At 70.2% G+C, this 57,325-nt stretch carries 51 protein-coding genes (1 of these 51 cut by a window edge); 28 read left to right on the top strand and 23 right to left on the bottom strand.

What is annotated here, in order from left to right:
* Positions 1-397, bottom strand: the 5' portion of a protein-coding gene (locus tag AB0L37_RS12980) for a magnesium and cobalt transport protein CorA (RefSeq protein WP_365503740.1). The gene continues 731 nt to the left of window position 1, outside the view; only the first 397 of its 1,128 coding nucleotides appear in the window; it begins with the start codon at positions 395-397; the stop codon falls past the left edge of the window.
* Between the two features lie 377 nt (positions 398-774).
* Here AB0L37_RS12980 and AB0L37_RS12975 point away from each other — a divergent pair, with 377 nt between their 5' ends.
* Positions 775-1,575 (top strand): methyltransferase domain-containing protein, encoded by an 801-nt coding sequence (locus tag AB0L37_RS12975; protein WP_365503738.1) that lies wholly within the window; start codon positions 775-777, stop codon positions 1,573-1,575.
* Between the two features lie 192 nt (positions 1,576-1,767).
* Here AB0L37_RS12975 and AB0L37_RS12970 read toward each other — a convergent pair whose 3' ends face one another.
* The 4 genes from AB0L37_RS12970 to AB0L37_RS12955 all read right to left on the bottom strand — a co-directional run bounded on the left by AB0L37_RS12970 (position 1,768) and on the right by AB0L37_RS12955 (position 5,374).
* Positions 1,768-2,697, bottom strand: coding sequence for a PfkB family carbohydrate kinase (locus tag AB0L37_RS12970; protein ID WP_365503737.1), 930 nt, complete (start codon positions 2,695-2,697; stop codon positions 1,768-1,770).
* Positions 2,694-3,599: a pseudouridine-5'-phosphate glycosidase gene (locus AB0L37_RS12965; RefSeq protein ID WP_365503735.1), complete on the bottom strand. Its 906-nt coding sequence runs from the start codon at positions 3,597-3,599 to the stop codon at positions 2,694-2,696. Before AB0L37_RS12965 ends, AB0L37_RS12970 begins: the two co-directional genes overlap by 4 nt.
* Positions 3,600-3,741: 142 nt before the next feature.
* Positions 3,742-4,968, bottom strand: coding sequence for a formaldehyde dehydrogenase, glutathione-independent (fdhA, locus tag AB0L37_RS12960; RefSeq protein ID WP_365503733.1), 1,227 nt, complete (start codon positions 4,966-4,968; stop codon positions 3,742-3,744).
* 139 nt (positions 4,969-5,107) lie between these two features.
* Positions 5,108-5,374 carry a GlsB/YeaQ/YmgE family stress response membrane protein gene (locus tag AB0L37_RS12955; RefSeq protein ID WP_365503731.1) on the bottom strand — a complete coding sequence of 89 codons (267 nt, stop codon included), beginning with the start codon at positions 5,372-5,374 and terminating at the stop codon, positions 5,108-5,110.
* Between the two features lie 156 nt (positions 5,375-5,530).
* Here AB0L37_RS12955 and AB0L37_RS12950 point away from each other — a divergent pair, with 156 nt between their 5' ends.
* Positions 5,531-5,908 (top strand): cupin domain-containing protein, encoded by a 378-nt coding sequence (locus AB0L37_RS12950; RefSeq protein ID WP_365503729.1) that lies wholly within the window; start codon positions 5,531-5,533, stop codon positions 5,906-5,908.
* Between the two features lie 13 nt (positions 5,909-5,921).
* Here AB0L37_RS12950 and AB0L37_RS12945 read toward each other — a convergent pair whose 3' ends face one another.
* The 3 genes from AB0L37_RS12945 to AB0L37_RS12935 are packed head-to-tail and all read right to left on the bottom strand — an operon-like array spanning position 5,922 to position 8,734.
* Entirely contained in the window at positions 5,922-7,205 is a 1,284-nt protein-coding gene (locus AB0L37_RS12945; protein ID WP_365503727.1) for an MFS transporter, read from the bottom strand.
* A gap of 48 nt (positions 7,206-7,253) precedes the next feature.
* Positions 7,254-7,814, bottom strand: coding sequence for a methylated-DNA--[protein]-cysteine S-methyltransferase (locus tag AB0L37_RS12940; protein ID WP_365503725.1), 561 nt, complete (start codon positions 7,812-7,814; stop codon positions 7,254-7,256).
* Positions 7,815-7,858: 44 nt separating this feature from the next.
* Positions 7,859-8,734, bottom strand: a complete 876-nt coding sequence (locus tag AB0L37_RS12935) for a glycerophosphodiester phosphodiesterase family protein (protein ID WP_365503723.1) — start codon at positions 8,732-8,734, stop codon at positions 7,859-7,861.
* A gap of 269 nt (positions 8,735-9,003) precedes the next feature.
* Between AB0L37_RS12935 and AB0L37_RS12930 the strand changes: the two genes are divergently transcribed.
* The 7 genes from AB0L37_RS12930 to AB0L37_RS12900 all read left to right on the top strand — a co-directional run bounded on the left by AB0L37_RS12930 (position 9,004) and on the right by AB0L37_RS12900 (position 17,555).
* Positions 9,004-9,858 (top strand): MHYT domain-containing protein, encoded by an 855-nt coding sequence (locus tag AB0L37_RS12930; protein WP_365503721.1) that lies wholly within the window; start codon positions 9,004-9,006, stop codon positions 9,856-9,858.
* Positions 9,859-9,932: 74 nt separating this feature from the next.
* Entirely contained in the window at positions 9,933-12,068 is a 2,136-nt protein-coding gene (gene uvrB, locus AB0L37_RS12925; RefSeq protein ID WP_365503719.1) for an excinuclease ABC subunit UvrB, read from the top strand.
* A gap of 153 nt (positions 12,069-12,221) precedes the next feature.
* Positions 12,222-12,800 (top strand): TerD family protein, encoded by a 579-nt coding sequence (locus AB0L37_RS12920; RefSeq protein ID WP_365503717.1) that lies wholly within the window; start codon positions 12,222-12,224, stop codon positions 12,798-12,800.
* Positions 12,801-12,811: 11 nt separating this feature from the next.
* Entirely contained in the window at positions 12,812-14,689 is a 1,878-nt protein-coding gene (locus AB0L37_RS12915) for a TerD family protein (protein WP_365503715.1), read from the top strand.
* Between the two features lie 263 nt (positions 14,690-14,952).
* The gene (locus tag AB0L37_RS12910) at positions 14,953-15,942 is read left to right on the top strand and encodes a TerC family protein (RefSeq protein ID WP_365503713.1); all 990 of its coding nucleotides are present in this window, start codon (positions 14,953-14,955) and stop codon (positions 15,940-15,942) included.
* A gap of 133 nt (positions 15,943-16,075) precedes the next feature.
* Positions 16,076-16,384 carry a hypothetical protein gene (locus tag AB0L37_RS12905; protein ID WP_365503712.1) on the top strand — a complete coding sequence of 103 codons (309 nt, stop codon included), beginning with the start codon at positions 16,076-16,078 and terminating at the stop codon, positions 16,382-16,384.
* Positions 16,385-16,454: 70 nt separating this feature from the next.
* Entirely contained in the window at positions 16,455-17,555 is a 1,101-nt protein-coding gene (locus tag AB0L37_RS12900) for an ionic transporter y4hA (protein ID WP_365503710.1), read from the top strand.
* Here the strand turns inward: AB0L37_RS12900 and AB0L37_RS12895 are convergent.
* Positions 17,545-18,837: an MFS transporter gene (locus tag AB0L37_RS12895; RefSeq protein ID WP_365503708.1), complete on the bottom strand. Its 1,293-nt coding sequence runs from the start codon at positions 18,835-18,837 to the stop codon at positions 17,545-17,547. The genes AB0L37_RS12900 and AB0L37_RS12895 overlap by 11 nt on opposite strands.
* A gap of 147 nt (positions 18,838-18,984) precedes the next feature.
* On the opposite strand from AB0L37_RS12895, the gene aroQ reads away from it, so the two are divergent.
* Positions 18,985-19,458 (top strand): type II 3-dehydroquinate dehydratase, encoded by a 474-nt coding sequence (aroQ, locus tag AB0L37_RS12890; RefSeq protein ID WP_365503706.1) that lies wholly within the window; start codon positions 18,985-18,987, stop codon positions 19,456-19,458.
* A gap of 8 nt (positions 19,459-19,466) precedes the next feature.
* Here aroQ and AB0L37_RS12885 read toward each other — a convergent pair whose 3' ends face one another.
* From AB0L37_RS12885 to AB0L37_RS12865, 5 genes are all read right to left on the bottom strand, one after another.
* The gene (locus AB0L37_RS12885) at positions 19,467-20,216 is read right to left on the bottom strand and encodes an amino acid ABC transporter ATP-binding protein (protein ID WP_365503704.1); all 750 of its coding nucleotides are present in this window, start codon (positions 20,214-20,216) and stop codon (positions 19,467-19,469) included.
* Positions 20,213-21,094, bottom strand: a complete 882-nt coding sequence (locus tag AB0L37_RS12880; RefSeq protein WP_365503702.1) for an amino acid ABC transporter permease — start codon at positions 21,092-21,094, stop codon at positions 20,213-20,215. The genes AB0L37_RS12885 and AB0L37_RS12880 overlap by 4 nt, the downstream gene beginning before the upstream one ends.
* Entirely contained in the window at positions 21,091-21,963 is an 873-nt protein-coding gene (locus AB0L37_RS12875) for an ABC transporter substrate-binding protein (RefSeq protein WP_365503700.1), read from the bottom strand. Before AB0L37_RS12875 ends, AB0L37_RS12880 begins: the two co-directional genes overlap by 4 nt.
* A gap of 114 nt (positions 21,964-22,077) precedes the next feature.
* The gene (locus AB0L37_RS12870; RefSeq protein ID WP_365503698.1) at positions 22,078-22,734 is read right to left on the bottom strand and encodes an MBL fold metallo-hydrolase; all 657 of its coding nucleotides are present in this window, start codon (positions 22,732-22,734) and stop codon (positions 22,078-22,080) included.
* Positions 22,735-22,743: 9 nt separating this feature from the next.
* Positions 22,744-23,472, bottom strand: coding sequence for a maleylpyruvate isomerase family mycothiol-dependent enzyme (locus AB0L37_RS12865; RefSeq protein ID WP_365503696.1), 729 nt, complete (start codon positions 23,470-23,472; stop codon positions 22,744-22,746).
* A 298-nt stretch (positions 23,473-23,770) separates the two neighbouring features.
* Between AB0L37_RS12865 and uvrA the strand changes: the two genes are divergently transcribed.
* Positions 23,771-26,809, top strand: a complete 3,039-nt coding sequence (gene uvrA, locus AB0L37_RS12860) for an excinuclease ABC subunit UvrA (protein WP_365503694.1) — start codon at positions 23,771-23,773, stop codon at positions 26,807-26,809.
* A gap of 91 nt (positions 26,810-26,900) precedes the next feature.
* Here the strand turns inward: uvrA and AB0L37_RS12855 are convergent, their stop codons facing one another.
* Positions 26,901-27,488: a YceI family protein gene (locus AB0L37_RS12855; RefSeq protein WP_365503692.1), complete on the bottom strand. Its 588-nt coding sequence runs from the start codon at positions 27,486-27,488 to the stop codon at positions 26,901-26,903.
* Positions 27,489-27,588: 100 nt separating this feature from the next.
* Here AB0L37_RS12855 and AB0L37_RS12850 point away from each other — a divergent pair, with 100 nt between their 5' ends.
* Positions 27,589-28,446 carry a helix-turn-helix domain-containing protein gene (locus tag AB0L37_RS12850; protein ID WP_365503690.1) on the top strand — a complete coding sequence of 286 codons (858 nt, stop codon included), beginning with the start codon at positions 27,589-27,591 and terminating at the stop codon, positions 28,444-28,446.
* Between the two features lie 60 nt (positions 28,447-28,506).
* On the opposite strand, the gene AB0L37_RS12845 is transcribed toward AB0L37_RS12850, so the two are convergent.
* Positions 28,507-29,418 (bottom strand): carbohydrate kinase, encoded by a 912-nt coding sequence (locus AB0L37_RS12845; RefSeq protein ID WP_365503688.1) that lies wholly within the window; start codon positions 29,416-29,418, stop codon positions 28,507-28,509.
* Between the two features lie 272 nt (positions 29,419-29,690).
* Here AB0L37_RS12845 and AB0L37_RS12840 point away from each other — a divergent pair, with 272 nt between their 5' ends.
* Positions 29,691-30,122 carry a Rieske (2Fe-2S) protein gene (locus AB0L37_RS12840; RefSeq protein ID WP_365503686.1) on the top strand — a complete coding sequence of 144 codons (432 nt, stop codon included), beginning with the start codon at positions 29,691-29,693 and terminating at the stop codon, positions 30,120-30,122.
* An 8-nt stretch (positions 30,123-30,130) separates the two neighbouring features.
* On the opposite strand, the gene AB0L37_RS12835 is transcribed toward AB0L37_RS12840, so the two are convergent.
* Positions 30,131-31,186, bottom strand: coding sequence for a hypothetical protein (locus AB0L37_RS12835; protein ID WP_365503684.1), 1,056 nt, complete (start codon positions 31,184-31,186; stop codon positions 30,131-30,133).
* Positions 31,187-31,415: 229 nt separating this feature from the next.
* On the opposite strand from AB0L37_RS12835, the gene uvrC reads away from it, so the two are divergent.
* The 10 genes from uvrC (at position 31,416) to AB0L37_RS12785 (ending at position 43,942) form a co-directional block, all read left to right on the top strand.
* Positions 31,416-33,497, top strand: a complete 2,082-nt coding sequence (gene uvrC / locus AB0L37_RS12830) for an excinuclease ABC subunit UvrC (protein WP_365503682.1) — start codon at positions 31,416-31,418, stop codon at positions 33,495-33,497.
* Entirely contained in the window at positions 33,494-34,474 is a 981-nt protein-coding gene (gene rapZ, locus AB0L37_RS12825) for an RNase adapter RapZ (RefSeq protein WP_365503680.1), read from the top strand. The genes uvrC and rapZ overlap by 4 nt, the downstream gene beginning before the upstream one ends.
* Positions 34,471-35,508 (top strand): uridine diphosphate-N-acetylglucosamine-binding protein YvcK, encoded by a 1,038-nt coding sequence (gene yvcK / locus AB0L37_RS12820; protein WP_365503678.1) that lies wholly within the window; start codon positions 34,471-34,473, stop codon positions 35,506-35,508. Before rapZ ends, yvcK begins: the two co-directional genes overlap by 4 nt.
* Positions 35,499-36,500: a DNA-binding protein WhiA gene (whiA, locus tag AB0L37_RS12815; RefSeq protein ID WP_365503676.1), complete on the top strand. Its 1,002-nt coding sequence runs from the start codon at positions 35,499-35,501 to the stop codon at positions 36,498-36,500. Before yvcK ends, whiA begins: the two co-directional genes overlap by 10 nt.
* A 238-nt stretch (positions 36,501-36,738) precedes the next feature.
* On the top strand, positions 36,739-39,657 hold the full coding sequence (locus tag AB0L37_RS12810; RefSeq protein WP_365503674.1) for a M14 family zinc carboxypeptidase: 2,919 nt from the start codon (positions 36,739-36,741) through the stop codon (positions 39,655-39,657).
* A gap of 189 nt (positions 39,658-39,846) precedes the next feature.
* A complete protein-coding gene (gene gap / locus AB0L37_RS12805) occupies positions 39,847-40,857 on the top strand; it encodes a type I glyceraldehyde-3-phosphate dehydrogenase (protein WP_338695382.1) in 1,011 nt (336 codons plus the stop codon).
* 143 nt (positions 40,858-41,000) lie between these two features.
* A complete protein-coding gene (locus AB0L37_RS12800) occupies positions 41,001-42,212 on the top strand; it encodes a phosphoglycerate kinase (RefSeq protein WP_365503672.1) in 1,212 nt (403 codons plus the stop codon).
* A 6-nt stretch (positions 42,213-42,218) separates the two neighbouring features.
* Entirely contained in the window at positions 42,219-43,007 is a 789-nt protein-coding gene (gene tpiA, locus AB0L37_RS12795) for a triose-phosphate isomerase (protein WP_365503670.1), read from the top strand.
* Positions 43,008-43,133: 126 nt separating this feature from the next.
* Complete coding sequence (secG, locus tag AB0L37_RS12790; protein WP_111666919.1) at positions 43,134-43,364, top strand: preprotein translocase subunit SecG; 231 nt, start codon at positions 43,134-43,136, stop codon at positions 43,362-43,364.
* Between the two features lie 242 nt (positions 43,365-43,606).
* Complete coding sequence (locus tag AB0L37_RS12785; RefSeq protein ID WP_003976875.1) at positions 43,607-43,942, top strand: RNA polymerase-binding protein RbpA; 336 nt, start codon at positions 43,607-43,609, stop codon at positions 43,940-43,942.
* Positions 43,943-44,006: 64 nt separating this feature from the next.
* On the opposite strand, the gene AB0L37_RS12780 is transcribed toward AB0L37_RS12785, so the two are convergent.
* Positions 44,007-44,879: a MurR/RpiR family transcriptional regulator gene (locus AB0L37_RS12780; protein ID WP_365503667.1), complete on the bottom strand. Its 873-nt coding sequence runs from the start codon at positions 44,877-44,879 to the stop codon at positions 44,007-44,009.
* 68 nt (positions 44,880-44,947) lie between these two features.
* Here AB0L37_RS12780 and AB0L37_RS12775 point away from each other — a divergent pair, with 68 nt between their 5' ends.
* The 4 genes from AB0L37_RS12775 to AB0L37_RS12760 all read left to right on the top strand — a co-directional run bounded on the left by AB0L37_RS12775 (position 44,948) and on the right by AB0L37_RS12760 (position 49,156).
* A complete protein-coding gene (locus tag AB0L37_RS12775; RefSeq protein WP_365503665.1) occupies positions 44,948-45,928 on the top strand; it encodes a BadF/BadG/BcrA/BcrD ATPase family protein in 981 nt (326 codons plus the stop codon).
* Positions 45,929-46,005: 77 nt separating this feature from the next.
* Entirely contained in the window at positions 46,006-46,770 is a 765-nt protein-coding gene (locus tag AB0L37_RS12770; protein ID WP_365503663.1) for an SIS domain-containing protein, read from the top strand.
* 115 nt (positions 46,771-46,885) lie between these two features.
* Positions 46,886-48,541, top strand: coding sequence for a glucose-6-phosphate isomerase (gene pgi / locus AB0L37_RS12765; RefSeq protein WP_365503661.1), 1,656 nt, complete (start codon positions 46,886-46,888; stop codon positions 48,539-48,541).
* A gap of 402 nt (positions 48,542-48,943) precedes the next feature.
* A complete protein-coding gene (locus AB0L37_RS12760; protein ID WP_365504217.1) occupies positions 48,944-49,156 on the top strand; it encodes a DUF2087 domain-containing protein in 213 nt (70 codons plus the stop codon).
* A 43-nt stretch (positions 49,157-49,199) separates the two neighbouring features.
* On the opposite strand, the gene pgl is transcribed toward AB0L37_RS12760, so the two are convergent.
* Genes pgl through tkt form a run of 5 tightly spaced genes read right to left on the bottom strand, consistent with a single transcriptional unit; the run spans position 49,200 to position 55,823 of the window.
* On the bottom strand, positions 49,200-49,979 hold the full coding sequence (pgl, locus tag AB0L37_RS12755; protein ID WP_365503659.1) for a 6-phosphogluconolactonase: 780 nt from the start codon (positions 49,977-49,979) through the stop codon (positions 49,200-49,202).
* Positions 49,976-51,046 carry a glucose-6-phosphate dehydrogenase assembly protein OpcA gene (opcA, locus tag AB0L37_RS12750; RefSeq protein WP_365503657.1) on the bottom strand — a complete coding sequence of 357 codons (1,071 nt, stop codon included), beginning with the start codon at positions 51,044-51,046 and terminating at the stop codon, positions 49,976-49,978. Before opcA ends, pgl begins: the two co-directional genes overlap by 4 nt.
* Positions 51,043-52,578: a glucose-6-phosphate dehydrogenase gene (gene zwf, locus AB0L37_RS12745; RefSeq protein WP_365503655.1), complete on the bottom strand. Its 1,536-nt coding sequence runs from the start codon at positions 52,576-52,578 to the stop codon at positions 51,043-51,045. Before zwf ends, opcA begins: the two co-directional genes overlap by 4 nt.
* A 4-nt stretch (positions 52,579-52,582) precedes the next feature.
* Positions 52,583-53,701, bottom strand: coding sequence for a transaldolase (tal, locus tag AB0L37_RS12740; protein WP_365503653.1), 1,119 nt, complete (start codon positions 53,699-53,701; stop codon positions 52,583-52,585).
* Between the two features lie 34 nt (positions 53,702-53,735).
* The gene (tkt, locus tag AB0L37_RS12735) at positions 53,736-55,823 is read right to left on the bottom strand and encodes a transketolase (protein ID WP_365503651.1); all 2,088 of its coding nucleotides are present in this window, start codon (positions 55,821-55,823) and stop codon (positions 53,736-53,738) included.
* 428 nt (positions 55,824-56,251) lie between these two features.
* On the opposite strand from tkt, the gene AB0L37_RS12730 reads away from it, so the two are divergent.
* The gene (locus tag AB0L37_RS12730) at positions 56,252-57,214 is read left to right on the top strand and encodes a heme o synthase (RefSeq protein ID WP_365504215.1); all 963 of its coding nucleotides are present in this window, start codon (positions 56,252-56,254) and stop codon (positions 57,212-57,214) included.
* Positions 57,215-57,325: the final 111 nt, after the last annotated feature.

Raw genomic sequence — 57,325 nt, 5'->3', positions numbered from 1 at the left:
AGCAGACCGTCTTCAGGACCGCGAACAGCGTCTGCCCGTACCGTTCGACCTTCGGCCGCTGATGGGCGTGGATCGCGTCCTCCACCGCGAGCGGATGCAGGTCGAACAGCTCGGCGATGTCCGCGAACTCCAACTCCGACGGCTCGTGCAGGCCGAGCCAGACGAAACCGTCCTCGGTCTTGCGCACCCGGCGCACCGCCTCGACGAGATCGCGTCCGCCCGACTCGCGCACGCCCTCGCGATACGTCACACAGTTCACCACCGCCGACCCGAGCGGGGAGCGCGCCGGGTGACTCAGATCGACCTTGGGCCGCCGCCGCGCCAGCCGCGCCACCTTCCGCAGCCCGCCCACCTTGCGCAGGCTGCCGACCTTCCGCAGGTTGCCCGCCATCGACATGCTCGGCTCCTCGCGCCGTGTCCGTACACAGTCGTGCCCGACGGTCACCCGGTTCGTGCGGGCGACCTGGCGAGCCAGTCTGCCAGCGAACCCTGACATCGTGTCGAGCCCTGTGGGAACGGAGCATTCCGCTCCGGTGGTGCCGATGTCCGTGCGGGTATCTGTGCGGGTATCCGTGCCGGTGTGCGTGCGGGTGTCCGTGCTGGTGTGCGTGCGGGTGTCCGTGCTGGTCTGCGTGCGGGTGTCCGTGCTGGTCTGCGTGCGGGTGTCCGTGCTGGTCTGCGTGCGGGTGTCCGTGTCCCTTCCGCTTTCCGTCGAGAGCGGCCCGAGCTGCGCAAATGCCCGGTATCGGAGGGGTGGGCTGGGATGATCGGGCCATGACGCAATCCGGCGGCCACGCCTATCTCCTCGACAACCGTCAGGCCGAGGCGGGGCGGCGCTTCAACGCCCTCTCGACCCTCTTCGACCCCACGACGTTCCGGCACATCGAGCAGCTCGGCATCGGTTCCGGGTGGCGCTGCTGGGAGGTCGGCGCCGGCGGGAACTCGGTGGTGGACTGGCTGGCGCGCAAGGTCGGCCCGACCGGCCGGGTCCTGGCAACCGACATCGACACGTCCTGGCAGACCAGCGCGCCGCGCACCCCCGTGGAAGTGCGCCGGCACGACGTGGGCGTCGACGATCCGCCGGTCGAGGGCTTCGACCTGGTCCACGCCCGGCTCGTCCTGGTCCATGTCCCGGACAGGGAGCGGGCGTTGGCGTCGATGATCCGTGCCCTGCGCCCCGGCGGCCGACTGCTGATCGAGGACGCCGACCCCGCCCTCCAGCCGCTGCTCTGCCCCGACGAGTCCGGCCCCGCGCAGCAGTTGGCCAACCGGCTGCGCCACGGCTTCCGCTCCCTGCTCGCCGACCGCGGCGCCGACCTCTCGTACGGCCGCAAACTCCCGCGGCTGCTGCGCGAGGCGGGCCTGCAACGCGTGGAGGCGGACGCGTACTTCCCCCTGACGTCCCCGGCCTGCACGGCCCTGGAGACGGCGACCGTCGAGCAGATCCGCGGGCCCCTGGTGGAGGCGGGCCTGGCCACGGACGAGGACATCGACCGCCACCTGGCGAACGTGGCCGAGGGCACGATGGACCTGGCGACGTCCCCCTTGATCTCGGCGTGGGGCCGCAAGCCCTGACGGGCGACCTACTTTTTGAGGGGGCCCGGGTGGCCTTTTCGTAAGGGGCGCGGGCGGCTTTCAAGAGGCGCGGGAAACTGCGCGCCCGGCCCCCACCCACCCGCACGCGCCGCACCTTCGGGGCCCAGGGGCGCAGTCCCGGTTTCGGGAAGGGGCGGGTCCGGGGCACCTCTCCACACCCTCCTCGCGCGGTCACGATGGGCCCCGCCCCGGCGGCCGCCCCCCGACCACCCCCACGGCGCTGCTCCCCGCCCGGCACCCCTCCACCACGGCCTCCCGCCACCCGGCTCCCCGCAGCCGCGCGGCGAGCAGCGCCCCGGTGAACGCGTCCCCGGCCCCCGTCGAGTCCCGGACCACCACCTCCGAGGCCCCGGGCACGGCGACCCGCTCCCGCACCACCCCACCCCGCGCCGCACAAGCCCCCGCCGCCCCGTCCTTCACCACGACCACAGGAAACCGGCCGCTCAACTTCGCCCCCGCGTCCTCGGCCCCCGCCGCCCCGCTCAACAGCACCGCCTCGTCCCGGCTCGGCGCCAGCAGCGTCACCCCGTCCGCGAGCGCCAGGAACACCTCGGTTCCCAGCTCCCGCAGAAACCCCGCCGACGCCGGATCGACGCTCACCGGCACCCCGCGCGCGCGTGCGTCGCGCAGCGCCTGCGACACCAACTCCCGCCCTGTGGCGGAGAAGAACAGATACCCGGACAGGTGCAGCCACCCCACCCCGTCCAGATGCGCGGCCGACCAGTCCTCCGGCCCGATCCGCAGCGCCGCCCCGCTGTCCGTCAGGAACGTCCGCTCGGCCCCGGCCGCCCCGTCGACCAGGCAGATCACCGTTCCGGTCGGCGCCTGCGCGTCCACGACGAGACGCGGCCGCACCCCGGCCCGCACCAGAGCGTCCTCGTGCCACCGCGCGGACTCCGCCCCCACCCGTCCCAGGAGCGCGACGTCCCGGCATCCCGCGTACGCCGCCCAGCACGCCACGTTGGCGCCCGCCCCACCCGGCACCGTACGGATGGCGGCCGCCGTGTCGGTCCCCGCCGCCAACGGCCCGCGATGACGCGCGACGACATCCGTGACGACGTCGCCGACCACGAGCAGCCCCCTGCCGCCCGCGCGCGTCACGCCTCGGCCAGGGCCGCCGCGATCCGCCCGGCGAGGCGCACGTTGCCGCGCACGGCCGCCAGGTTGGCCTCCAGCGAGGCGCCCTCGGTGTGCCGCGCCAAGTAGTCGAGCAGGAACGGCGTCACGGCCTGCCCGCCGACGCCCCGCTCCGCGCACTCCCGCAGCCCGTTCTCCAGCACGCGCGCGTGCAGCGCCGGATCGAGCTGCTCCTCCTCCGGTACGGGATTGGCGACGATCAGCGCCGAGTCCGGGCCGCCCAGTTCGTCCTGAGCCCGCATCACCTCCGCCACCTCGGCGGGCGTGTCCAGCGTCCAGTCCACCGGCTCACCGGAGTCGGAGAGGTAGAACCCCGGGAAGCGCTCCGTCCCGAACCCCGCGACGGCCACCCCCAACGTCTCCAGGCGCTGCAAGGTCGCCGGCACGTCCAGGATCGACTTCACCCCCGCGCACACCACCGTGATCCGGGTCCGCGCGAGCAGCCCCAGATCCGCCGACTCGTCCTGCGTCTGCGTCCACCCCCGATGCACACCGCCGAGCCCACCGGTCGCGAACACCCGTATCCCCACGGACTCCGCGAGCTGCGCGGTGGCCGACACGGTCGTGGCGCCGCTCGCGCCCTTCGCCGCGGCGAGCGGCAGATCGCGGTGGCTCAGCTTGCGGATCCCGTCCTCGGTCGCGATCCGCTCCAACTGCTGCTTGTCGAGGCCGACATGGGGCCGCCCGTCCAGGACGGCGATCGTCGCCGGTACCGCGTCCTCGGCGCGCACGAGCTTCTCCAGCTCCATGGCGACCCGCAGATTCCGGGGCCGCGGCAGCCCGTGAGCGATGATCGTCGACTCCAGCGCCACCACCGGACGCCCGTCACGCAGCGCTTCCCGTACCTCGTCCGCCACGACCACCATGCGTACGCCTTCCGCCGGTTGGAACCTCGGGAACTCGTCCCTGTCATCACTGGCGGTCAGGTGTCCCACTCAAACACGCGACATGGAAGACGGAAACGGGGCTCCACGCGCGCGTGGAGCCCCGTCCCCCGGCAGCCTCGTCTCACACAGGGCGTACGCCGCTCAGCGCGCCGTGCGGATCGAGGACATACTTCCTGCTCGCACCCTGGTCGAACTCCGCGTATCCGCGCGGCGCGTCCTCCAGGCCGATCACCGTCGCGTTCACGGCCTTCGCGATGTGCACACGCTCGTGCAGGATCGCCATCATCAGACCCCGGTGGTACGTCATGACGGGGCACTGGCCGGTCGTGAGCCGGTGGCTCTTGGCCCAGCCGAGCCCGAGCCGCACCTTGAGTGTCCCGGTGCGGGCGTCCTGGTCGACGCCGCCCGGATCGTCCGTGACGTACAGGCCGGGGATGCCGAGCGCCCCGCCCGCGGCCGTGAGGCCCATCAGCGAGTTGAGGACGGTCGCGGGTGCCTCGGGGGAGTCAGGGCCGTGCGCCCGGGCCTCGAAGCCGACCGCGTCGACGGCCGCGTCCACCTCGGGCACCCCGAGGATCTCGGCGACCTGGTCCTCGACCGTGCCCCGCGTCAGGTCGACGGTCTCGCAGCCGAAACTCCGTGCCTGCGCGAGCCGTTCGGGGTTCAGGTCCCCGACGATCACCACGGCCGCGCCCAGGAGCTGCGCGGAGGCGGCTGCCGCGAGCCCGACCGGCCCCGCTCCGGCCACGTACACCGTCGAGCCGACCGTGGTGCCCGCGGTCACCGCTCCGTGGAAGCCGGTCGGGAAGATGTCCGACAGCATCGTCAGGTCGAGGAGCTTCTCGCGTGCCTGGTCCGCGTCGGGGAACCGCAGCACGTTGAAGTCCGCGTACGGGATCATGACGTACTCGGCCTGCCCGCCGACCCAGCCACCCATGTCGACATAGCCATAAGCCGCGCCGGGGCGAGCGGGGTTGACGTTCAGGCAGATGCCGGTCTTGCGCTCCTTGCAGTTGCGGCAGCGCCCGCAGGCGATGTTGAACGGCACCGAGACGATGTCCCCGACGCCCAGGAACTCGACGTCCGGGCCCTTCTCGACGATCTCGCCGGTGATCTCGTGGCCGAGCACCAGGCCCTCGGGCGCCGTCGTCCGGCCGCGCACCATGTGCTGGTCGCTGCCGCAGATGTTGGTGGCGAGCACCTTGAGGATCACGCCGTGCCGGCACACCCGGCCGACGTTCGCGGACGCCACCCCCGGGCCGTCCTTCAGTTCAAGCGTGGGGTGGTCGATGGTCCTCACCTCGACCGCACCCGGCTTGAGATACGCCACTGCCCTGTTTCCGCTCATGCGTGATCGCCGTCCCTTCGGCTCCATGACTCGTCCAACGGCGGATGCTCCGGCTGTGCGCACGGTGGAGTCTGCTACCGAAACGGCTCGCTGAGGAGCCCCGCCGGGCCAGGTTGTTGAAGCGGGAACGGCGTACGTTTCAGCGGCGGCGGACCCGGCCGCGGTCGAGCAGCGCGACACCGAACGCCGCGAGGCCGATCTGGATCAGCCACTCCGTCCAGTCCACGCCCCGGGTCTGTGCGACGTCGAAGCCCGCGGCGATCGCCGTGCCGAGCAGGGCCGCCACGAAGCCGACCACGATCGTCGCCACGATCCCGATGCGCTGCCGGCCGGGCAGCACCAGCCGCCCGATCACGCCGATGACGACGCCGACCACGATCGCGCTGAATATGCCGGAGATCTCCATGTCCCTGCGCACCTCTTGTCTGCCCTCGCCCGCCCTTGTTCGCTCTGGGCGACGTGTCTTCCGTCTTCCCCTCGACGGGCCGTCCAGTCGGCGGGCCGCAGACCTTACGGGCCGTCCAGTGAGAGCGGAGGCGCAGGTCAACTACCGTGACCGGCCATGACCACGAACGTTCAGACCGCAGCCCCCGACGCAGCCTCCTTCGCCGTCCGCGTCCCGGACGTGACCCTTGAGCCGGAACCGCTCGACCCCGCCCAGATCGTCTCCGGGGACCCGGTCGTCACCGGCGCGGTGCTGTGGGAGTCGGCCGACGGCAAGCAGCTGCGCGGCATCTGGCAGATCACCCCCGGCGTCGTCACCGACACCGAGGCGAACGAGCTCTTCGTGGTCGTCAGCGGTCGTGCCACCGTCGAGGTCGAGGGCGGCGACACCCTGGAGCTCGGCCCCGGAACCGCCGCCGTGCTGCGCGAGGGCGACCGCACGACGTGGACCGTGCACGAGACCCTGCGCAAGGCCTACCACATCACGCTGAGCTGAACTCCTTCGTCTGTCATGCCTGTTGGGCCCGCCCCCGGGTGAACAGGGCCAGCGCGCCCAGCGGCACCAGCAGGCAGGCCGCCGCCAGGTTCAGCCACGCGTAGCTCGCCGTCGCCACGACCAGGCCCGCGGTGGCGCCGCCGATGCCCGCCGCCAGACTTGTCGTCAGATCGGACAGGCCCTGCGCGGCGGCCCGCGCGGCCTGCGGCACGGAGTCGGTGAGCAGCGCGGAGCCCGCGACGAGCCCCGCCGACCAGCCGAGCCCGAGGACGAACAGGCCGGCGGCGCTGCGCGCGTGGCTGCCGCCCGCCGTCCCGGCCAGCATCGCCGCGCAGGCGAGCAGCCCCACGGCGAGCCCGATCACCGTCAGCCGCCCGAACCGGTCGGCGAGCCGGCCCATCACCGGCGAGAACGCGTACATCCCGGCGATGTGCCCGCTGATGACGAGCCCGATCAACTCGATGTCCGCGCCGTGGTGTTCGAGATCCACCGGCGTCATCGACATGACCGAGACCATCGCGGTGTGCGACACGGCGACCGTCACCAGCGCGAGCCGGGCCCGCGGCGACGCGGACACCGCCGCGAACCCCGCGCGCAGCGAGCGCGCCGCGGGTGACTGCTCCTCGGCGGGAGCCATCGCCCGCGCCGTCAGCAGCGGATCAGGACGCAGCAGTACGTGCACGAGGACCGCGGACATCAGAAACACCCCGGCCGCCCAGACGAACGGTCCGGACTCCTCGGGTATGCCGAGCCCGGCGACGCTCCGGCCGGCGGGCGCGGCTATGTTCGGCCCGAGGACGGCGCCGATCGTGGTGGCCCACACGACGGTGGAGATGGCGCGGGCCCGCCGGTCCGGTGCGGCCAGGTCGGCCGCCGCGTACCGGGCCTGGAGATTGGCCGACGACGCCGCTCCGAACCCCGCGAGCCCGATCAGGAGCAGCGGAAAGCTCCCGGCTGCGGCGCCGAGCACGGTCACCACGGCCCCCACCGTGCCGATCAGATAGGCGAGCACGAGCCCGGCCCGCCGCCCCCGCGCGTTCATCAGCGCGGCCAGCGGTACCGACAGGATCGCCGTCCCGGCCACACTCGCCGTGGACGCGAGCCCGGACAGCGCCTCGTCCCCGCTGACCTTCTTGGCGAGCACGGCCGCCAGCGCGATCCCCGTGGCGGTCCCGAGCCCGCCGAGTATCTGCGAGGCGACCAGCACCCGCTGCGTACGCCGCTGCAGCGCCTCGACCCGGCCGTCGTCCGAGGACGCGTCCTCGACGCGCTCGGAACGCACGTCACCAGCACTCACCGCACGACCCCCACCCCGTAAGTGACCTCACACCGCCCAGGGACCTTCTCAGAACAACGGCTCGGGCAGAACCCCCTCCAGCGCCAGGAGCTTGCGTTTCGTCTCGAGGCCGCCGCCGAATCCGCCGATCCCGCCGTCGCTCTCCACGACCCGGTGGCACGGCACCACGACGGGCAGCGGATTCGCGCCCATCGCCATGCCGACCGCCTGTGCGGCCCCCGGCTGCCCGACCCGCCGGGCCAGATCCCCGTAGCCCACGACCGCTCCGTACGACACCCCGGCCGCCAGCGTGCGCAGCACCTCACGGTTGAACCCGGAGCTGAGGGACCAGTCGAGCGGGAGGTCGAAGTCCCGCCGCCGGCCCGCGAAGTACTCGCCGAGCTGGCGTATCGCCTCGGCCAGCAGCGGCGCGTCCGGCGCCTCGACCGGCTCGGTCCCGAAGCGGGAGCCGAGCCGGACGAGCGCCTTGTCCCGTACCGCGTCGGTCGCGTGGAAGCCGACGTACACCAGACCGTCGTCCGTCGCGGCGAGCAGCAGCGGCCCGATGTCGCTGCTCACGACGGTCCACACGACCCGTCGCGCGTCCTCGTTCTGCCCAGTGGCGTTCATGCCGACCACCGTACGGCCGGGCACTGACAACGCCCGGTGCGCGCTCAGTCGTCGAGGGCCTCGCGCACCACGTCCGGGGTGTTGGTGATGATCCCGTCGACGCCGAACCCGGCAACGCGCTGCGCGGCCGCCGCGTCGTTGACCGTCCAGGTGTAGGTCTCGAGCGGCTTGTCGTGCGGGCCCTTGAGCGCGTGCACCGCGTCGACGTAGGCCGCGGAGATCGTCGTGTGGGACGGGTTGATCTGGTCGGCGAACTCCGCGTACGCGGGCAGGTCGGCGACGGCCGGGGTGCCCAGGAACCCGGTCGTGAGGTCCGGGCGCTGCGCGTGGACGCTGCGGATGCTGTCGGCGCTGAAGCTCTGCACGACCAGCCGGTGCTTCACGTGCCCGTGCCGCAGCCAGCCGTCCGCGCGCAGCTGCCGCAGGATCTGTGCCTCGATGCCCGGGTAGAGCTCGGGCGCCTTGATCTCCATGAGCAGCTTCTGGTGGTTGTGCTCCACGCGGTTCAGGTACTGGTGGAGCGTCGGGATCCGGGCGCCGGTGAACTCGGCGCCCTTCCAGCTGCCCGCGTCCAGCTCGGCGATCTCCGCGGCGGTGAAGTCCCGCACGTTCCAGGGCGCGCGGTCGGGATAGAGCTGCTCGACGTTCGTGGTGCGGGCCAGCGTGGTGTCGTGGATGACCACCAATGCGCCGTCCTTGGTGCGCTGCACGTCGTTCTCGACCCAGTCGATGCCGAGGTCGTCGGCCCTGTCGACGGCTTCCAGGGTGTTCTCGGGGGCGTAGGCGGAGGCGCCGCGGTGCGCGACGACCACCGGTCTGTCGTGCGCGGGGGCGGCCTGTGCGGCAGTGGGCAGGACCAGGACACCGATGATGACGGAGCCCGTCACCGAGGCGAGTGCGGCTGCTGCGCGTGCGTACACGTCTGCTCCTCATGCGTCGTGAGACCACGGACGCCACGAGCCTGTCAGCCGGGGGCCAACAGAAAACAGGCGAAGGATGGTCACAGGTTGAACGGAGTTATCCAACTGCGACCGACCCCGTGCAGGTAGCGAGGATTCTTTGCCGGAAAATCGTTCGGGCGTTCCTGCGTGAGCTTTAATCTCAGCCTCAACCGTGGCTGACTTGGTGGCCGTTGACGGGGGAGCGAGCAGGGCATCTCAGGCATAACAGGGCGGAAGGGCTGCGTCGCATGCAGGGCACGGTCGACGGTTTCAGTTACGGACTCGTCACCCCGGTAGTGGCGTACCTCATGGCCTTCTTGGGTGGTGCGCTCGGCCTCCGGTGCACCACCAGATCGCTTCTTGTGGTCAACACGTGGCGGGTCGGCTGGCTCGCGCTCGGCTCCGCGGCGATCGGCTCCGGGATCTGGACGATGCACTTCGTCGCGATGATGGGCTTCACCGTCAAGGGAGTGCCCATCCACTACGACCAGGCCACCACGTTCGCGAGTCTCGGTGTCGCCATCGTCATGGTCGGGATCGGCGTCTTCATCGTCGGCTACAAGGGGGCGACCGGCCCGGCCCTGTTCACCGGGGGCACGATCACCGGCCTGGGCGTCGCATCCATGCACTACCTGGGAATGGCCGGAATGCGCCTTCACGGGACAATCGAGTACAACACGTTCATCGTGGGGGCCTCCGTGGTGATCGCCATGGTGGCGGCGACCGCGGCCCTGTGGGCGGCCGTCCAGGTGCGCGGCATCATGTGGAGCCTCGGCGCGAGCCTCATCATGGGGCTCGCGGTCTCCGGCATGCACTACATGGGCATGGCGGCCGTCAGCGTCGAGCTGCACGGCAGCACCAGCGGCACCCCCGGCGGCGACTCGGCCGCCGGCATCCTCGCGCCGATGCTGATCGGCCCCCTGTGCTTCCTCCTGCTGGCCGGCGTGGTGGTCATGTTCGACCCCCTGATGATCATGGGCCGGCCCGACTGGCGCGACGCCAGGGAGGCCGCCGACCGCCCCGGCGCTCCCGCCCCGCGGACCGTCCCGCGCCCCCGCCGCGCCCCCGGCCGGCAGTCCCCGCGCACCCCGCAGAGCTGGTGACCCGGCGGGCCTGAGAGCCCGGCCGCGGCGGCGATCGGACCCCGTTGTCAGTGCGGGGTCGTACGGTGGATTCCATGCGGCCCGTATCCAAGATCGAACGCACGGTGGCGCCTTTCGAGGTCGTCAGCCCGTACCAGCCCAGCGGTGACCAGCCCGCGGCCATCGCCGAGCTGGAGAAGCGCATCACGGCAGGCGAGAAGGACGTCGTCCTGCTCGGTGCCACCGGCACCGGCAAGTCAGCCACCACGGCGTGGATGATCGAGAAGCTCCAGCGCCCCACCCTCGTGATGGCGCCGAACAAGACGCTGGCCGCCCAGCTGGCGAACGAGTTCCGCGAGCTCCTGCCGAACAACGCGGTCGAGTACTTCGTCTCGTACTACGACTACTACCAACCCGAGGCGTACGTCCCGCAGTCGGACACGTACATCGAGAAGGACTCCTCGATCAACGAGGAGGTGGAGCGCCTGCGCCACTCCGCGACGAACTCGCTGCTGACCCGCAGGGACGTCGTCGTGGTCGCCTCCGTCTCCTGCATCTACGGCCTCGGCACGCCGCAGGAGTACGTGGACCGCATGGTCCCCCTGAAGGTCGGCGAGGAGATCGACCGCGACGACCTGCTGCGCCGCTTCGTCGACATCCAGTACACGCGCAACGACATGGCGTTCCAGCGCGGCACCTTCAGGGTGCGCGGCGACACCATCGAGATCTTCCCCGTCTACGAAGAGCTCGCGGTCCGCATCGAGATGTTCGGCGACGAGATCGAGGCCCTCTCGACGCTGCACCCGCTCACCGGCGAGGTCATCAGCGACGACGAGTCGCTCTACATCTTCCCGGCCACGCACTATGTGGCAGGCCCCGAGCGCCTGGAGCGCGCGGTCAACGACATCGAGAAGGAGCTGGGCGAGCGCCTCGCCACCCTGGAGAAGCAGGGCAAGATGCTGGAGGCCCAGCGGCTGCGCATGCGCACCACGTACGACATCGAGATGCTCCGCCAGATCGGCTCCTGCTCCGGCGTGGAGAACTACTCGATGCACTTCGACGGCCGCGAGCCCGGCTCCCCGCCGAACACGCTGCTCGACTACTTCCCGGACGACTTCCTCCTCGTCATCGACGAGTCGCACGTCACCGTCCCGCAGATCGGCGCCATGTACGAGGGCGACGCCTCCCGCAAGCGGACCCTCGTCGACCACGGCTTCCGCCTGCCGTCCGCACTCGACAACCGCCCGCTGAAGTGGGAGGAGTTCCAGGAGCGCATCGGCCAGACCGTCTACCTGTCGGCCACGCCCGGGAACTACGAACTCGCGCGCGCGGACGGCTACGTGGAGCAGATCATCCGCCCCACCGGCCTCGTCGACCCGGAGGTCGTCGTCAAGCCGACCGAGGGGCAGATCGACGACCTGGTGCACGAGATCCGCACCCGCACCGAGAAGGACGAGCGCGTCCTGGTCACCACGCTCACCAAGAAGATGGCCGAGGACCTCACGGACTACTTCCTGGAGCTCGGCATCCAGGTGCGCTACCTCCACAGCGACGTCGACACCCTGCGCCGGGTGGAGCTCCTGCGGGAGCTGCGCGCGGGCGAGTACGACGTCCTGGTCGGCATCAACCTGCTGCGCGAGGGCCTCGACCTGCCCGAGGTCTCTCTGGTCGCGATCCTCGACGCCGACAAGGAGGGCTTCCTGCGCTCCGGCACGTCCCTGATCCAGACCATCGGCCGCGCCGCTCGAAACGTGTCGGGGCAGGTGCACATGTACGCCGACAAGATCACCCCGGCGATGGAGAAGGCCATCGACGAGACCAACCGCCGCCGGGAAAAGCAGATCGCGTACAACGAGGAGCGAGGCATCGACCCCCAGCCCCTCCGCAAGAAGATCAACGACATCGTCGCGTCCATCGCGCGCGAGGACGTCGACACGGAGGAGCTGCTCGGCACCGGCTACCGCAAGGGCGGAAAGGACGGCGAGGGAGCCAAGGCGCCCGTGCCGTCCCTCGGCAAGGCGGACACCGGCAAGAAGAAGCGCGGCAAGGCGGCGGACACCGTCCCCACGGACCGTCCGGCGGCGGAACTCTCCGAGCAGATCGAGGAGATGACCGAGCGGATGCGGGCGGCCGCCGCCGACCTGCAGTTCGAGATCGCGGCCCGGTTGCGCGACGAGGTCTCGGAGATGAAGAAGGAGCTGCGTCAGATGAAGGAGGCAGGCATCGCCTGACCTGCGAGGACGGGCGGGGTGACCATGGTGTGTTGCAAGACCGCCACAAAACCCCGCCCGCGGTGGCGGTGATGTCAGTGCCCCCCTCTAGGGTTTGGACCAACCGCGTGCGTACGCCGCGGCAACAGGGGACGGTCCGAGAGGGGACAGCGCGTGGGCATCGACTTGACCAAGGGTCAGGCCATCAGCTTGGAGAAGCAGGGCGGGGGCACCCTCACCGCCGTACGTATGGGCCTGGGCTGGCAGGCGGCCCCGCGGCGCGGCCTGTTCGGCACGCGCACCCGCGAGATCGACCTCGACGCGTCGGCGGTGCTCTTCGCCGACAAGCAGCCCGTCGACGTGGTCTTCTTCCGCCACCTCGTCAGCGACGACGGCTCGGTGCGGCACACCGGTGACAATCTGGTCGGCGGCGTGGGCCAGGGCGGCGACGACGAGGCGATCCTCGTCGACCTCGCGCGCGTGCCCGTGCACATCGACCAGATCGTCTTCACGGTCAACTCCTTCACGGGCCAGACCTTCCAGGAAGTGCAGAACGCGTTCTGCCGCCTGGTCGACGAGACGACCGGCCAGGAGCTGGCGCGCTACACGCTCGACGGCGGCGGCCAGTACACGGCGCAGATCATGGCCAAGGTCCACCGGGACGGAGCGGGCTGGAAGATGACGGCCCTGGGCACGGCGGCCAACGGCCGTACGTTCCAGGACCTGATGCCCGCGATCCTGCCCGGCCTGTAGCGGGGCCCGTGATGGCGGCCGAACTGGTGAGGGGGCAGAACCACCCCCTCACCCAGACCCGTCTGGAGATCCGGGTGTCGGCCGGCCGCCCGGTCGTCGCGGGCGCCACGCTCGCCGACGACCGGGGCACCGTGCGCGGCGCCGATCGGATCGCCCACCCCGGCGCACCCGCCCTGCCCGGCCTCGAGGTCCCGCGCCAGGCGGCGGCGGACCACCGCCTCGCCGTGGACCTCGACGCCATGCCGCAGGACGTGCACCGGGTCACCGTGCTGCTCGCGCTCCCCGTGGGCGTCGGCGGGCCGACCCGGTTCGGGGCCGTCGCCGCCCCCTTCGTCGCCGTCACCGGACTCGACGGCACGGAGGAGGCCAGCTACACGATCACCGACCTCGACACGGAGTCGGCCGTCGTCGCCCTGGAGCTCTACCGCAGGCAGAGCGCCTGGAAGGTGCGCGCCATCGGCCAGGGCTATGCCGAGGGACTCGGAGCGCTCCTCGCCGACCAGGGTGTGCCCGACGCCGCCGCTCTGGCAGTCACCATCCACGAGGCCGTCGCCCAGGGCCTGGCCCGAGCGGTCGCACCCCCGCCCCCGGCCCGTACGACGGACGAGGCACAGATCCGCGCGGCGGCCACGGCCGGACACGCGTCGAGTGCGCTGCCGCCCACCCCGCCCCCGCCCCGCGCCGGCGCCGCCCAAGGCCCCATCGACTACAGCCACCCCGGCCGCCAGGCACCACCGCCCGCAGCCCCGCAGCCCGCCGTGCCCGTGGCGGGTGACGCCACCGGCTGGTCCATGGAGGAGCGGCTCTACAACCAGGTGTGGGGCATGTTCGAGGACCTCGCCCGCACCACGGCGGCCTACCGCAGCGCCGTCGACTTCGCCGATGCCCGGATGGAGCAGGAACTCGACAGCGTCCTGTCCGACCCGCGCAGCCGGATCGGCGGCCAGGGCGACGCCGCCCGTGAGGCCGCCACCGCCAAGCACGGCGCCCTCGTCGACCGTGCCCGCGAAGCCCTCGACCGCGACCTGGCGCAGCTCGTCGCCGAGTCCGAGGTCGTCGAGCCCGCGCTCCCGGCGGCGTACGCGGGCTGGGACAACCCGTGCTGGCACGCGTACCGCAGCCCCATGGAGACCCCGATGGCGATCCGCCTCGGCGATCTGCGGCTGCCCGAGAGCGAGAGCGTCGGTCTGCGCATCCCGATGCTCGTCCGGCTGCCGCTGGAGCGCGGTCTGTGGGTCGACGCGGGTGCCTCCGCGGCCGACACCCTCGCCGACGCCGACGAACTGCGGGCCCGTGCCGCCCACACTGCGGTCGTGCACGCGGTGCGGCTGCTGGCGTCGTACCCGGCGGGCGATGTCAGCCTGCACGTCATCGATCCGGCGGGCACGGCCGCGGGTGCGCTCGCCCCGCTCGTCGACGCCGGCGTGCTCGCCGGGCCGCCGGCCGGAGGGGCGGCCGGTGTCGCCGAGACCCTGACCCGGCTGACCGAGCGCGTCGACCTGGTGCAGATGGCGATCCGCGCGGGCGCCGCCGACGCGCTCCCGCCGGACCTGGACATCGCCGAGCAGCTCCTGATCGTGCACGACTTCCCGCACGGCTTCGACGACCGCTCCGTGACCCGGCTGCGCTACCTCGCCGATGAAGGGCCGCAGGTCGGCGTCCATCTGATGCTCGTCGCCGACCGGGAGGACGCGGCGGAGTACGGCCCGCTCCTCGACCCCCTGTGGCGCTCCCTGCTGCGCGTGACGCCGGTGCCCGACGACCACCTGGCCGACCCATGGGTCGGGCACGCCTGGACGTACGAGCCGCCGACGGTCCCGTACGGCAGTGCCGTGCTGCGCCAGGTGCTCGCGGAGGTGGCGAGGGCCCGGCGGGAGAGGGGTCTCTGAAGTCTCCGAAGGACCAGGGAGGCCTTTTGACCTGGCAACTTGAGGACCTCTTTACCTTTCCCTTTACCTTTCATGGGTGTTTCGAGTACGCTCCTTTACGCGGAGGGGAGTACTCCCGTACGCGGCGTTCCCGTCAATACGGACGACCGGCCCGATGGCCGCCGATCCCGGGGCGTCGGCCCGAGGCGCCGGACGGCGCCCGGGTGGAAGAGACCTCCGGCAGCGACGACGCTGATCAGTAGCCGTACGACGCCGGAGGCGCAGTGGACGTATCGATGACCCTTTGGGTGCTGACCATTCTTGGTCTGTGCGCCCTGATCGCGGTCGACTTCTTCATCGGGCGCAAGCCCCACGACGTATCCATCAGGGAAGCCGGGATCTGGACGGTCGTCTGGATCGTGCTGGCGGTGCTCTTCGGCATCGGCCTGCTGATCTGGGGGAACAGCCAGGCCGCCGGCGAATTCTTCGCGGGCTTCATCACCGAGAAGTCCCTGAGCGTCGACAACCTCTTCGTCTTCATTCTGATCATGGCGAAGTTCTCGGTGCCGACCCAGCTCCAGCAGCGCGTATTGCTGTTCGGCGTGCTCATCGCCCTCGTCCTGCGGGCGATCTTCATCGCGGCCGGTGCCGCGGTCATCGCCAACTTCTCGTGGGTCTTCTACATCTTCGGTGCCTTCCTCATCTACACCGCGTGGAAGCTCATCAAGGAGGCCATGGCGGACGAGGAGGAAGAGGAGTTCGAGGAGAACCGCCTCCTTAAGTCGATCGAAAAGAAGTTCGGCGTCGCCGACCGGTACCACGGCACCAAGCTCTTCATCCGGCAGCACGGCAAGAAGGTCATGACGCCGCTGCTGGTCGTCATGCTCGCCATCGGCATGACCGACGTGCTCTTCGCCATGGACTCGATCCCCGCGATCTTCGGTCTGACCCAGGACCCGTACATCGTCTTCACGGCCAACGCGTTCGCCCTGATGGGTCTGCGCCAGCTGTACTTCCTCATCGGCGGCCTGCTCAAGAAGCTGGTCCACCTCAGCTACGGCCTGTCGGTCATCCTCGCCTTCATCGGCGTGAAGCTGGTGCTGCACGCGCTGCACGAGTCCGGTGTCCACGTGCCGGAGATCTCCATCCCGGTCTCGCTGGGCGTCATCTGCGGCGTCCTGATCATCACCACGATCACCAGCCTCTTCGCCTCCAAGAAGCAGGCCGAGCGGGACGCGGCCGAAGCGGCTCAGAAGGACAGCATCGAGGCCTGACCGCGTCAGACGTAGGAATTACCAGCACCGGGAGCCGTGCGCGTTCGATTGCCGCGCACGGCTCCCGGTGCTTGCTTGTGCACTGAGAGCGCACCCCGGCCCGGGGCGCGACGGCACGACGGGGGAGGACCCCATGAGTCTGAAGTTCGCGCAGATCATCGACTTCGAGACCCAGCGCATCGACGAGATGGAGGAGTTGCTCGACCAGTTCCAGGAGCGGATGGCCGGCACGCCCGGCGGACCCACGCATCGGATCATGCTGGCCGACCGCGACACCGCGGGCCGCTACCTCGCGGTCATCGAGTTCGACTCGTACGACGACGCGATGCGCAGCAACGAACGCCCCGAGGTCTCCCAGCTGAACGAGCAGCTCTCCGCGATGTGCACCCGGCCGCCGGCCTTCACCAACTGTGACGTCCGGGACGCCCGCGAACTGAAGTGAGCCGCGCCGAGCCGCTCCTGACGTAGCGCCGAAGTCGCGCCCCCGCACCGCCCCGGGCACCATCGAAGGCATGATCAACAGACTCCGGGCACTGACCACGCAGTGGAATGTCGTCGTCCCGGTGCTGGCCGTCGTGCTGCTCGGGTTCACGTGGGGGCGCGACCTGCCGGGGGCCGTGGTCGCCCTCGCCTCCATCGTCCTCGCGGGTTCCGTGCTCGCCGCCGTGCACCACGCCGAGGTCGTCGCCCACCGTGTGGGCGAACCGTTCGGCTCCCTGGTGCTCGCCGTCGCCGTCACGATCATCGAGGTCGCGCTCATCGTCACCCTGATGGCCGACGGCGGCGCGAAGGGCGCCACGCTCGCCCGGGACACGGTCTTCGCCGCCGTCATGATCACGTGCAACGGCATCGTCGGCCTCAGCCTGCTCGCGGCGGCCCTGCGCCACCGCGTGGCGATCTTCCAGTCCGAGGGCACCGGCGGCGCGCTCGCCACCGTCGCCACCCTCGCGACGCTCTGCCTGGTCCTGCCGACGTTCACGACGAGCAAGCTGGGCCCGGAGTTCTCCACCTCCCAACTGGTCTTCGCCGCTGTCGCCGCCGTCGTCCTGTACGGGCTCTTCGTGGCGACCCAGACGGTGCGTCACCGCGACTACTTCCTGCCGATCACCAAGCATGGCGAGGTGATCGACGCCGACGACCACGCGGACGTGCCGACCACCCGTGCGGCGCTGACCAGCCTCGGAATGCTCGGTCTCGCCCTGATCGCGGTCGTCGGCCTCGCCAAGGGCGTCTCGAAGACGATCGAGCACGGTGTCGAGGCAGCGGGTATGCCGCATGCCGTCGTCGGCGTGATCATCGCGCTGCTCGTGCTGCTGCCGGAGACCATCGCGGCGCTGCGGGCCGCCCGCCGCAATCGCGTCCAGACCAGCCTCAACCTCGCGCTCGGCTCCGCGATGGCGAGCATCGGTCTGACCGTCCCCGCCGTCGCCATCGCCTCCTTCTGGCTGGACGGCCCGCTCGTCCTCGGTCTCGGCGCCACCCACATGGTGCTGCTCGCGCTGACCATGGTCGTCAGCACGCTCACCGTCGTGCCCGGGCGGGCCACCCCGCTCCAGGGCGGGGTGCATCTGGTGATCCTCGCCGCGTACGTGGAACTCGCCGTCACGCCGTGACGGGCTCTTCCCGTACGACGCCGGGAGCGGTCTCCGGAAGCAGCGCGAAACAGCCGAGACTCAGCACCGCGATCCCCGTCAGATACCAGCCCACACCCCATGGAACCCCCGTCTCCCCCTCGGCCAGAGCCGTCGCCGCGATCGGGGTGAGCGCTCCACCCAGCACCCCGCCCAGGTTGTAGCCGACCGCCGCACCCGTACAACGCACCCGTGGTTCGTACAGTTCCGGCAGATACGCGGCGATCACGGCGAACATCGTGATGAACGCGAACAGCGCCACCAGCAACCCCAGGAACATCAACAGCGGTTCCCCCGTGGCCAGAAGGGCCACCATCGGCAGCATCCACACCGCTGCCACCGTGCACCCCACCAGACACATGGGACGCCGTCCGTACCGGTCCCCGAGCAGCGCCGCCACCGGTGTCGACGCCCCCTTGATGACGACCGCCGCCATGATGCAGGCCAGCATGACGCTGCGGCTCACCCCGAGCCGCTCCACTCCGTAGGCGAGCGACCAGGTCGTCACCGAGTAGAAGACCGCGTACCCGACGGCCAGCGCTCCGGCCGTCAGGAGCACCAACCGCCAGTGCCCGCGCACCACTTCGGCCAGCGGGAGCCGGGCGGTTTCGGCCACATCGAGGAAGGCGGGGCTCTCCACCAGCGACCTGCGCAGCCACAGCCCGATCACGGCCAGGGCCCCCGCCGCCCAGAACGGCACCCGCCACCCCCACGCCGCGAACTGCGCGTCGGTGAGCGTCGCCGACAGCGCCAGCATGATCCCGTTGGCCAGCAGGAACCCCACCGAAGGACCGATCTGGGGCAGGCTCGCCCACAGGCCCCGCCGCGCGGGCGGCGCATGCTCGGCGGTGAGCAGTACCGCCCCGCCCCACTCACCGCCGAGCCCGAGGCCCTGGAGAAAACGCAGCAAGAGAAGAAGCAGGGGAGCGGCCACCCCGATCGACGCATACGTAGGCACGCAGCCGACCGCGACGGTCGCGGCGCCGGTGAGCATCAGCGACCCCACCAGGACGGGGCGCCGCCCGTGCCGGTCCCCGATGTGCCCGAACAGGACCGAGCCGAGGGGCCTTGCCACGAAGCCCACCCCGAAGGTCGCGAAGGCGGCCAGAGTTCCCGCGAGCGGCGAGAACGTCGGGAAGAACAGCGGGCCGAGGACGAGCGCGGCCGCGGTGCCGTAGACGAAGAAGTCGAAGAACTCGATGGCGGTGCCGGCCAGCGAGGCGGCCGCGAGCCGCGGCAGTGACGGACGGTGAGTGGTGCGCATGCCGCGGCAACTACCCGTGGTCGCCGCAGGTTACGGGGGCGTGCGAGAGCGCGGTGCGGGGCGTGTGGAGAGCCCTCCGGGACATGGTCCGTCCAGCGCGGCGTGATAGACCCTCAAGGAGCTACCACTCACGTACGGAGGTTCCCTGTGCCGCGCACGCTCGCCACTGCCCCGATCATGGTTCTCAACGGGCCGAACCTGAACCTGCTCGGCAAGCGGCAGCCGGAGATCTACGGCCGTGACACCCTCGCCGACGTCGAGGCGCTGTGCGTCAAGGCGGCTGCCGCCCACGGAGCCACCGTGGACTTCCGCCAGTCCAACCACGAGGGCGAACTGGTCGACTGGATCCACGAGGCCCGCGAGAACCACGTCGGCATCGTGATCAACCCCGCCGCCTACTCGCACACCTCCGTGGCCATCCTGGACGCGCTCAACACCTGTGACGGCCTGCCCGTGGTGGAGGTCCACATCTCCAACATCCACCAGCGCGAGGAGTTCCGGCACCACTCCTATGTCTCGCTGCGCGCCGACGGCGTGATCGCGGGGTGCGGCGTACAGGGCTACGCGTTCGGCGTGGAGCGGGTGGCGGCCCTCGCCGCGCCGGGCACGGCGCAGGCGTAGCAGGGCACTTACAGGCGCCCCGCGTCCACGATCCGGCGCAGGAACTGTCGCGTACGTTCCTGCCGCGGATCGCCGAACACGGCCTCCGGGGCGCCGCGTTCGAGCACCACGCCACCGTCCAGGAAGCACACCTGGTCGGCGACTTCACGGGCGAAGCTCATCTCGTGGGTGGCCAGCACCATCGTCATGCCCTCGCCCTTCAAGTCGCGCACGACGTCGAGGACTTCACCGACGAGCTCCGGGTCGAGGGCAGCGGTGACCTCGTCGAGCAGCAGCAGCCGGGGTTGCACGGCGAGGGCCCGTACGATCGCCGCACGCTGCTGCTGGCCGCCGCTGAGCCGGTCCGGGTACTCCCGGGCCTTCTCGCCGAGCCCGAGGCGCTCCAGGAGGCCCCTGGCGCGTTCCTCGGCCTCCTCGCGCGCGACGCCGTGCACCCGGCGCGGCGCGAGCGTGACGTTCTCCAGGACGGTCATGTGCGGGAACAGGTTGTAGGCCTGGAAGACCACGCCGATCCGCCGCCGCACGGCGTCCGCGTCGGTACGCGGGTCGGTGATCTCCTTCCCGTCCAGCCAGATTGCGCCGTCGTCGATCTCCTCCAGGAGGTTGGCGCAGCGCAGCAGCGTCGACTTGCCGGACCCGGAGGCCCCGATCAGAGCGGTCACGCTGTGCGGAGCGACCTCCAGGTCCACGTCGCGCAGCACGACGGTGTCGCCGAACGTCTTGCGCACGGACTCCATCCGCAGCACGGGCTCGGTCATACGAGGCCTCCTTGTGCCCGGCGCCGGTCCATCCGGGCCGTCACCCAGTCCGTGAAGCGCGTCATGGGAATGGTGAGCGCCACGAACACCAGACCCGCCACCACATAAGGCGTGTAGTTGAAGTCCTTGCTGGCGATGATCTGCGCCGCGTACACGGCGTCCACCGCACCGCCGATGGAGACCAGACCGGTGTCCTTCTGGAGCGAGACCAGGTCGTTCAGCAGTGGGGGCACGACACGGCGCACCGCCTGGGGCAGCACCACATAGCGCAGCGTCTGACGGTTGTTGAGCCCCAGGGAACGCGCGGCGGCCCGCTGCGAGGGATGGACCGACTCGATGCCGGCGCGGAACACCTCGGCGACGTACGCCGAATACGTCAGGACCAGCGCTGCGCCGCCCAACAGGACGGGATCCGTGGTCACGCCCTGAAGGCGCAGCGCCGGAACGCCGAAGATGACCAGCAGCAAGCAGATGATGAGTGGCAGTCCGCGGAAGAAGTCGGTGTACGCCGTCGCCAGCGCGCGCAGCGGGAAGAAGACCGGCCCCCGCAACGTCCGCGCGAGGGCGAGCAGCATCCCGAGGATCAGGACGCAGACTCCGCACACCGCCAGAAGACGCACGTTCAGCCAGAGACCTTCAAGGACCTGCGGAAGCGCCACGCGCGCGTAGTGCGCACTGAAGAAGGTCTCCTTCGTGCGCTCCCAGCCGGGGGAGTTGGTGATGACGACGAACAGGACGGCGCCCGTCACCAAGGTGCTCAGCGCCGCGATGCCGGTCGCCCGGCGGGCACGGGTGCGCTGGTAGCGCTCGCGCGCTATTCGGCGCTCCGAGGGGACGTACGCGTCCTCGATGACGGACGGCTGCTTGACGACGGTCACTTGAGCACCGGTGCGTCGACGGCGTCGGAGAGCCACTTCTTCTCCAGGGAGGCGAGCGTGCCGTCCTTGCGAAGAGCGTCCACGGCGCCTGTCACACAGGACGTCAACTCGCTCTCCTTGTCGAGCACGAGCCCGAACTGCTCGGGTGCGCTGCCCGAGTTCTCGAACTGGCCCACCACCTCGGCGTCCGTGACCTCGGCGCCGGTGATGTAGAACGCGGTCGGCAGGTCGACCACGATCGCGTCCACCTGGCCGTTCTTCAGCGCGGACTTGGCGAAGTCGTTCTTCTGGTAGACGGCCGGCTTCTGCGTGGGCTTCACCAGGTCGTTGATGAAGTCCAGGCTCGTCGTGCCCACTTGGGCACCGAGCTTCGCGTCCTTCAGGTCCGCGACACTCTTCGCCTTGGCGGCCTTGGACGACTTCAGAGCGACGACGGCCTGCCGCACGTCGTAGTAGCCGGACGAGAACGCCACGGCCTTCTTGCGGGTGTCACTGATCGACACCTGATTGATGTCGAAGTCGAACTTCTTCGCACCGGGGGCGAACGAGCTGTTGAACGGCACCGTCTGCCACGTCACTTGGGACGCGGGGTAGCCGAGCTGCTTCGCCACGGCGTACGCGACCGCCGACTCGAACCCCTTGCCGTTGGCCGGGTTGTCGTCCTCGAACCACGGTGCGTAGGCGGGCTTGTCGGTGCCCACGGTGAGTTTGCCGGACGCCACCGTCGGGAGCTTGCCCGCGGGGCAGGAGGCGGCCGTGGCGGGCTTGCCCGCGGCCTTGTCCTCGGGTTCGGGGGCACAGGCCGCCGCAGCGACGAGGACCACGGCGGAGCAAACGGCAAGACGCGCGGCGCGGTTGGCGAGATGCATGGCGGGAGACTGACAGCGCCCAGCCCTGTTTGTCGAGGTCAGGACGGCAACTGTCCGCATGGTGGGAACACGTGTTGCTGTCGTGTGAACAGAGGCCGCGTACAGCGGCGCGGATCACCAGCCCCGCGCGCGCCACTCCGACAGGTACGGCCGCTCGGCGCCCAAGGACGTGTCGTTGCCATGTCCCGGGTAGACCCACGTCTCGTCCGGCAGCGGCGCGAAGATCTTCGACTCCACGTCGTCCATGAGGCTCGCGAAGGCTTCCGGGTCCTTGTGCGTGTTGCCGACGCCACCCGGGAAGAGGCAGTCGCCGGTGAAGACGTGCGGGTGGCCGTGCGGGTCGTCGTAGACCAGCGCGATGGAGCCGGGCGTGTGGCCGACCAGATGGCGGGCGGTCAGCGAGATCCGGCCGAACTCGATCGTGTCGCCGTCGGCGACGGGGACGTCCGTCGCGACCGGGATGCCCTCGACGTCGTCGCGCCCCGCGTACGTGCGCGCGCCGGTCGCCTCGACGACCTCCGCCAGTGCCTGCCAGTGATCGCCGTGCCGGTGCGTGGTGACGACGGCCGTGATGCCGTCGTCACCGATGAGCTGGAGCAGCGTGTGCGGCTCGTTCGCCGCGTCGATCAGCAGCTGCTGGTCGGTCGCGCGGCACCGCAGCAGATAGGCGTTGTTGTCCATCGGGCCGACCGCGACCTTGGAGATCATCAGGTCCTGCAGCTCGTGCACGTCCGCCGGGCCGCCGACCTTCACCGCTCCGCTGTACGTCATGGGCTCAGCCTATAGCGGGGGCAGGATGGGCAGTGAGCCTCGGTCGACGGTCAGGGCGTCGCCCTTCCTGCGGCCCGCGAGCCAGCCCAGGAGGTCCGCCTGCCGGCCTTGGACGACGATGCCCAGCGAGGCCGGAGCCGTCCCGTCCTTGATCTCCTCCAGGCTGTGCGGCTGCACGGCCCCCGTGGAGATCATCCGGCCGTCGTCCTGCTTGATGAGGAGGGGCGGAAGGTCCGGGTGGTCGCGGAATCTCTTCGCGAGGAAGTTGATCTCCCGCTGCGTGAACTCCTCCGACAGGTCCTCCAGCTCGTACCCGATGCCGAGGTCCACGTGGTGCAGCTCGACCTCGGCCCAGCGCCGGAAGGGGACCTGGGAGGCGACGTCCTTGACGCCGTTGCGCAGCTCCACCGTCCGCTCCCAGTCCGCGTCCTCGGCCCCCACCCGCTGGAAGCGCTCGGCGCTCTCCCGCACGTCGTCGACCTGCGCGCGCAGCCCGCGCGGGGCGTCCCGCTCGATGTCGGCGTCGCGCGCCTCGCCGCTCACGTACATGGGGCGGCCCTGGAGGACATTGACGAGCGCGTCCGCGTTCCGGGCGAGGTGGGCGAGCACATGACCGCGGCTCCAGCCGGGAAGCCGTGACGGCTCGGCCACGGCCGCGTTGTCCAGGGTCCCGATCGCGGCGAGCAGCCGATCGGTCGCTTCGCGTACAGACACCAGGTCGCGCACATGATCACTCATGGCGCCGACGATAGCGGCGCCACACGTTCGGGTGAAGGTGGCCGACCTTGCGCCTTAATCGAATGTACGTGCTATAAGCTCGACGGCGGCATCGGGCATTCTTGGTGGTCCGGGTTTGTTAGCAACCAGGGAAACCAACCGGCGCTGTCAGTGGCTCCCCCTACTCTTCGAAAGACAGCCATCTCAAGACTTCTCCGTCAGACTTCCCGGCCGTCTCGGTGAGACGTCTTCGAGAGTCAGACCTCGAGAGGCGGGGGCCCCGCCCCTGTCACTTCTCCCAAGAAAGGTGCGGACCGGCGTGGCCGACCGTCTCATCGTCCGTGGCGCGCGCGAGCACAATCTCCGGAATGTCTCGCTCGACCTCCCGCGCGACTCCCTCATCGTCTTCACCGGTCTGTCCGGCTCCGGCAAGTCCTCGCTCGCGTTCGACACGATCTTCGCGGAGGGGCAGCGCCGATACGTCGAGTCGCTGTCCTCGTACGCCCGACAGTTCCTCGGCCAGATGGACAAGCCGGACGTCGACTTCATCGAGGGCCTCTCACCGGCCGTCTCGATCGACCAGAAGTCGACCTCGCGCAACCCGCGCTCCACGGTCGGAACCATCACCGAGGTCTACGACTACCTGCGCCTGCTGTTCGCCCGCATCGGCAAGCCGCACTGCCCCGAGTGCGGGCGCCCCATCGCGCGCCAGTCGCCGCAGGCCATCGTCGACAAGGTCCTTGAGCTGCCCGAGGGCAGCCGCTTCCAGGTGCTCTCGCCGCTGGTGCGCGAGCGCAAGGGAGAGTTCGTCGACCTCTTCGGCGACCTGCAGACCAAGGGCTACTCCCGCGCGCGCGTGGACGGGCAGACCATCCAGCTGTCCGAGCCGCCGACCCTGAAGAAGCAGGAGAAGCACACGATCGAGGTGGTCGTCGACCGCCTCACCGTGAAGGACTCCGCCAAGCGCCGCCTGACCGACTCCGTGGAGACCGCGCTCGGCCTCTCCGGCGGCATGGTCGTGCTCGACTTCGTCGACCTCCCCGAGGACGACCCCGAGCGCGAGCGCATGTACTCGGAGCACCTGTACTGCCCGCACGACGACCTGTCCTTCGAGGAGCTGGAGCCCCGCTCCTTCTCGTTCAACTCGCCCTTCGGCGCCTGCCCCGACTGCACGGGCATCGGTACGCGCATGGAGGTCGACCCGGAGCTGATCGTCCCGGACGAGGACAAGTCGCTCGACGAGGGCGCCATCCACCCGTGGTCGCACGGCCACACCAAGGACTACTTCGGCCGCCTCATCGGAGCGCTCGCGGACGCCCTCGGCTTCCGTACGGACATTCCGTTCGCCGGACTGCCGCAGCGCGCCAAGAAGGCGCTCATCTACGGCCACAAGACGCAGATCGAGGTCCGCTACCGCAACCGGTACGGACGTGAGCGGGTCTACACGACGCCCTTCGAGGGTGCCGTCCCGTTCGTGAAGCGCCGGCACAGCGAAGCCGAGTCGGACGCGAGCCGTGAGCGCTTCGAGGGCTACATGCGCGAGGTGCCCTGCCCAACCTGTGAGGGCACGCGCCTCAAGCCGATCGTCCTCGCGGTCACGGTCATGGGGAAGTCCATCGCCGAGGTCTCGGCCATGTCCATCAGCGACTGCGCCGACTTCCTGGGCGAGCTCACGCTGAACGCGCGCGACAAGAAGATCGCCGAGCGCGTCCTGAAGGAGGTCAACGAGCGACTGAAGTTCCTCGTCGACGTGGGCCTCGACTACCTGTCGCTGAACCGGGCGGCGGGCACCCTCTCCGGCGGCGAGGCCCAGCGCATCCGGCTCGCCACCCAGATCGGCTCCGGCCTCGTCGGCGTCCTGTACGTTCTCGACGAGCCGTCCATCGGGCTGCACCAGCGCGACAACCACCGGCTCATCGAGACCCTCGTACGGCTCCGCGACATGGGCAACACGCTCATCGTGGTCGAGCACGACGAGGACACGATCAAGGTCGCCGACTGGGTCGTGGACATCGGCCCCGGCGCGGGCGAGCACGGCGGCAAGGTCGTGCACAGCGGCCCCTTGAAGGAGCTGCTGAGCAACGCCGAGTCGATGACCGGCAAGTACCTGTCGGGCAAGAAGTCCATCCCGATCCCGGACATCCGCCGCCCGGTGGACCCCGGCCGTCGCCTCACGGTGCACGGCGCCAAGGAGAACAACCTGCGGGACATCGACGTGTCCTTCCCGCTGGGCGTCCTCACGGCCGTCACCGGCGTCTCGGGATCCGGGAAGTCGACGCTGGTCAACGACATCCTGTACACGCACCTGGCGCGCGAGCTGAACGGGGCGCGTTCCGTCCCGGGCCGGCACACGCGCGTGGAGGGCGACGACCTCGTCGACAAGGTCGTGCACGTCGACCAGTCACCCATCGGCCGCACCCCCCGGTCGAACCCGGCGACGTACACCGGAGTCTTCGACCACGTCCGCAAGCTGTTCGCCGAGACGACCGAGGCGAAGGTCCGCGGCTACCTGCCGGGGCGCTTCTCCTTCAACGTCAAGGGCGGCCGCTGCGAGAACTGCTCGGGCGACGGCACCATCAAGATCGAGATGAACTTCCTGCCGGACGTGTACGTCCCGTGCGAGGTCTGCCACGGCGCGCGCTACAACCGCGAGACGCTGGAGGTCCACTACAAGGGCAAGTCCATCGCCGAGGTCCTGGACATGCCGATCGAGGAGGCGCTCGACTTCTTCGAGGCGGTGCCGGGGATCGCCCGCCACCTGCGGACACTGAACGACGTGGGCCTCGGTTATGTCCGCCTCGGACAGTCCGCGCCGACCCTGTCCGGCGGCGAGGCGCAGCGCGTGAAGCTGGCGAGCGAGTTGCAGAAGCGGTCCACGGGCCGCACGGTCTACGTGCTCGACGAGCCGACCACCGGTCTGCACTTCGAGGACATCAGCAAGCTCATCACCGTGCTGTCGGGCCTGGTCGACAAGGGCAACTCGGTCATCGTCATCGAGCACAACCTCGACGTGATCAAGACCGCCGACTGGATCATCGACATGGGTCCCGAGGGCGGCAACGGCGGCGGCATCGTCGTCGCCGAGGGCACCCCCGAGCAGGTCGCGTCGGAGCCGGCCAGCCACACCGGCAAGTTCCTGCGCGACGTCCTGGGCGCCGAGCGGGTCAGCGACGCGGCGGTGCCCGCGGCGCGTACCCGTAAGGCCGCGGCGAAGAAGACCGTCGCGGCCACCAAGGCTCCGGCCAAGAAGACGGCGACGGCGAAGTCGACCGGTGCGGTGAAGAAGACCGCCGCCGAGAAGGCCGCGGTGAAGAAGACCGCGGCGAAGAAAGCGACGAGCCGGGCCCGGAAGGCCTGACGCACCGTACGCACTGACGCGGGCCGGTCACGCTCAGTGAAAAAAATGGCGCCCCACGGGAACTCCCCGTGGGGCGCCGTGCGTTCAACGATCAGCCGGCCTGGCCCTGCGGTTCACGAGGCTCCACGAACTGCATGTCCAGTTGAATCTTGACAACATCACCGAGCAGGCCACTGCCGAAATCGAGCCCGAAGTCGCTGCGCCGGATCTCGCCCGTCGCCTCGAACCCGGCATGCCGACTCCCGTCCACCGGCACATCGACGACCCCGCCGAACTCCACGTCGAGCGTCACCGGACGGGTCACGTCACCGATGGTCAACTCGCCTTCCAGGGACCAGTCCTCGGCCGAACCGCTCACGCCCGTGGAGCGGAAGGTCATGGTCGGACGCCGCTCCACATCAAGGAGTTCCGGCGAGCGGGTGTGGGCGTCGCGGTCGGCATTGCCCGTGTCGATCGAGGCGAGCGCGATGGTCGCCGTCACCTGTACGTCGGCCAGGGTCTCCCCGACGAACAGCCCGGCGTCCACCTGGGCGAAGCGGCCGCGCACCTTCGCGATCCCCAGGTGCCGGATCGTGAAGTTCACCGCGGAGTGCAGCGGGTCCAGCGTCCAGGCGCCGGGCGCGAGCGGAAGCGCGGCGGTCGAAGTCGTCGTCGCGGTCACAGAGTTGTCATCAGCCATGCCTTCACCCTGCGCCCCGCACGGCAGTTGAGGGAGACCGGGTGAAGGCTGGTAGTGACAGGGCCACGATCCGCATCCCTGACGTTGGTACGTTCGGGCAGTGGCTGACAACGAGTTGGGGACGTTCCTGCGCACCTGTCGCGAAGCGGTCGCGCCGGCCGAGGTCGGGCTGCCGAGCGGGACGCGGCGCCGCACCCCTGGGCTGCGCCGCTCCGAGCTGGCCACGCTCGCCGGCATCAGCGCGGAGTACCTCACCCGGCTCGAGCAGGGCCGCGACCGCAACCCCTCGCCGTCGGTGCTCGGCGCCTTGTCCGACGCGCTGCGGCTCACCATGGACGAGCGGTTGCTGCTGCGCCGCCTCGCCAAGGCGAGCGGGCACGACGCGGTCCTCTGCGCGGGGGCCACGGCGCCGTCGTACGCGGTGCGGGCCACCGTCCGCGCACTGCTCGACCGCCTGGAGCCGACACCCGCCGTCCTGGTCAACCGGGTCGGCGACATCCTCGCCCACACCGAGGGGTACAGCCGCCTCGCCGCCCCGCTCGGCATCCTGGACGCGGACCGGCCGAATGTCGTGCGTCATCTGTTCACCGACCCCCGAGCCCGCGCTGCCTACCCCGACTGGGACCGGGTCGCCGACGACCAGATGGCGCGGTTCCGGCAGGGCGCACCGCTCGCCGACCCGCAAGTCGCCGCGTTGATCGACGAGTTGACGGTCACCGCCGGAGCGCCCTTCGCCGACCGGATGGCCGCGGCGCCGGCCCCGCCCCGGCGCGAGGGGGACGACCTGATGATCCATCCCGAGGCCGGGGCCCTGCGGTTGACACACGAGGTGCTGGCACTGCCCGACGCCGACGCGCAGACGATCCTGGTGCACCTCCCTGCCGACGACGCCACGGCGACAGCCCTCGACCGGCTCAACGGACGCACTCCCGGAGCGCTCCGCGCGGTCAGCGGCTGACGGTGAACTGCCGTGCCGCGCGCGGCGGTTCACAGGCGGCGGGCCGCGGGTGAGCGGAGGTCACGGCGCGCCGACCTCGGCGGCGTACGGAGACTCGGCCCCAGCCCGTGAACAGGTGATCGCCGCCGCGCGTGCCGCGAAGCGCAGCATGCGGTCCCACGCGTCGCCGCCGAGGCTCGCGACCGCCGTGGGGGACAGGGCGCCATGGTGGCGGAGGGCGTGCAGCAGCGCCGCGTTGACGGTGTCGCCGGCGCCGATGGTGTCCACGACGTCGACGGGTTCGCCCGGCACCGAGTAGGCGCGGCCGTCCTGGGTGAACACGGTCAGCCCGTCACCTCCGCGCGTGACGACCACGGCGGCCGGCCCCTGGGACAGCCACTCCTGGGGCGTGCCGCCGAGCCACTGGGCGTCCTCCTCGGAGAGCTTCAGGAGAGCGGTCGACGACAGCCAGCTCTTGAAGCGGGCTCGGTAGGCGTCCGCGTCCGGGATCAGCCCGGACCGGATGTTCGGGTCCAGCGTGGTGAACACACCCTGGGCGGCGGCCGCACGCATCAGCTCCTCGTAGGCGCTCGCCCCCGGCTCCAGGGCCAGGGAGCACGTGCCGAACGAGACGGCGCGCGTGCCGGCCGGAAGCGCGTCCGGCGCCGTGAAGAGCCGGTCGGCGGTCCCCTCCACGTAGAAGGAGTAGCCCGCCGAGCCGTCCGCGCCGATGGACGCGACGGCCAGCGTCGTCGGCTCGTCGCCCCGCTGGACCGCCGACACGTCCACACCGGCCGCCCGCAGACCGTCGAGCAGCGCCTCCCCGAAGGCGTCCGTCGAGACGCGTGAGCAGAAGGCCACCGGGGAGCCGAGGCGGCCGAGCGCCACGGCCGTGTTGTACGGGCCGCCACCGAGCCGCGGATCCAGGGCGGCGCCGGGGCCCGCGGCCTGCGGGACGAGGTCGATCAGGGCCTCGCCTGCGACGACTATCACGGTGTTTCCTCTCGCGCGGCGGACGGATATCGCTCCGGGCAGGCTAAAGCGTCACGGCTCGCGGAGCAGCCTCCCGGCTCACGCGGGCACCCCGCCGAGGGTGAACGGGGCGCCGTCGCGACGGGATCGGGCATGCGAGCCCCGAGAGGCCGGGCCGTCGCTGCTGTTCCCAGGGGTCCCACGAAGTGCCCGGATCCCCGCCGGTATCGTCTGATCTGTCACCCGCCCCACCGGCGCACCCCGCCCGTCCAGCCCACCCCGTGGAGCCCCGCATGCCCGGCACGACCCCGTCCCGCATCTCCCGCCGCACCGCACTGCGGGGCGCCGCCGTCGCGGGGACCGCCGGCCTCGGCCTGACCGCGTGCTCCACCGGTTCGGGCGGGGGAGCGGCGGCGGCGCCCACCGCGCCGGTCGACCTGGGCAAGGCCGACGAGGTGCCCGAGGGCGGCGCGAAGCTCTACAAGGACGAGCATGTGGTCGTCAGTCGCAGCGCGGACGGCCAGTACAAGGCGTTCAGCACGATCTGCACGCACGCGGGCTGCCCGATCGGGATGCTCAAGGGCACCGAGCTCACCTGCAACTGTCACGGCAGCAAGTTCGACGCCACGACCGGCAAGGTGCTGCACGAGCCGGCGACCGTTCCCCTGAAGGAGCTGTCCGTGAAGGTCGAGGGCGGCAAGATCGTGGCGGGCCCCCAGAAGTAGACCGGAGGTCACTCCCAGTCCCAGCCGATCCCCAGCAGCCCGGCCCGGACCTGCGGTTCCACCACGTGCACCGTGCGGTGGCGGCCGCTGAGCGTGAGCTCCCGACGACTGCCGCGCGGTGCCGCCGCCGACTGCTGGGCGAAGCGGTGGCAGCCGACGGGCAGCGCGGAGTCGGCGAACCGGACCTGAAGCACGTACTGGCCGCCGGCGAAGCCGAAGGCCCGGAGGTACTCGGTCGAAGCCCCGGCGGTGCCGTCCTCGAAGCCGTACCGGAACAGATGGGTGTCCCCGGCCCGCAAGTACGTGTCGAAGAGCAGCTCCGCCACCAGGACCCCGGTGGCCTCGTCCCAACGCACCCGCCCTGTACGGCAGTTCTCCATGGCGTCCACCGCCACCTCCGCCGGGGAACAGCCCGGATCGCCGTGGTGGACGGCCACGTAGCGGTCCACCCCGTCGCGGTGCGCCCGGACGATGCGCTGCGAATCCCTGCCGAGCAGTTCCCGACGCGCCCCGATCCTGACCCGCTCATGGTGTCCCACGGTGTGCAGCCCGCCGTCCGGCGGCGAGCCCAGCTCCGCGACGAGCCGCTCGACGACGCCCGAGGCCGCGACGAGCGAACGGTACGAGCGGGAGGCGGGACGCTGGGCGACGGCCCGGCCGCCCGCGGGGCCGAGCAGCCGGATCAGCGACTCCTCGGGCAGTTCGAGGATCTCTTCCAGGGCGCGTACGGCCCGCATCGACTCGGCCCGCTGGGGTCGCCGCGCACCCTGCTGCCAGTAACTCAGGCTCGTCACACCGACCTTGATGCCTCGGCGCTCCAGATGGTGCTGCACCCGATGGAGCGGCAGTTGCCGCGCGGCGATCGCGGCCCGCAGCGCGACGTGGAAGGGGCCGCCGCGCAGCACCGCATCCAGGCCCGGAGCCGGTGCCGCCCCGCCCTTCTCCCCGCCGGGGCGGCCGCCGCGCTGGACCCCTCCACCGACGTGCCGATCGCCGAGCCGCATCCGGGTCTCCCGCTTCTGCGCGTCGCTGCGCCCGCGTCCGCGGCGGGCCGCTGTGAGCATTCACACCGCCCGGCCGGGCGTCCGCACCGGTCGGAACGGGGCGGCGGGCCGTCGTACGGCGCTCGCTCACATCCGTACGGCACCGTTCACCGCTCCAAGTCACCCGGCATTGAAGCGTGTTGACCGGCCCCCGACAAGACTCGACGCGCGTCCGATCCGTGGCACGGGGCCCGGTCCCACCGGCGCCGGACACCCCGCGCTGTCACACCCCGCAAGTAGGGTGTCTGACATGGCCGACCCCTCCAGCTACCGCCCCAAGCCGGGACAGATTCCCGACTCCCCAGGGGTGTACAGGTTCCGCGACGAGCACCGCCGGGTGATCTACGTCGGAAAGGCGAAAAGCCTGCGCCAGCGCCTGGCGAACTACTTCCAGGACCTGGCGAACCTGCACCCGCGTACGCGCACGATGGTCACCACGGCCGCGTCCGTGGAGTGGACGGTCGTGTCCACGGAGGTCGAGGCGCTGCAACTGGAGTACTCCTGGATCAAGGAGTACGACCCCCGGTTCAACGTCAAGTACCGCGACGACAAGAGCTACCCGTACCTCGCGGTGACGATGAACGAGGAGTACCCGCGCGTCCAGGTCATGCGCGGCCAGAAGAAGAAGGGCGTGCGCTACTTCGGCCCCTACGGGCACGCGTGGGCGATCCGCGACACCGTCGACCTGCTGCTGCGCGTGTTCCCCGTGCGCACCTGCTCGGCGGGTGTGTTCAAGAACGCGGCGCGCACCGGCCGCCCCTGTCTCCTCGGCTACATCGGCAAGTGCTCCGCCCCCTGCGTCGGCCGCGTCACCCCCGAGGAACACCGCGAACTTGCCGAGGAGTTCAGCGACTTCATGGCGGGGCGTACGGGCACGTACATCCGTCGCCTCGAGAAGGACATGGCCACGGCGGCCGACGAGATGGAGTACGAGCGGGCGGCCCGCCTCCGCGACGACATCGAGGCCCTGAAGAAGGCCATGGAGAAGAGCGCGGTCGTCCTGGCCGACGCCACCGACGCCGACCTCATCGCCCTCGCCGAGGACGAGCTGGAGGCCGCCGTCCAGATCTTCCACGTACGCGGCGGGCGCGTCCGCGGCCAGCGCGGCTGGGTCACCGACAAGGTCGAGGCCGTCACCAGCGGCGACCTCGTCGAGCACGCGCTCCAGCAGCTCTACGGCGAGGAGACCGGGGACGCGGTCCCCAAGGAGGTCCTCGTCCCCGCGCTGCCCGACCCGCTGGAGCCGGTGCAGGCCTGGCTCACCGAGCGCCGCGGGGCCAACGTGTCACTGCGCATCCCGCAGCGTGGCGACAAGAAGGCGCTCATGGAGACGGTCCACAAGAACGCGCAGCAGTCGCTCGTCCTGCACAAGACCAAGCGCGCCTCCGACCTGACCACGCGCTCGCGCGCCCTGGAGGAGATCGCCGAGGCGCTCGACCTGGGCAGCGCCCCGCTCCGTATCGAGTGCTACGACATCTCGCACCTCCAGGGCGACGACGTCGTGGCCTCCATGGTCGTCTTCGAGGACGGCCTCGCCCGCAAGAGCGAGTACCGCCGCTTCCAGATCAAGGGCTTCGAGGGGCAGGACGACGTCCGCTCCATGCACGAAGTGATCACGCGCCGCTTCAAGCGCTACCTCGCAGCCCAGGAGAAGTCCGGCGAGTGGTCCGACGAGGAGCCGGACCTGGGCGAGGACACGGGGCCCGAGGAGTCCCGGCTCACCGAGGACGACGGCCGTCCGAAGAAGTTCGCGTACCCGCCGCAGCTCGTCGTCGTCGACGGTGGCCAGCCGCAGGTCGCCGCGGCCCAACGGGCCCTGGACGAGCTGGGCATCGACGACATCGCCGTCTGCGGACTGGCCAAGCGCCTCGAAGAGGTCTGGGTGCCGGGCGAGGACGACCCGGTGGTCCTGCCCCGCACCAGCGAGGGCCTCTACCTCTTGCAGCGCGTCCGTGACGAGGCCCACCGCTTCGCGATCACCTACCAGCGCGCCAAGCGGGCCAAGCGCTTCAGGGCCGGGCCCCTGGACGACGTGCCCGGCCTCGGAGACGCGCGCAAACAGGCACTGATCAAGCACTTCGGTTCGGTGAAGCGGCTGAGGTCCGCCACAATTGACCAGATCTGCGAGGTTCCCGGCATAGGCCGCAAGACGGCCGAGACGATTGTCGTGGCCTTCGCCAACGCGGCTCCCGCGGCACCCGCCGTCAACACGGCGACCGGAGAGATCATGGAAGACGAAGAGAACAGCACGGACCACGCGACGGACGCGCGGCCCGCCGAGGCGCCCGCCACCCCGGGCCCCTCGGAAGAACGACGGGGGCAGGAGTCATGAACGAGCACGACCAGGACACCAGTGGCACGGCGGACACCCCCGCCGGGCCGGAGCACGGAGCACAGGTGAGTACGGGCACAGGCACGACCAAGGACACCGCAGGCGTCCCCGACGCCGCCATCCCCGAGCTGGTGATCATCTCCGGGATGTCCGGCGCGGGCCGCTCCACCGCCGCCAAGTGCCTGGAGGACCTCGGCTGGTTCGTCGTCGACAACCTGCCGCCCGCGCTGATCCCCACCATGGTGGAGCTCGGCGCCCGCTCCCAGGGCAACGTGGCGCGGATCGCGGTCGTCGTCGACGTCCGCGGCCGGCGCTTCTTCGACAACCTCCGGGAGTCGCTCGCCGACCTGGAGTCCAAGCACGTCACGCGGCGCATCGTCTTCCTGGAGTCCTCCGACGAGGCACTGGTGCGCCGCTTCGAGTCCGTGCGCCGCCCGCACCCCCTCCAGGGCGACGGCCGCATCGTCGACGGTATCGAGGCCGAGCGCGACCTCCTGCGCGAGCTGCGCGGCGACGCCGACCTCGTCATCGACACCTCCAGCCTGAACGTGCACGAGCTCCGCGCCAAGATGGACGCCTCGTTCGCCGGCGAGGAGGAGCCCGAGCTGCGGGCCACCGTCATGTCCTTCGGCTTCAAGTACGGCCTGCCGGTCGACGCCGACCTCGTCGTCGACATGCGCTTCCTGCCGAACCCGCACTGGGTCCCGGAGCTGCGCCCCTTCACGGGCCTCAACGAAGAGGTCTCCAACTACGTCTTCTCGCAGCCCGGCGCCAAGGAGTTCCTCGACCGCTACACCGAGCTGCTCCAGCTCATCGCGGCCGGCTACCGCCGCGAGGGCAAGCGCTACGTGACCATCGCGGTCGGCTGCACCGGCGGCAAGCACCGCTCCGTCGCGACGTCGGAGAAGCTCGCCGCGCGCCTGGCCGCGCAGGGCGTGGAGACCGTGGTCGTCCACCGGGACATGGGACGGGAATGACGGGACGTACGCTGCGGCTCACGAGCAGGATCGGCCGCAGGAGCTCGACGGTCAGCCGCCGCAGGGGTGCCACACCCAAGGTCGTCGCCCTCGGCGGCGGCATGGGCCTGTCGGCGTCCCTGGCCGCGCTGCGCCGCATCACTGGCGACCTCACCGCGGTCGTCACGGTCGCCGACGACGGCGGCTCCAGCGGGCGCCTCCGCGACGAGCTGGGCGTCCTGCCGCCCGGCGACCTGCGCAAGGCCCTCGCGGCGCTGTGCGGCGACGACGACTGGGGCCAGACCTGGGCCCGCGTCATCCAGCACCGCTTCCAGTCCAAGGGTGAGCTGCACGAACACGCGGTCGGCAATCTGCTGATCGTCGCCCTGTGGGAGCAGCTCGGCGACCACGTCCAGGCCCTCGACCTGGTCGGCAAGCTGCTCGGCGCGCACGGGCGGGTGCTGCCGATGTCCGCGGTCCCGCTGGAGCTCCAGGCCCTGGTCAAGGGCCACGACCCGGAGCGCCCGGACGACGTCGACACGGTCCGCGGCCAGGCCACGGTGGCGCTCACGCCCGGCGAGGTCCAGTCCGTCCACGTGGTCCCGCACGACCCGCCGGCCGTCCCCGAAGCGGTCGCCGCGGTGCTCGACGCGGACTGGGTGGTGCTCGGCCCGGGGTCCTGGTTCTCGTCCGTGATCCCGCACCTCCTGGTCCCGGATCTGCTCGACGCGCTGGTCGAGACGAAGGCCCGCAAGGTCCTCTCGCTCAACCTCGCGCCGCAACCCGGAGAAACCGATGGCTTCTCACCGCAGCGTCATTTGGAGGTTTTGGGACGACACGCCCCTAAACTCGCCCTGGACGTGGTGCTGGCCGACGAGGCCGCCGTGCCCGATCGCGACGAGCTCGTCGACTCCGCCAAGGAGCGTTTCGGTGCCGCGGTCGAGCTGGCGCCGGTAGCCAGGCCCGACGGGACTCCGAGGCACGATCCGGAGCTGTTGGCCGCCGCGTACGACCGTATTTTTCGGATGCATGGAAGGATCGGCCCATGGCGATGACGGCAGCGGTGAAGGACGAGATCTCCCGGCTCCCCGTCACCCGGACCTGCTGCAGGAAGGCCGAGGTCTCGGCGATCCTGCGGTTTGCGGGCGGCCTTCACCTGGTGAGCGGCCGCATCGTGATCGAGGCGGAGCTGGACACCGCGATGGCCGCACGGCGGCTCAAGCGGGACATTCTCGAGATCTTCGGGCACAGCTCGGAGCTGATCGTGATGGCGCCCGGCGGGCTGCGCCGCGGCTCGCGTTTTGTCGTACGAGTGGTCGCGGGCGGCGATCAGCTGGCCCGCCAGACGGGCCTGGTGGACGGCCGTGGCCGCCCGATCCGGGGGCTTCCGCCGCAGGTGGTCTCGGGGGCCACCTGCGACGCCGAGGCGGCCTGGCGCGGCGCGTTCCTGGCGCACGGCTCGCTGACCGAGCCGGGGCGCTCCTCGTCGCTCGAGGTGACCTGCCCGGGACCGGAGGCCGCGCTCGCCCTGGTCGGGGCGGCACGCAGGCTCCAGATCGCGGGCAAGGCCCGCGAGGTGCGCGGTGTGGACCGCGTCGTCGTCCGCGACGGTGACGCGATCGGCGCGCTGCTGACGCGGATGGGTGCCCACGAGTCGGTGCTGGCCTGGGAGGAGCGGCGGATGCGCCGCGAGGTCCGCGCCACCGCGAACCGCCTCGCCAACTTCGACGACGCGAACCTGCGCCGTTCGGCGCGCGCCGCGGTCGCCGCGGGCGCCCGTGTGCAGCGCGCTCTGGAGATCCTCGCCGACGAGGTGCCCGAGCACCTCGCCGCCGCCGGACGGCTGCGCATGGAGCACAAGCAGGCCTCGCTGGAGGAGCTGGGCGCGCTCGCCGACCCGCCGCTGACCAAGGACGCCGTCGCGGGCCGTATCCGCCGGCTGCTGGCCATGGCGGACAAGCGGGCCCAGGACCTCGGCATCCCCGGCACGGAGTCGAACCTCACGGAGGACCTGACCGAGGAGATGGCGGACAACATGGCCGTCTGATCCCCGTGGATCGGTAGGCGGGAGCGGTGGAGCAGCCGCGGTTTCGACAAGCAGCCGGTGGCGGCGCCCAGTTGGAGGGCGCCGCCACCGGCTTTTCGTGGGCCCGACGCAGCATTTACGTACGTATCGAAGAGACTTGAGGCCCCCTTGACTTGACCATGAACTGTCACGAGTCTGGCGGCTGTTCGCTTCTGCGGCTGCGCACCGCGACCGCGGCAGACAACTGCAAGGGGGGCTCATGAGACGAAGAGCGAGATCGATCCTCGCTGTCGGAGCACTTGTCCTGGGAGTGGGAGGCGCGGCACTCGCGCCCGCGGCCCAGGCGGACAGCGGGGGACGGGCGAAGGACGATCCGGGCGCGGACACCGTCAAGGTGTTCCGCGCCGAGGTGTCGAAGGAGCAGATACCCCTGCTCCTCCAGGCGGGCCAGGACGGGCACGAACTCGGGGAACAGGCCCCCGAGAAGGGCACCGCGAAGGTCGAGGTCTACCTCACCGAGAAGCAGGCCGACGACCTCCGCGAGGAGGGCGTGAAGCTCACCGAGCACAAGCTGACGGCCAAGGCGCAGGCCCGCGTGAAGGCCGCGGGCGACGGCGTCTTCCGCCCGTACAGCGGCGCCGGCGGCCTCCAGGAGGAGATGCTCCGCACCGGCCAGGAGCACCCCGGCCTCACCAAGGTCGTGTCCATAGGCAAGACGCTCCAGGGCAAGGACATCCTCGCGGTCAAGGTCAGCAAGGACGCCAAGAAGGTCAAGGACGGCGCGAAGCCCTCCGTGCTCTACCTGTCCAACCAGCACGCGCGCGAGTGGATCACCCCGGAGATGACCCGCCGCCTGATGCACCACTACCTGGACAACTACTCCAAGGACGCGCGGATCAAGAAGCTCGTCGACTCCACGGAGATGTGGTTCGTCCTCTCCGCCAACCCGGACGGCTACGACTGGACGTTCGACCCCGCGGGCAACCGTCAGTGGCGCAAGAACATGCGCGACATCAACGGCGACGGCAAGTACACCACCGGCGACGGCGTCGACCTCAACCGCAACTTCGCCTACAAGTGGGGCTACGACGACGAGGGTTCGTCCCCCAGCCCCGCCAGCCAGACCTACCGCGGCGCGAGCCCGAACTCCGAGCCGGAGACCAAGGCGCTCGACGCCTTCGAGAAGCGCGTCGGCTTCGACTACGCCATCAACTACCACTCAGCGGCCGAACTGCTGCTCTACGGAGTGGGCTGGCAGGTCGCGACCCCGACCCCCGACGACGTGCTCTACAAGGCGCTCGCCGGCACCCCCGAGAAGTCCGCGATCCCCGGCTACCACCCGCAGGTCTCCTCCGAGCTCTACACGACCAACGGCGAGGCGGACGGCCACGCCGCCAACGTCAACGGCATCTCGATGTTCACGCCGGAGATGAGCACCTGCCAGACCGCGTCGAACGTCGACCCGAACGACGCCTGGAACCCGGCGGACTGCGCGTCGATCTTCACGTTCCCGGACGACGAGAAGCTCATCCAGGCCGAGTTCGCGAAGAACATCCCCTTCGCCCTGTCCGTGGCGGAGACCGCGTCCCACCCGGACCAGCCGTCCTCCTCGGTCGGCATGGACGCGCCCGACTTCACCCCGGCGTCGTTCACCACCTCGTACGCGCGCGGTGGTGACCAGGAAGTGTCCGTCGTCGGCCGTAAGTCGGTACGCGACAAGGAGCTGAACTACCGCATCAATGGCGGGCGTTCGCACGACGAGGAATTGAGCGCATGGAAGGGGGGTGAGACCTACGGGGGCGACGACAACCTCCACTTCGACGCCTATAGAGCGAAGGTCGAGGATGCCGATGTCGGCGACAAGGTAGAGGTGTGGTTCACGGGCCGCACGAAATCCGGAAAGCGGACTTCGAGTGAGCACTTCACGTACACCGTTGCCGCGCGCCCGAAGGGCGACACTCTTGTCGTCGCCGAAAACGACGCCACAGGGCAGCAAACAGCCGCCTACGTAGACGCGCTCAAGGCGGTCGGCCGCACCCCGGTCACCTGGAACGTGGCCAAGCAGGGCGCCCCGGACCCGCTCGCCGTACTGGGCCACTTCAAGGCGGTCGTCCACTACACAGGCGCCGACCGGCCCGGCCTCGCCACCCAGCTCGCCCTCCGCGACTACCTGAACGAGGGCGGCAAGCTGATCGAGGCCGGCGAGAAGGCGGGCGGTTCGGTCGACATCGGCGACACCACGACGAACGACTTCAGCCAGTACTACCTGGGCGCCTACTCGCGCACCGCGGCGCCGGTCGCCACCCGCTTCGACGGCTCCGGCATCTTCGCCGGGACCACCGCGGCCCTCGGCGACGCCCCCGGCAACCCGCTCAACGGTGCCGGCCTGTACGAGGCGACGTCCGCCACCCTGCCGCAGTTCACGAGCGCGGGAGCGGGGCAGTACGAGGGCGCGGGCATGGCCGCCGCCGTGCACACGGACGACGCCTACAAGCGTCTGACCCGCACCATCGACCTGACCGGCGTCACCGCCGCCGACCAGCCGACGCTGCGGACGCAGCTCCTGTGGGACACCGAACAGGGCTACGACCACGTGATCCTTGAGGCCCACACGGTCGGCGCGGAGGACTGGACGACGCTGCCGGACAAGGACGGCCGCACGACGAACGCCGTGCCCGCCGAGTGCGAGGCCGGCTTCCTCATCCAGGAGCACCCGGCCCTGAAGCGCTACCTGACGCCCGACGGCGCCGCCTGCAAGAACACCGGCACCTCGGGCGCCTGGAACAGCCTCACGGGCTCCTCGGACGACTGGAAGACGGTCTCGTACGACCTGAGCGCCTACGCGGGCAAGTCCGTGGAGGTGTCGCTCAGCTACGTGAGCGACCCCGGCACGGGAGGCGAGGGCGTGCGCGCCGACAACGCCTCCGTCGTCATCGGGGGACAGGTGAAGGAGACCGAGGGCTTCGAGACGTCCCTGGGCGCCTGGACGGTCCCCGGACCGCCGGAGGGGAGCCCGCCCGCCGTGAAGGACTGGGCGCGCGCCGTGGACCTGTTCACGACGTACGGAGCGATCAGCACGCCGGACACCGTTCTCCTGGGATTCGGCCTGGAACATGTCACCGCTCCCGCTGATCGAAATGCGCTCATCAGAAAGGCACTGCGCTCAATTAGCGACTGATCAGCCCTGAAATACCCGGGAAATACGCGGCGGCCCGTACGTTACTGGCGAGTACGGGCCGCTGTCCCCTGCATAGAGGCTCTCGATGTCACCCCAAGCCCTTATGGGAGGTAGGGTCGGATGCGGTCGGGGACATCCCAATACATCTCGCCGGCGTCGAAACCGGCGTACCAACGAGGAGATCGGTTCGTGACGATCCGCGTAGGCATCAACGGCTTTGGCCGCATCGGTCGCAATTATTTCCGCGCACTCCTTGAGCAGGGTGCGGACATCGAGATCGTGGCTGTCAACGACCTTGGTGACACCGCGACCACCGCACACCTCCTGAAGTACGACACCATCCTGGGTCGTCTGAAGGCCGAGGTGTCGCACACCGAGGACACGATCACGGTCGACGGTCACACCATCAAGGTGCTGTCCGAGCGCAACCCCGCCGACATCCCGTGGGGTCAGCTGGGTGTCGACATCGTCATCGAGTCGACCGGCATCTTCACCAAGAAGGCCGACGCCGAGAAGCACATCGCCGGCGGCGCCAAGAAGGTCCTCATCTCGGCTCCGGCCAAGGACGAGGACATCACGATCGTGATGGGCGTCAACCAGGACAAGTACGACGCGGCCAACCACCACGTCATCTCGAACGCGTCCTGCACCACCAACTGTGTGGCGCCGATGGCCAAGGTTCTGGACGAGAACTTCGGCATCGTCAAGGGCCTGATGACGACGGTCCACGCGTACACGAACGACCAGCGCATCCTGGACTTCCCGCACTCGGACCTGCGCCGCGCCCGCGCCGCCGCCGAGAACATCATCCCGACCACGACGGGTGCCGCCAAGGCCACCGCCCTGGTCCTGCCGCAGCTCAAGGGCAAGCTCGACGGCATCGCGATGCGCGTCCCGGTCCCGACCGGCTCGGCCACCGACCTGGTCGTGGAGCTGAACCGCGAGGTCACCAAGGACGAGGTCAACGCCGCGTTCAAGAAGGCCGCCGACGACGGCGACCTGAAGGGCATCCTCTTCTACACCGAGGACCCGATCGTCTCCTCCGACATCGTCAGCGACCCGGCGTCCTGCACCTTCGACTCCTCCCTGACGATGGTTCAGGAAGGCAAGACGGTGAAGATCCTCGGCTGGTACGACAACGAGTGGGGCTACTCCAACCGCCTCGTGGACCTCACGGTCTTCGTCGGCGGTCAGCTCTGAACCTCTAAGGTTCTAGAGCAGCAAGGCACTCAGATGTGAGCGAAGGGTCCGGACCCGCGCGACGCCGCGCGACAGTCCGGGCCCTTCGCACGTCATCCTCAGCCCCCAGCCTCGTACGACCAGTCCTCTCAAGGAGCCGACTCATGAAGACCATTGAGGAACTTCTCGCCGAAGGGGTCGACGGCAAGCGCGTGTTCGTCCGCGCCGACCTCAACGTGCCGCTGGCCGACGGCCTCATCACCGACGACGGCCGCATCCGTGCCGTCCTGCCCACCGTCAAGGCCCTCGCCGAGGCGGGCGCCAAGGTGATCGTCGCTTCCCACCTGGGCCGCCCCAAGGGCGCCCCGGACCCGCAGTTCTCCCTGCTGCCCGCCGCCGAGCGCCTGGGTGAACTCCTCGGCAAGCCGGTCGCGTTCGCCCAGGACACCGTCGGCGCCGCCGCCCACGACGCGGTGAACGGCCTCGAGCCGGGCCAGGTCGCCGTCATCGAGAACCTGCGCTTCAACGCCGGTGAGACGAGCAAGGACGACACCGAGCGCGGCGAGTTCGCCGACCGGCTCGCGGCCCTCGCGGACGTCTACGTAGGCGACGGTTTCGGCGCGGTGCACCGTAAGCACGCTTCCGTGTACGACCTTCCGGCGCGGCTGCCGCACTACGCCGGCTTCCTCATCGCCACCGAGGTCGGCGTCCTGAAGAAGCTCACCGAGGACGTCAAGCGCCCCTACGTGGTCGCGCTCGGCGGCGCCAAGGTCTCCGACAAGCTGGCCGTCATCGACCAGCTGCTCGGCAAGGCCGACCGCCTCCTCATCGGCGGCGGCATGGCCTACACGTTCCTCAAGGCCCAGGGCCACGAGGTCGGCATCTCGCTCCTCCAGGAGGACCAGGTCCCGGTCGTCAAGGAGTACATGGAGCGCGCCGAGAAGAACGGCGTGGAGCTCGTGCTCCCGGTGGACGTCCTGGTCGCGTCGGAGTTCCCCGACCTGAAGACCAAGGCCCCGGCCAACCCCACCACCGTCGCCGCGGACGCCATCCCGGGCGACCAGGAGGGTCTCGACATCGGTCCGGAGACCCGCAAGCTGTACGCCTCGAAGCTCGCCGACGCGCAGACCGTCTTCTGGAACGGCCCGATGGGCGTCTTCGAGCACCCCGACTACGCCGAGGGCACCAAGGCGGTCGCCCAGGCCCTCATCGACTCCCCGGCGTTCACCGTGGTGGGCGGCGGAGACTCCGCCGCGGCGGTCCGTACGCTGGGCTTCGACGAAAAGGCATTCGGCCACATCTCGACCGGTGGCGGCGCCTCCCTCGAGTACCTCGAGGGCAAGACGCTGCCCGGTCTCGCCGCACTGGAGGACTGACCCCGCATGACCGCTCCTGTACAGGGCCGCACGCCGCTGATGGCGGGCAACTGGAAGATGAACCTCAACCACCTCGAGGCCATCGCACACGTCCAGAAGCTCGCCTTCGCCCTCGCGGACAAGGACTACGAGGCCGTCGAGGTCGCCGTTCTGCCGCCCTTCACCGACCTGCGCTCCGTCCAGACGCTGGTCGACGGCGACAAGCTGAAGATCAAGTACGGCGCCCAGGACATCTCGGCGCACGACTCCGGTGCGTACACCGGTGAGATCTCCGGCCCGATGCTGGCCAAGCTGAAGTGCACGTACGTCGCGATCGGGCACTCCGAGCGCCGGCAGTACCACAACGAGACCGACGAGGTCGTCAACGCCAAGGTGAAGGCCGCCTACAAGCACGGCCTGACCCCGATCCTGTGCGTCGGCGAGGAGCTCGACGTGCGCGAGGCGGGCGACCACGTCGCGCACACGCTCAGCCAGGTCGAGGGCGGCCTCAAGGACCTGCCCGCCGAGCAGGCCGAGACCATCGTCATCGCCTACGAGCCGGTGTGGGCCATCGGCACCGGCAAGGTGTGCGGCTCGGACGACGCGCAGGAGGTCTGCGCGGCCATCCGCGGCAAGCTCGCCGAGCTGTACTCGCAGGAGGTCGCCGACGCGGTGCGCATCCAGTACGGCGGTTCGGTGAAGTCCGGCAACGTCGCGGAGATCATGGCGAAGCCCGACATCGACGGCGCCCTCATCGGTGGTGCCTCGCTGGACGCCGACGAGTTCGTCAAGATCGTCCGCTTCCACGAGCAGTGATTCCCGAGTGGCGCGACCTGTGAGTATGCGCTAGCGGCGATACGTCGTACCCTTGCGGGGCCGGATGGCATGCTTGCCACCCGGCCCCGTCCATCTAAGTCCGAGGAAGTTGGTCCAGCCGTGGTTATGGGGTTCTCGATCGCCCTGATCGTCTTCAGCCTGCTGCTGATGCTCCTGGTGCTCATGCACAAGGGAAAGGGTGGCGGCCTCTCCGACATGTTCGGTGGCGGCATGCAGTCCTCCGTCGGTGGCTCCTCGGTCGCCGAGCGGAACCTGGACCGGATCACCGTCGTGATCGGTCTGCTCTGGTTCGCGTGCATCGTGGTGCTCGGCATTCTGATGAAGATCAACAACTGACCTTCGGGCACCACGCCTTCAAGGCTCCCGGGTTCCGACCCGTCACAACTGCACATTGCTCACGTAAGGCCCCATGTACGGTACGCGCTCAACAACGCGGCCTATCATGGGGCTTGCGTCTAGGGGAGGGGATGTAACTCCAATCACTGGACGCGCGTTGGGCCTTACGTAGACTGAGGCGCTCCGCGGCGAAGCGAGACGCCGACACGCTTCGCGGCACCATTACGCAGGGAGTTACGACCGTGGCAAGTGGCAACGCGATCCGAGGAAGTCGGGTCGGGGCGGGGCCGATGGGCGAGGCCGAGCGCGGCGAGTCCGCGCCGCGCCTGCGCATCTCCTTCTGGTGCTCGAACGGGCACGAGACGCAGCCGAGCTTCGCCTCCGACGCGCAGGTGCCGGAGACCTGGGACTGTCCGCGCTGCGGCTTTCCCGCCGGGCAGGACCGGGACAATCCGCCGGACCCGCCGCGCACCGAGCCCTACAAGACGCATCTCGCGTACGTACGGGAGCGGCGCAGCGACGCGGACGGCGAGGCCATCCTCGCCGAGGCGCTCGCCAAACTGCGGGGCGAGATCTAGGAGTTGAGAACCGGCCGGGCGCCCGGCCGGTTCTTCGTTTCCCGCGCCGTTCCTCGCGGCGCGGTCACGAGCGGCGGCGCGGGCGCGCCGCGTGGTCCTCGGAGATGTGCGCCGTGAGGGCGATCGACGCCGTCGCCCTGTCGTACGTCAACTGCGCCACGCGCGCGTACAGGCAGTCCAGGATCAGCAGCGCCGAGTGCCGGGCGCCGAAGCTGCCGCGCCGGAAGCTCGTCTCGGCCGCCGTCCACGTCAGGTGCACGCCGGCCGCCTGGGCGACGGGGGAGCGCGGATCGCCGGTGATCGCGATCGTCGTGGCCCCGCGCTCCGCGGCGAGCCGCAGCGGGGCGAGCACCTCGCGGGTGCGGCCCGAGTGGGACAGCGCCACGGCGGCGTCCGCCGGGGTGAGCAGGGCGGCCGAGGTCTCCGCCGCGTGCACCTCGGTCCAGCCGCGGGCCGGCATCCCGATCCCGAAGAGGCGCGCCTCCGTCTCGCGCGCGAGGACGCCCGAGCCGCCCACTCCGTAGACGTCGATCCGGCGGGCCCTGGCGAGCGCCTGGGCCGCCGACTCCAGGGCGGTGCGGTCCAGTTGGTCCCGTGTGCTGCGCAGCGCTTGCAGGTCCGCCTGCGCGACGACCGAGATGAGGTGCTCCAGGTCGTCGTCCGGACCGATGTCGGGGCCCAGCGGCCGGTCCCGGCCCGCGTCGTCGTCCTTCTCGCCCTGCTCCTTGGCGAGTTCGAGCAGCAGCCGCTGGTAGGAGTCGAGGCCGAGGGCCTGGCAGAAGCGGGTGACCGTGGCCTGCGAGGTGCCCGTGCGCCGGCCCAGGTCGGCGGCGGAGGTGCCCGCGATCCCCACGGGGTCGGCCAGGACATAGCTGCCCACCTTGCGCAACGAGCCGCTCAGCGTGGGCAGTTCGGAGCGGATCCGGGCTGTGATCATGTGCGGGTCTCCCGGTTCTCTCCGGTCGGGGTGTTGTCCGGAGGTGAATCTACCAATCATGATGCGGTGTGCTTATTGAATCCATCGATCAGTACGTCGCTCCGCTCGTCGTCGGCCTCGACGCCGGAGGCACTCGGGTGCGGGCCCGCTGCGAGGACGCGGACGGGCGGCTCGTCGGGGTGGGGCACGGTGGCCCCGGCAACGCGCTGAGCGTCGAACGGGCCGCCCTGGTCAACAACTTGGCGCAGGCCGTGAAGGCGGCGGTGCCCGCGCGGCTGCGCCCCTCCGTGACTGCCGTGGCCGGCGGGTTCGCCGGCGGGGGCGGCCCGGGCAGCCCGGTCGGACGGAGCCTGGCCGAGGCGCTGGGCGGGCTCGGCATCGAAGCGGTGACGGGCTTGTACGGCGATGTGGAAGTGGCCTGCGCGTCCGGGCCCGGCGCCCCGGCCGACGGGCTGGTGCTGATCGCGGGGACCGGCGCGACCGCGGCACGGGTGGCCGGGCGGCGCACGGTGCGGGTGGCCGACGGCGACGGCTGGCTGCTCGGCGACGCCGGAAGCGGATTCTGGCTCGGACGGCAGGCGCTGCGCTGTGCGTTGCGGGCCGTGGACGGCCGGGAGGAGTGGGGCCCGCTGGTGACCCTGGTGCTCGACCGGGTCGTGCCGGGGCGGGCGGACCCGGCGCTCGACTGGGACGGCCGGCACCGCCTGAAGCAGGAGGTCGCCGCATGGGCGTACACGCAACGGCCGGTCGTCCTCGCCGAGTTGAGCCCGATCGTGGTGGCGGCGGCGCGAGGCGGGGACGACCGGGCGAGCGGCCTCCTCGACGAGGCGGCCCGCCAACTGGCCGACACCGTCGGCGCGCTTGACCCCGTTCCCGGTGAGCCGCTGATTGTCACGGGCGGTCTGCTCGGCCCCGAGGGGCCGCTGGTGGAGCGGTTGCGCAGCGGGGTGGAGCCGATGGGCCTGTCCTGCGCTCCGGTGCCCGACGGAGCCGCGGGCGCGGTGGCGCTGGCCCGTCTGCTGAGCGGTGTATCGCCGCAACGCCCTTGACGCTGCCCCGCGTTCTGGTTCAACCTTTCATTCCGTACGGCACTTACTGAATGAATCAACCGAACAGGCGGGGGATCATGGCCGAACCACGGGTCAGCTCGGGCGAGTTGGCGGATCAGGTGCGTGAGCGTGTCGAGCGCGCCGTCACCACGAACAAGGACGGGGTCGCCGCGGCGGCCCGGCTCATCGCCGACTGTGTGGCCGCCGACGGGGTCGTGCACGCCTTCGGGACGGGCCACTCGCAGGCCACGGCGCTGGAGATCTCCGGACGCGCCGGCGGACTCATCCCCACCACCAAGATCTCCCTGCACGACCTCGTCCTGCGCGGCGGCGAGGACCGCGCGGTGCTCGACGACCCGCTTCTGGAACGGCGCCCCGGACTCGCCGCCCGCCTCTACGAGCTGAGCACGCCGCGGCCGCAGGACCTGTTCGTGATCATCTCGAACTCGGGCGTCAACAACTCGATCGTCGACATGGCCCTCCTGGTGAAGGAGAAGGGCCACGGCCTTGTCGCCCTCACCTCCCTGGAGCACACACGCTCCGTCCCCGCCCTTCATGCGAGCGGCAGCCGTCTGGTGGACCACGCGGACGCCGTCCTCGACAATTGCGCGCCTACAGGTGACGCGCTGCTGCCCCTGCCCGACGGCGGCAAGCTATGCGGCGTTTCCACCATCACCTCGGCCCTGCTCGTCCAGATGGCCGTCGCCGACGCCGTCGCCCTGCTGCTCGCCCAGGGCCATGAGCCGCCCGTGTACGTCTCCGCCAACCTGCCCGGCGGCTTCGAGCGCAACGGACGCCTGGAGGACCACTACGCGGGGCGTCTGCACCGCGGCGGCCACTGACGGGCGCCCGCCCCGGTTCCGGACAGACCTCTCATACCGGCCGCTGATCAATTAGGTTGGTCGAAGCAGCGGGGCAAGGTACGTACGCACGTACGAGAGAGAGCTGAAGTCCGACATGAATGCGTCCGACAAGCAGGTGGCACTCACCCAGACGCCCGAATGGCAGGCGCTGGCCAAGCACCGGGGGCAGCTCGGCGACGTACAGCTGCGCGAGCTGTTCGCCGCGGACCCGGCGCGCGGATCCGCCCTGACCCTCCAGGTCGGCGATCTGCACATCGACTACTCCAAGCACCTCGTCACGGACGAGACGCTGCGCCTGCTGCGCGAGCTGGCCGCGGCGACCGACGTCTTCGGGCTGCGGGACGCCATGTTCCGCGGCGAGAAGATCAACACGACCGAGGACCGGGCCGTCCTGCACACCGCGCTGCGCGCCCCGCGCGACGCCGTGATCGAGGTCGACGGCGAGAACGTGGTGCCGGGTGTGCACGCCGTGCTCGACAAGATGGGCGCCTTCGCCGACAAGGTGCGCTCCGGCGAGTGGACCGGGCACACCGGCAAGCGCATCAAGAATGTCGTCAACATCGGTATCGGCGGCTCCGACCTCGGTCCCGCGATGGCCTACGAGGTGCTGCGCTCCTTCACCGACCGCGACCTCACCGTCCGCTTCGTGTCGAACGTCGACGGGGCCGACCTCCACGAGGCCGTACGGGACCTGGACCCGGCCGAGACGCTGTTCGTCATCGCTTCGAAGACCTTCACCACGATCGAGACGATCACCAACGCGACGTCCGCGCGCAACTGGCTCCTCACCGAGCTGGGGGCCGGCCAGGACGCCGTCGCCCAGCACTTCGTGGCGCTGTCGACCAACAGCGAGAAGGTGTCGGAGTTCGGCATCGACACGGCCAACATGTTCGAGTTCTGGGACTGGGTCGGCGGACGTTATTCGTATGACTCCGCGATCGGGCTGTCCCTCATGATCGCCATCGGCCCGGCCGCCTTCCGCGAGATGCTCGACGGCTTCCACCTCGTCGACGAGCATTTCCGCACCGCCCCCGCGGAGTCCAACGTGCCGCTTCTGATGGGCCTGTTGGGGATCTGGTACGGCAACTTCCACGACGCCCAGTCGCACGCCGTGCTCCCGTACAGCCACTACTTGTCGAAGTTCACCGCCTACTTGCAGCAGCTCGACATGGAGTCCAACGGCAAGTATGTGCAGCGAAACGGCGAGGAGGTCGGCTGGCAGACCGGACCGGTGGTCTGGGGCACGCCCGGCACCAACGGCCAGCACGCCTACTACCAACTGATCCACCAGGGCACGAAGTTGATCCCGGCGGACTTCATCGGCTTCGCCGACCCGGTCGACGAGCTGAGCGAGGGACTGAAGGCCCAGCACGACCTGCTCATGGCGAACTTCTTCGCCCAGACACAGGCACTGGCCTTCGGCAAGACGCCCGACGAGGTGCGCGCCGAGGGGGTGCCCGAGGAACTCGTCCCGCACAAGACGTTCAAGGGCAACCACCCCACGACGACGATCCTCGCCAAGAGCCTCACGCCGTCCGTCCTCGGCCAGTTGGTGGCCCTCTACGAGCACAAGGTGTTCGTCCAGGGCGCCGTCTGGAACATCGACTCCTTCGACCAGTGGGGCGTCGAACTCGGCAAGGTCCTCGCCAAGCGTGTCGAACCGGCCCTCACCGAGGGCGCCGACGTCCCCGGGCTCGACGCGTCCACGACGGCCCTGGTCGCCAAGTACCGCGAACTGCGCGGACGTTAGCCAGCAGGGACTTTCCTCGATATTCGGGTGCGGGGGAGCCTTCCGGCGGGTGAGACTGCCCGTCCGTGACCTAAGCGGGTCGGGGAAGTAGAGATGCGTTCCCGCGACCCGCTCCAGCCGGAAGGCCTCCCCGTGGACCAGCTCATGTCGGCGCTCGCCGATCCCGAACGACTCAGGCTCTACGCACGCATCGTCCTCGACGACCTGCCACCGCGGGAGGCGGACTCCCCGGCCGCCCGCAAGCACCTCGGCAAGCTGGTCGCCGCCGGACTCGTCGAGCGCCTCGAGGACGGATCGCTGCGCGCCGGGCCCGAGGTCTTCCGCCGGCACCGGACCCCCGAGCCCACCACGGGCGTTCCGCGCCATCTCACCGGGTTCTTCGCGCGCGGCCGCCTCACCACGATCCCGGTGCGCCCCGCCGTGCGGCACGAACTCCTCGTGCACCTCACGGACACCCTCTTCGCCGCCGACCGCACGTACAGCGAGCGCGAGGTCAACGAGGCACTGCTCACGGTCCACGACGACAGCGCCGCCCTGCGCCGTTACTGCGTCATCGACGGCCTCCTCGTACGGGAGAAGGACGGGACGGACTACAGGGTGCCGCAGCACGCGTAAGGCCCCGCTTCCTTAAGGAAGCGGGGCCTTTTCCATGCGGGCGTTACGCGACGGCCGGCGGGTACAGCTCCGGCGGGAGCTGGGACGCCGCTGCCGCGTCGAGCAGCCACAGGGTGCGCGAGCGGCCGTACGCGCCCGCCGCCGGGGCCTGGATCTCGCCCGCGCCGGACAGGGCGATCGCGGCGGCCTTCGCCTTGTCCTCGCCCGCCGCGAGCAGCCACACCTCACGCGCGGCACGGATCGCCGGGAGCGTGAGGGTGACACGGGTGGGCGGGGGCTTGGGAGCGCCGTGCACGCCGACGACCGTGCGCTCGGTCTCGCGGACCGCCGGCAGCTCGGGGAAGAGCGACGCGACGTGCGTGTCCGGTCCGACGCCGAGCATCAGGACGTCGAAGGTCGGCACCGGGCCGTGGTCCTCGGGGCCCGCCGCGTTGGCCAGTTCGGCCGCGTACGCCTCGGCCGCGGCGTCCGCCTCGTAGGGGCCGTCCGACGCGGGCATGGGGTGCACGCGCGCGGGGTCGAGCGGCACTGCGTCGAGCAGCGCCTCCCTGGCCTGCGTGTAGTTGCGCTCGGGGTCGCCGTCCGGCAGGAACCGCTCGTCGCCCCACCACAGGTCGAGGCGGGCCCAGTCGATGGCGTCCCGCGCGGGGGCGGCGGCGAGGGCCGCGAGCAGCCCGTTGCCGTTGCGGCCGCCCGTGAGGACGACGGAGGCGTAGCCGCGGGCGGCCTGGGCGTCGACGATCTTGGTGATCAGTCGCGCCGCGGCCGCCTGCGCCATCAGCTCCTTGTCGCGGTGGACGACCAGTTGGGGTGCTGCACTCACTTCGCTGCTGCTTTCTTGGCCGGAGCCTTCTTGGCCGGGGCCTTCTTCGCGGGCGCCTTCTTGGCGGCCGTCTTCTTGGCCGCGGGGGCAGCCGTCTTCGTGGCCGCCGCCTCGGGTGCGGGCGCCGTCATCTGGTCCGCCGGTTCACCGAGCCGGTCCACGCCGAACCGCAGCGCGGCCGCGTACGTGTCGTCCGGGTCCAGGCGGCGCAGCTCCTCCGCGATCAGCTCGGACGTCTCGCGGCGCTTGAGCGCGACCGCGCGGTCCGGCTGTCCCTGGATGGAGAGCGTCGCGAGGGTGCCGTCGGCCCGGTCGAGGACGATCGGGCCGCAGGTGGACTCCAGGCGTACGCCGGTCAGGCCGGGGCCCGCCGACAGGGTGCGCCTGACGGGCACGTCGAGCCGGTCCGCGAGCCACATGGCGAGCAGCTCGCAGCTCGGGTTGAACTCCTCGCCCTCGACCTCGACGGACGTGACGTCACAGGTCACCTGGTCGAGCGCGGCCGCGAGCATGGAGCGCCACGGCGTGATCCGGGTCCACGACAGGTCCGTGTCGCCGGGGGAGTAGGACGCCGCGCGGGCCTCCAGCTCGTGGACCGGCTGTTCGGCCGCGTACGTGTCCGTGACGCGGCGCTGGCCCAGGGCGCCCAGAGGGTCCTGCGCGGGGTCCAGAGGGGCGTCCACGGGCCACCAGACCACCGTCGGGGCGTCCGGCAGCAGGAGCGGCAGGACGACCGACTGGGCGTGGTTGACGACCTCGCCGTACAGGCGCAGGACGACCGTCTCGCCGGTGCCCGCGTCGGTGCCGACCCGCACCTCGGCGTCCAGGCGCGACTTCGTGCGGTCGCGCGGTGAACGCGAGACGCGCTTGATGACGACCAGCTTGCGCGAAGGGTGCTCGCGCGAGGCGTCGTTGGCCGCCTTGAGGGCGTCGTAGGCGTTCTCCTCGTCGGTCACGATGACGAGGGTCAGCACCATGCCGACCGCAGGGGTGCCGATCGCCCGGCGCCCCTTCACGAGGGCCTTGTTGATCTTGCTGGACGTGGTGTCCGTCAGGTCGATCTTCATGGGCGCCGCCAGCTCCGTCCGTCTCGTGCGAGCATTTCGTCCGCCTCGGCGGGCCCCCACGTGCCGGACGGGTACTGCGCGGGCTTCCCGTGCGTGTCCCAGTACTTCTCGATCGGGTCGAGGATGTTCCAGGACAGCTCGACCTCCTCCGTGCGCGGGAAGAGGTTCGAGTCGCCCAGCAGGACGTCCAGGATGAGCCGTTCGTACGCCTCCGGGCTCGACTCGGTGAACGACTCGCCATAGGCGAAGTCCATCGAGACGTCCCGGATCTCCATGGACGTGCCCGGCACCTTCGAGCCGAAGCGGACCGTGATGCCCTCGTCCGGCTGGACGCGGATCACGATCGCGTTCTGGCCCAGCTCCTCCGTCGCCGTGTGGTCGAAGGGGGAGTGCGGGGCGCGCTGGAAGACGACGGCGATCTCGGTCACACGACGGCCGAGTCGCTTGCCTGTACGCAGATAGAAGGGCACGCCCGCCCAACGGCGGTTGTCCACGCCCAACTTGATGGCCGCGTACGTGTCGGTCTTCGACTTGGGGTCGATGCCGTCTTCCTGGAGGTAGCCGACGGCCTTCTCGCCGCCCTGCCACCCGGCCGCGTACTGGCCGCGCACCGTGTCCTTGCCCAGGTCCTTCGGCAGCTTCACCGCGCCGAGCACCTTGGCCTTCTCGGCGACGAGCGCGTCCGCGTCGAAGGAGGCGGGCTCCTCCATGGCGGTCAGGGCCATCAGCTGGAGCAGGTGGTTCTGGATGACGTCACGCGCGGCGCCGATGCCGTCGTAGTAGCCGGCGCGGCCGCCGATGCCGATGTCCTCGGCCATGGTGATCTGCACGTGGTCCACGTACGACCGGTTCCAGATCGGCTCGAACATCTGGTTCGCGAAGCGCAGCGCCAGGATGTTCTGGACCGTCTCCTTGCCGAGGTAGTGGTCGATGCGGAACACCTGGTCCGGGTCGAACACCTCGTGCACGATCGCGTTCAGCTCCTTGGCCGACGCGAGGTCGTGCCCGAACGGCTTCTCGATGACGGCACGCCGCCAGGAGCCCTCGGGCGCGTCCGCGAGGCCGTGCTTCTTGAGCTGCTGCACCACCTGCGGGAAGAACTTGGGGGGTACGGAGAGGTAGAACGCGAAGTTCCCGCCCGTGCCCTGCGACTTGTCCAGGTCCTGGATCGTCGTCTTCAGGGTCTCGAAAGCGTCGTCGTCGTCGAAGTTGCCCTGGACGAAGCGCATCCCCTGGATGAGCTGCTGCCAGACCTCCTCGCGGAACGGCGTACGGGCGTGCTGCTTGACCGCGTCGTGCACTTCCTGCGCGAAGTCCTCGTCCTGCCACTCGCGGCGGGCGAAGCCGATCAGGGAGAAGCCCGGGGGGAGCAGGCCCCGGTTGGCAAGGTCGTAAACGGCAGGCATCAGCTTTTTACGGGACAAATCGCCCGTGACGCCGAAGATCACCAGACCCGACGGCCCCGCGATACGCGGGAGCCGTCGGTCTGCGGCGTCACGGAGCGGATTGCGGTTCGCTCCGTGTGCGGTCAAGGGATCAGCCCTCCGAAGGGGCGAGGCGCTTGAGCTCCGCCTCGGTCGACTTGAGCAGGTCGTTCCAGGCGGCTTCGAACTTCTCGACGCCCTCGTCCTCGAGGAGCTGCACGACCTCGTCGTACGAGATGCCGAGCTTCTCGACGGCCTCGATCTCCTTGCGGGACTGGTCGTACGTGCCCGCGATCGTGTTGCCGGTGATCCGGCCGTGGTCGGCCGTCGCCTCGAGGGTGGCCTCCGGCATGGTGTTCACCGTGCCCGGGGCGACCAGGTCGTCGACGTACAGGGTGTCCTTGTACGCCTTGTCCTTGACGCCGGTCGAGGCCCACAGCGGGCGCTGCTTGTTGGCCTGCGCCTTGTCGAGGGCGGCCCAGCGGTCGCCGCTGAAGACCTCCTCGTACGCCTCGTAGGCCAGCCGCGCGTTGGCCAGACCGGCCTTGCCGCGCGCGGCCTTGGCCTCGTCCGTGCCGAGGGCGTCGATCCGCTTGTCGATCTCGGTGTCCACACGGGACACGAAGAAGGACGCGACGGAGTGGATCTTCGACAGGTCCAGGCCGGCGGCCTTGGCCTTCTCCAGGCCCGCGAGGTAGGCGTTCATGACCTCGCGGTAGCGCTCCAGCGAGAAGATCAGCGTCACGTTGACGCTGATGCCCTTGCCGATGACCTCGGTGATGGCCGGCAGGCCGGCCTTCGTCGCCGGGATCTTGATGAGCGTATTCGGGCGGTCCACCAGCCACGCCAGCTGCTTGGCCTCGGCGACCGTGGCCTGCGTGTTGTGGGCGAGCCGCGGGTCGACCTCGATCGACACCCGGCCGTCCTGGCCACCGGTCGCGTCGAAGACCGGACGCAGGATGTCGGCGGCGTCACGGACGTCCGCCGTCGTGATCATGCGGATGGCTTCCTCGACCGTGACCTTGCGGGCGGCGAGGTCCGTGAGCTGCTGGTCGTAACCGTCGCCCTGGGAGATCGCCTTCTGGAAGATCGACGGGTTGGTGGTGACGCCCACGACGTGCTGCTGGTCGATCAGTTCGGCCAGGTTGCCGGACGTGATCCGCTTGCGCGACAGGTCGTCCAGCCAGATCGCGACGCCCTCCTCGGAGAGGCGCTTCAGTGCGTCTGTCATGGAAAATGCATCTCCTACTTGTCGTGTACGGGCGTCAGCGCTGCGCCGCGGCGAGGGATTCCCGCGCCTTGGCCGCCACGTTCTCGGCAGTCAAGCCGAACTCGCGGAAGAGGACCTTGCCGTCCGCCGAAGCACCGAAGTGCTCCAGGGAAACGATGCGGCCCGCGTCCCCGACGTACTTGTGCCAGGTCAGTCCGATGCCGGCCTCGACAGCGACGCGCGCCTTCACCGACGGCGGCAGGACGCTGTCCCGGTACCCCTGGTCCTGCTCCTCGAACCACTCGACCGACGGCATCGACACGACACGGGTCGCGACGCCCTCGGCCTCGAGGGTCTCGCGCGCCTCGACGGCGAGCTGCACCTCGGAACCCGTGGCGATCAGGATCAGGTCCGGCGTCTCCTTGGAGGCCTCGACGAGGACGTAGCCGCCCTTGACGGTGCCCTCGTTCGCCTCGTACGTCGGCACGCCCTGACGGGTCAGGACGAGGCCGTGCGGGGCGCTCTTGCCGTAGTCCTTCTTGCCGCGCTTGAGGATCTCGCGCCAGGCGATGGCCGTCTCGTTGGCGTCGGCCGGGCGCACGACATTAAGTCCGGGAATCGCGCGCAGCGAGGCAAGGTGCTCGACCGGCTGGTGCGTCGGGCCGTCCTCGCCGAGACCCACGGAGTCGTGCGTCCACACGTAGGTGACCGGCAGGTGCATGAGGGCCGACAGGCGCACGGCGTTGCGCATGTAGTCGGAGAACACCAGGAAGGTGCCTCCGTAGATGCGCGTGTGGCCGTGCAGCGCGATGCCGTTCATCTCCGCGGCCATGGAGTGCTCGCGGATGCCGAAGTGGATCGTGCGGCCGTACGGGTCGGCCTCCGGCAGCGGGTTGTCCTTCGGGAGGAAGGAGGACGTCTTGTCGATCGTCGTGTTGTTCGAGCCCGCGAGGTCGGCGGAACCGCCCCACAGCTCGGGGATCACGGCGCCGAGGGCCTGGAGGACCTTGCCGGACGCCGCGCGCGTGGCGACACCCTTGCCGGTCTCGAAGGCGGGGAGCTTCTCCTCCCAGCCGGCCGGCAGCTCGCCCGCGTTGATGCGGTCGAACTCGGCGGCGCGCTCCGGGTTGGCGGTACGCCACTCCTGGAACGACTTCTCCCACTCGGCCTTGGCCTGAGCGCCGCGGTCGAGGGCCTTGCGGGTGTGGTTGATGACCTCGTCGGAGACCTCGAAGGACTTCTCCGGGTCGAAGCCCAGGACGCGCTTGGTGGCGGCCACCTCGTCGTCGCCGAGCGCCGAGCCGTGCGCGGCCTCGGTGTTCTGAGCGTTCGGGGCGGGCCAGGCGATGATCGAGCGCATCGCGATGAAGGACGGCTTGTCCGTGACCTTCTTGGCGGCCTCGATGGCGTTGTAGATCGCCTCGTGGTCCAGGTCGCCGTCCGGCTTCGGTGCGACGCGCTGGACGTGCCAGCCGTACGCCTCGTAGCGCTTGCAGGTGTCCTCGGAGACCGCGGTCTCCGTGTCGCCCTCGATCGAGATGTGGTTGTCGTCCCACAGCAGGACCAGGTTGCCGAGCTGCTGGTGCCCGGCCATGGAGGACGCCTCCGCGGAGATGCCCTCCTGGAGGCAGCCGTCACCGGCGATGGCGTAGACGAAGTGGTCGAACGGGGAGGTGCCGGGGGCAGCCTCCGGGTCGAACAGACCGCGCTCGTAGCGGGCGGCCATCGCCATGCCCACGGCGTTGGCGACCCCCTGGCCCAGCGGGCCAGTGGTCGTCTCGACGCCGGTGGTGTGCCCGTACTCCGGGTGGCCCGGAGTCTTGGAGCCCCACGTACGGAACGCCTTCAGGTCGTCCAGCTCCAGGCCGAAGCCGGCCAGGTAGAGCTGGATGTAGAGGGTCAGGGACGAGTGCCCCGCGGACAGGACGAAGCGGTCCCGCCCGACCCAGTCGGCGTCCGCCGGGTCGTGGCGCATCACCTTCTGGAAGAGGGTGTACGCGGCCGGGGCCAGGCTCATCGCCGTACCGGGATGGCCGTTGCCGACCTTCTGTACGGCGTCGGCGGCCAGGACGCGAGCGGTGTCAACGGCCCGCTGGTCCACATCGGTCCACTCGAGGTCTGTGATGGTCGGCTTGGTGCTCACCCTGAGTCAGGGCTCCTCTCCACATGGGTAATGCCGGTGATGTCGGTCTCACCGGCCGTTGTCGAGCCTACCCCTGCTGGAACGTGCATTTTTTCGAGTCATTCCAGACTGCCGGGACTCTGGGAAATCCGCCTCCTGACAGGGATCGACGTCGTTCGTCACGTGAATACGCGGCCGCTCATCTGGGGGCTCATCCGGGGTCGGGAAAGCTCATCTGGAGGACCCGCGACGAGGCGGCCGCGAAGGTGTCCGGGGAGCGCCGCGGAACGCGCCGATTGGGTCCTTCGCGGCATGCCTGCCAACACGACCCCACCCCCACGAAGGGCGAGGTATAGGCAACGTCTACAGTGGCGTGGTACGCGCGAGCCTTTACCGGGACTTCACATCAAGTGGTCCGCATCGGGGGCTCGCTGGAGTCTCTGTCAGGGGTGTGCGTGACGGCCGTCGAATCCCGTCCACCGGGAGCGCTCGGGACGAGCAGCACGAGCAGCAGCCGGGGCCAGCGGCCGTTCGGAGCTCGAGTCAAGGCATTCGTGGCGCTGACCAAGCCGCGGATCATCGAGCTGCTGCTCATCACGACCGTTCCGGTGATGTTCCTCGCCGAGCAGGGTGTGCCGGACCTGAAGCTGGTGCTCATCACCTGCGTCGGCGGCTACCTGTCGGCAGGCGGCGCGAACGCGCTCAACATGTGGTGGGACCGCGACATCGACGCTCTGATGGAGCGCACGTCGCAGCGTCCCCTGGTCACCGGCATGGTCAGCCCGAAGGAGTGCCTGGCCTTCGGCATCTCCCTCGCGGTGATCTCGACGCTGTTGTTCGGCTTCGCGGTCAACTGGCTGTCGGCCTGGCTCTCGCTCGGGGCGCTCCTCTTCTATGTGGTCGTCTACACGATGATCCTCAAGCGCCGCACGTCGCAGAACATCGTCTGGGGCGGCATCGCCGGCTGTCTGCCGGTCCTCATCGGCTGGTCGTCGGTCACGAACTCCATGTCGTGGGCGCCGGTCATCCTCTTCCTTGTCATGTTCTTCTGGACGCCGCCGCACTACTGGCCGCTGTCCATGAAGGTCAAGGACGACTACGCGCGCGTGGGCGTGCCGATGCTTCCGGTCATCGCCTCCAACAAGGTCGTGGCCAAGCAGATCGTGATCTACAGCTGGGTCATGGTCGCGGTCTCGCTGATGCTCACTCCGCTCGGCTACACCGGCTGGTTCTACACCGCTGTGGCGCTGCTCGCGGGCGGCTTCTGGCTGTGGGAGGCGCACGGGTTGCAGAACCGCGCCAAGGCCGAGGTCACGGGCGGGAAGCTCAAGGAGATGCGGCTGTTCCACTGGTCGATCACCTATGTGTCGCTGCTCTTCGTGGCGGTCGCGGTGGACCCCTTCCTGCGCTGATCGTCTTCTGTTCCTTCCGATGGGTGGGGCGGGGGGGGTGGGGCGCCCGGCGCGGGCGCCGCCGGTGGGGGGTCTGGTGGCGGGGGTCAGGGCCGCGGGGGCGGGGACGGC

This window comes from Streptomyces sp. NPDC052225 (genome assembly GCF_040679615.1).
GTDB lineage: Bacteria > Actinomycetota > Actinomycetes > Streptomycetales > Streptomycetaceae > Streptomyces.
The sequence above is the reverse complement of the archived record's forward strand: the minus strand, read 5'-3'. Positions and strand labels throughout refer to the sequence as shown.

Coding starts and splice junctions, on each gene's coding strand:
- AB0L37_RS12895 (WP_365503708.1), bottom strand. CDS start 18,837: ATGCGCACCACTCACCGTCCGTCACTGCCGCGGCTCGCGGCCGCCTCG.
- AB0L37_RS12855 (WP_365503692.1), bottom strand. CDS start 27,488: ATGGCTGATGACAACTCTGTGACCGCGACGACGACTTCGACCGCCGCG.
- AB0L37_RS12900 (WP_365503710.1), top strand. CDS start 16,455: ATGATCAACAGACTCCGGGCACTGACCACGCAGTGGAATGTCGTCGTC.
- AB0L37_RS12840 (WP_365503686.1), top strand. CDS start 29,691: ATGCCCGGCACGACCCCGTCCCGCATCTCCCGCCGCACCGCACTGCGG.
- AB0L37_RS12915 (WP_365503715.1), top strand. CDS start 12,812: ATGGCGGCCGAACTGGTGAGGGGGCAGAACCACCCCCTCACCCAGACC.
- opcA (WP_365503657.1), bottom strand. CDS start 51,046: ATGAAGATCGACCTGACGGACACCACGTCCAGCAAGATCAACAAGGCC.
- AB0L37_RS12780 (WP_365503667.1), bottom strand. CDS start 44,879: ATGATCACAGCCCGGATCCGCTCCGAACTGCCCACGCTGAGCGGCTCG.
- AB0L37_RS12770 (WP_365503663.1), top strand. CDS start 46,006: ATGGCCGAACCACGGGTCAGCTCGGGCGAGTTGGCGGATCAGGTGCGT.
- yvcK (WP_365503678.1), top strand. CDS start 34,471: ATGACGGGACGTACGCTGCGGCTCACGAGCAGGATCGGCCGCAGGAGC.
- AB0L37_RS12975 (WP_365503738.1), top strand. CDS start 775: ATGACGCAATCCGGCGGCCACGCCTATCTCCTCGACAACCGTCAGGCC.
- AB0L37_RS12835 (WP_365503684.1), bottom strand. CDS start 31,186: ATGCTCACAGCGGCCCGCCGCGGACGCGGGCGCAGCGACGCGCAGAAG.
- AB0L37_RS12885 (WP_365503704.1), bottom strand. CDS start 20,216: ATGACCGAGCCCGTGCTGCGGATGGAGTCCGTGCGCAAGACGTTCGGC.
- uvrB (WP_365503719.1), top strand. CDS start 9,933: ATGCGGCCCGTATCCAAGATCGAACGCACGGTGGCGCCTTTCGAGGTC.
- fdhA (WP_365503733.1), bottom strand. CDS start 4,968: ATGAGCGGAAACAGGGCAGTGGCGTATCTCAAGCCGGGTGCGGTCGAG.
- pgi (WP_365503661.1), top strand. CDS start 46,886: ATGAATGCGTCCGACAAGCAGGTGGCACTCACCCAGACGCCCGAATGG.
- AB0L37_RS12965 (WP_365503735.1), bottom strand. CDS start 3,599: ATGGTGGTCGTGGCGGACGAGGTACGGGAAGCGCTGCGTGACGGGCGT.
- tpiA (WP_365503670.1), top strand. CDS start 42,219: ATGACCGCTCCTGTACAGGGCCGCACGCCGCTGATGGCGGGCAACTGG.
- AB0L37_RS12940 (WP_365503725.1), bottom strand. CDS start 7,814: ATGAACGCCACTGGGCAGAACGAGGACGCGCGACGGGTCGTGTGGACC.
- uvrC (WP_365503682.1), top strand. CDS start 31,416: ATGGCCGACCCCTCCAGCTACCGCCCCAAGCCGGGACAGATTCCCGAC.
- AB0L37_RS12950 (WP_365503729.1), top strand. CDS start 5,531: ATGACCACGAACGTTCAGACCGCAGCCCCCGACGCAGCCTCCTTCGCC.
- AB0L37_RS12865 (WP_365503696.1), bottom strand. CDS start 23,472: ATGAGTGATCATGTGCGCGACCTGGTGTCTGTACGCGAAGCGACCGAT.
- AB0L37_RS12930 (WP_365503721.1), top strand. CDS start 9,004: ATGCAGGGCACGGTCGACGGTTTCAGTTACGGACTCGTCACCCCGGTA.
- secG (WP_111666919.1), top strand. CDS start 43,134: ATGGGGTTCTCGATCGCCCTGATCGTCTTCAGCCTGCTGCTGATGCTC.
- AB0L37_RS12810 (WP_365503674.1), top strand. CDS start 36,739: ATGAGACGAAGAGCGAGATCGATCCTCGCTGTCGGAGCACTTGTCCTG.
- AB0L37_RS12905 (WP_365503712.1), top strand. CDS start 16,076: ATGAGTCTGAAGTTCGCGCAGATCATCGACTTCGAGACCCAGCGCATC.
- AB0L37_RS12870 (WP_365503698.1), bottom strand. CDS start 22,734: ATGACGTACAGCGGAGCGGTGAAGGTCGGCGGCCCGGCGGACGTGCAC.
- AB0L37_RS12875 (WP_365503700.1), bottom strand. CDS start 21,963: ATGCATCTCGCCAACCGCGCCGCGCGTCTTGCCGTTTGCTCCGCCGTG.
- whiA (WP_365503676.1), top strand. CDS start 35,499: ATGGCGATGACGGCAGCGGTGAAGGACGAGATCTCCCGGCTCCCCGTC.
- AB0L37_RS12800 (WP_365503672.1), top strand. CDS start 41,001: ATGAAGACCATTGAGGAACTTCTCGCCGAAGGGGTCGACGGCAAGCGC.
- AB0L37_RS12955 (WP_365503731.1), bottom strand. CDS start 5,374: ATGGAGATCTCCGGCATATTCAGCGCGATCGTGGTCGGCGTCGTCATC.
- rapZ (WP_365503680.1), top strand. CDS start 33,494: ATGAACGAGCACGACCAGGACACCAGTGGCACGGCGGACACCCCCGCC.
- tal (WP_365503653.1), bottom strand. CDS start 53,701: ATGACAGACGCACTGAAGCGCCTCTCCGAGGAGGGCGTCGCGATCTGG.